We start from the raw sequence: 57,671 nt of genomic DNA on the forward strand, positions 1-57,671 counted from the left end.
TGCTGTCATGTCGCGCAGGCGATCAATGCAATTCGTTGAGTGCCGGATCGCGCTCGACCTTGAATACCTTGGCGGGCGGCGTGATCGACTTCATCAGTTTCAGCTGCTTTTGTCCCTGCTGGCAAACGTTGCCACCCTGGACAAACACACCATCCTGCGTGCACTTCCAGTCGTAAAAGTTCTGGATACCGCCGGCGAGCTGCAGACTGAAGTCGGTGCTGAGTGCTGCGGCATCGAACGGTTTGCCCGCCGGCTCGTTCTGGAACCAGCGCATCCATTCCTTGGAGCCGACCGGTGGCACTTTGTCGGGCGCCTGGAAGGTCGGATTCATCGGCGACAATTGCGGACTTTCGGCAGTCATGTGACAACTCAGGCAGGCACTGACTGGATTGTCGACCGGGCCGTCCAGACGTCCATTCCAACCAAGATGTGTCGGTGGCAATTCAGAGGTCTTGGCGTTGATCGCCGACTCCATGATCGTCGGATTGATCTTGGTCACCGTTGGTTGCTTGTTGGTGTAATCGTTGCCGGTGTTTTCCGGATCGTTGCCCCACATCACGCCGACCGGCACGAGGTTGTCCCAATTTGCTTCACCGGTGACCTGGCCGTTGTATTGGAACGTTCCGAAAATCCAGCCCGTACCGGGAACGCGCGTATCGCGGACGGCGAAATCCATCTGGATCAACGCCACGTTTTTGATTTCGCGATTGGCCGAATCGAAGCTGTCGGTCACGTACGCCTGCCACAACACAGGATTCACCAGGAACGGCACCTGCTTGAGATCGACATCCGCGAACAACGGTTTGCATACCACTGTACCGTTGTGAAAACTGTTCGGCTTCGACGTGACGCTCGGATCGGGATTCTGCGGATCTTTCCACACCTGACCGATCGTGTATCCGCCGATGTCGTTATAGATACCAACCGCGAACGTCTGACCCGTGGTCACCTGCGTCGGCGCCAATTGTTGCGACTGGATCTGCGCCTCTTTGGTGAGCCCGTGTATGCCTTCGCGTCCCAGCGGGCCGTAGTGCTGCCACGGTGCGTGGTACCAATGGCGGACTTTGTTGTTCTGCACATACCAATCGCTTTCGACATTGCCGTCCAGGCAGTATTTCTTTACCGCATCGACGTACGTCCGCCACTGTTCGAAGTCGTTGGTCAGTTTCGGCGGCAGCAGTTTGAAGAAAGCCGGAAGTGGCCCTGTAGGAAGTGTTTTCGGATAGTTCTGGCTGAGCTGGAAGATCGGCCCTGTGTAACTGGCGGGCGGTTGGTATCCATAATCCGGAAAGGTGCCCGCATGTGCGGCACCCGTCATCATCACGAGTGCCGCGGCGGCACTCATGATCCTGCTTTTCGCGAAAAGCATGATGTATCCCCTGTTGAGCGTGTGAGTCCCTCACACGAGTCTTACGCCCCTGTGCAATTGGCTCGTCCACATGGACAGGACTTACCATTCGCGGTTCAGCGGGAGATAACATCCCCGCGCGCACGTAGGAAACGCGTGAATTTCGCGCGACCGAGATGTGTAGACAATCGGCTTATGTTCGTGACACCCAGGTTACGTCCCCAGGGCGCTTGTCAGTCGCTGGGACCGGTGCACGCCGCGTAACGCTGTGCCTCGATCTGCAGCGCGTCTTGACCATTGAGCGTAACGTCGCCGGTGTAGTGCATCGGCGAATCGAGTTCGATATGGCCATTGCCGGATTTGCCCGCGCAACTCGCGTTCCACGTCAGGGCCGTGCTCGTGCGATGTTCGCCGGAACGTTGGCATTCCGGATCGGGTACCAACACGTCGACGAATACTTTCCACGGATCGGCACCGTCATCGAGACATCGCCACTTGACGATGGTCTTGTCGGTGTGACCGCCCTTGACCGTGTGCATGGTGATCTTCCACAGACCCGGCATCGCCTGAAAATCACCGGGATCGGCATGCGCGTTCGAGCCGATGGTCTGCGAAGCACTGACCAGCAGCAAAGCAGCAAGCGGATTGGACCAGCGGCGCAGGTAGCGTGATGTCATGGGTGTTCCATCTCTCGTAGTACGAACTCTCGTGTCGCGAATTCAAAAACGAACATGCCCTGCCCGCCGAAGCGGGCAGGGCATGGGTTGAAGCTTACTCAGTTCTGCGTGGAGGCAACGTTGCCACTCTGTTGCCAACCCTGATGAAAGTCGAACATATCCATCAGATCGCCGATGGCAGGTGCGTTGACCGGCACATACGGGTTTTCGTGGAACTGGATCGGGTTCGGCAGATTGTCGCGGCTGCGGCCGGAAATCGTCTCGTTGATACCCCAGTTGGCTTCGACGAATTTGTCGAACGACACGTGATCGAAGTAGGTGTGAACCACGCGACCGCCGGTGGAGTACTTGGAGACCACGAGCAGCGGGATGCGCGTACCGTCGCCGAAGAAGTCGATCGGCTGCACATAACCGGAGTCATAGTAACCACCGCCTTCGTCGAAGGTGATCATGATCGCAGTGTTGTTCCACAGCGTCGGGTTGGCCTGCACCATCTGCACGATCTTCTGCACGTAACCTTCGTACAGTTCCAGCTTCGAGGAAGCCGGGTGGCCGTCCAGCAGTCCATCCGGCTTGGCAATCGCCACGGCCGGCAGCGTGCCGTTCTGGATGTCGGTGTAGAGGTTGTTGATGTCCTGGTTGTTCGCGCGCAGGGTCGGGTTGGTCATGACCTGCGTGGAGTACAGGAACGGATCGCAGATGTTGCAGAACGTGCCTGCTTCACCCGATTCCGTGCCGTTGGACCAACCTTCGCCGTAGTACTTCCAGCTGACGTTGTGGCGATTCAACAGCAACGCGAGGTTCTGCTGCTTGGTCGGCGGAACGGTGAACTGATCGGCGCCCAGCGGAGCGGCTTCACCTGTCCCCAGGTAACCGGGGTTGTAGTTGTTCACCAGATAATAGGCGCCGGACTTGCAATCGGTGCCGCGGAAGGTGCGATACGGCAGGCTCTTCAGATAGCTGCGAACCGGGGCTACGCCAGGCTGCGTGTCATCGGCGCAGTTCACATACGAACCACCGCTGTAACCGTCCTGCACCCACCAGTTGTTGGTGCCAGACTGCGAGTTGGGATTTTCGATCTGGTTCGACGGCGGCACGGCAGGGTTGCCGTTTGCGTCGGCGTAATAGATCGCATCACCGAAGCCCAGCATGATGTGGTTGGCACCCGTGCCACCCATCACCGACTGGTGGAAGTTGTCGCTCAACGCATACTGCTGGGCGAGTTGTTTGAGGTACGGTGCATCGCCTTGAGCCATGTTGAGGAACTGCATGGACGTGGAGCCTTCACCGGTGCTTTCATCCGTGAAATTCGCCGGCTGCGTGACGCCATTGTTGCCAGCGCCCATCGTCACTTCCACCCACGGGAACAAGTCCGCACGGCAACCGCTTGGGTTGGCGCGTGTCGCGTTGTGCGTGTTGCAGTCCAGCTGTTGCCACATCTGGAAGAAGCGGTGCACCGGGCTGTTGGCGTAGTCGTTGTAGCTGATCGACGCGTGCATGCTCACCGGAGCATTCGTCAACGTCGCCGGGAAGCGCGTGTCGACGACATCGTTCGGCAGACCGGTACCGCCTTCGGCGAGTTCCGGATAGTCGGCCGTTGGCAACGCCGGCTCAATGGCTTCTGCCTGCGCAGCGGAAGCGAGGAATGGCTGTGTCGGCGCGCCACCAGTGTTCATCTGCGGCAGGTTGGCGTATGCGCCGGTGCGTGTCGGCGAGTTTGAGTAGTCGCCGGTCTGGCTGGCCTGCCACTGTTGCGCCTTAGCAACATTCGGGCCCGGCGTGCCATCGGCCTTCACGATACCTTCGGACAACAGGTTGTTGACCGTCTGACCAGCAGGTGGCGTATAGGTTGCAAACACGTGATCGAAGGTGCGGTTTTCACCAATGAGCAGAATGACGTGCTTGATCGGCGTGCGCGTGCGATCGCTGTTGTCCCGACCTGAATTCGGGTTGTATAGCGTCACAACACCGCCGGGCTGTCCATGCACCGGCGTGGTGGCTGCATTGGGCACATTGGCGCGGAAGGCAGCATCATTGGAAGTGTTTGAGGTTTGCGCGTTGGCTAAACCGACGATGCCGGTTACGAGCGCGCACAGGGCAAAAGGTTTCAAGCTGGTACGGCCAAACTTCGTACGCATGACTGGTGTCTCCTGCTGGCAATCCACGAAAGCCTGCAATCGAGTAATCCCCCTGATTACTGCTTGCGAACATTTCGCCCCTCGCAAGCGCCGAAGAGTGTGCGCTGCGTACATGACGTAACGTTGGCAGGAGCGCGACATAGCGTCGCGATCTGATGACAGTGGTGCGACAAGCGTGATGGTGCACATACTTTGTATTGACATCCCTTTTACGAATGCGCCGGCAAGACCTCGTACGGGCGCATCATTTCGTTGTCTTCGTGCTCGAGAAAATGACAGTGCCACACATAACGGCCTGGTTCGCCTTCGAACCGCATCGCGATGCGCGTGACCATGCCCGGATCGGCGCGTACCGTGTCTTTCCAACCTGATTCATGCGGTTCAGGCAAAATCGCCGGCCCGGTGAATGTCAACGCACGATGCGAGTTCCAGGCGAACAGATCGAATGGACGTCTGTCGATAACCTGGAAACGCACCAGATGTAGATGAATGGGATGCGCATCGCCGCTCAGATTGACGAAACTCCACGTTTCGGTGCTGTTTTGCAGCGGCTTTTCGGTGATCGGCTCGTGCCAGCGCTTGCCATCGAGCAACATCGTCATGGCGAAGCCGTTGGCGTCGTCGATTTCGTTGAGCGTCATCACACGATGTTGCGCCGCCGATGCCACATCGATACGCGGCACGGCTCTTAGCGCGGCTGGCAATACCGAGGTGTCGCGAACGCTCTGGCTGCGCACACGAAATTCGAGAATGCCTTGCGATTGATGACGCAGCTGAATGGCTTGTCCGGCCGCGTTTGAAAAGTCGATCACTACATCGGCGCGTTCAGCAGGATACAACTCGATCCGATCGCGTTGAAGCGGCGCGGAGAGCAAGCCTTGATCCGTCGCGATTTGAGCAAATGCGTGGTCGTGCGACAGCGAAAGATCGAAGAAGCTGAAGTTGGCCACGTTGATGATGCGGAAGCGGTAGCGCCGCGGTTCGACGTCGAAATAGGGAAAGATCTTGCCGTTGCACAACGGCAGATTGCCGTTGCATTGCATGACCCACGGCGCGGACGGATCGTCGGACACCGGGTAGTACAGCTGACCATCCTGTGCGACCAGGCGATCGCAAAGCATCAACGGTATGTCGTAGTCGCCCGCAGGAAGATTGAGCGCTTTTTCTTCGTCATCGCGCACGATGAAAGCACCAGCAAGTCCGGCATAAATGTTGAGCCGGGTAATGCCCATCGCATGGTCGTGATACCAGAGCGTGGCGGCATCTTGTCCGTTCGGATAGTGATAAAGCGCCGAGTGACCGGGTACGTACCAATCTTCGGGATAACCATCCGCGTCTGCCGGAACGCGCGCACCATGCACGTGCGTCACGACACGCACTTCGGGCGTGTTTTTCTCCGCGCCGTGAATGTTGTGATCGATGGGCAGGAAATGTTTGTCGGGTAACGCGTTGACCCAATCGACGAGCAACGGTTCGTCGCGTTTCGCTTCGAGCGTGGGCCCCGGAAACGAGCCGTTGTAGCCCCACATCGACGTTGCAGGAATGTCGCGATGAAGCTTGGTTTTGAACGCGCGCATTTCCACGCGGTAATAAGGCAACTCGCGTCCCGGATAGCGCGGATGCGCGCGCACGCCTGTGGCGCGTGCAACGGATGGCACCGGTAACGGATCGACAAAGCGCGCCAGCGATGTGGGATTGATCAGCGGAACCTTGGGCGAGGCCAGTGTCGGCGCATGGGTCCGCATCGCCATCGGCATGGTCATTGGCGGCGGCGTAAATGCCTGAGCGGTGCGCCACAGATCGGCCAACGCAAACGTGCCGAGCAATCCACCTGCCCCGCGCAGAAATCCGCGTCGCGTGATCGTCATGCGCGTGTCGCCCCAACAAAAAAGCCCTTGAAAGAACCATCGAGGTGCGGGGGTGCCCACCTGACGACATCGCGTGCTTGAGTCATCCAGCCACCCTAAGAGGCGTGAGTGACAAAAATGTTGCAGCGCAACTGCGATATCTCAACCAATAGGTCATCGATGCGTAGCGAACATCTTATTCGCTAGCGATGGCTGTTTCGCCCGGAAAAATCCGCCGGTTTCACCGGTTAAGACGGCCAACGCCGGTAGGTGAAACGTTCGTTCGCAAGAAATTTCTATCGGCTATGTGACGACGTTCATACTAGATCGCCTTGCGAAAGGCGTTCGTTTTCACTAGAGCGCCCACTATGATGGGGTCGTCTGTCACCCGGTACAGTCGGCTGGTAGATGGCATCGTTGTTGTGTGTGGGGTTGCTCTAAGCCGGTCGCGCGACGCATGAAGCAAGCGTGGAGAGCAGGGGTTTGCCAGAGGGGCGGAGTGATGCGTTTTAGTGACGTCGCGGCTCGGGGTTACCCGGCTGCATGATGCGCGATCGGACGTCCATATTGAGCCGGGCATTGCTTGCCTGGCTGTCATGTCTTTTTGTCCTGGCGCTACCATTTCACGTTGCGCTTGCCGGCGACGACCCGTGGGCGCCCTTGGACATACCGTGGTTCGACCGCCTGAGCGTCAATGACGGACTGCCGCACTCCATCGTCACCGCGTTGGCCCAGGATCAACGAGGGCTGATGTGGATCGGCACCATGGGCGGCCTGGTTCGCTACGACGGTTACCGCTTGCAGACGTTCAGCGACGTTTCCGGCCATTCGGCCGAACTTCCTGACGCCTATGTGCGCTGTCTGCTGGCTCTGCCGGATGGCAGCGTGTTGGTGGGCACGAATGCCGGTGGCTTGACCCGGTTCGATCCGCAGAGCGATCGTTTTGTCACCTACCCCATCGGTAAAGGCGGCACCAGCGATCGCAAGATCTACGCGATGGCGCGCGATGGCACCGACGGTGTGTGGCTTGCCACCGAGCACGGCCTGGATCGCCTGGATTTGCCTACCAATCGTATTGCTCCCATCGTCGGCGGAGGCGGCGCGATGTCGCCACGCAACTTCGGCGTACTGGAAGATCGCGAGGGCAATGTGTGGCTCGGCAACGACCATGGCCTTTTCGTGCGAAGTGCTGGCAGCAAGACGTTTGTTCGTCCCTCGCATCCGCCCGGTATCGTCGACACGGTCTTGAAGGATGGCATCTGGACCATCTACGAAGACAAAGAAGGACGGCTGTGGGCCGGCAGCACGCAGTCGGGTGCGGTGTATCGGGATCGCGATGGCACTTGGCACGCCGTTGCCGGTTACAGCGGTTATGCGGCGAATAACGAGCGCCGCTCGACCGTGCGCGACTTTCTGGAAGTCAGCCCCGATACGATCTGGCTGGCGACCGACGGCAACGGCGTCGTGGTGTATTCGCCCGATACCGGCAACCTTCGAAACCTGGCCCACGATGCGGCGCTGCCATCCTCGCTGCCCGGCGATTCGCTGCGGGCATTGATGCAGGATCGTGCCGGCAATGTATGGGTCGCCAGCGATCTGGGCGTGGCGCACACGCAGCCGACCGCACGTTCCGCCTTCACGATCTTGCCTGCCGTCACGCAGAGCGCGCAGGGACTGGCCAATACGAATGTGCGTGGTATTTACGTCGATTCCAGACAGCGCATCTGGCTGGGCATGAGCGCGGGCCGGGTCGATATGATCGATCTGAAGGCGGGACGCATCCAGCATCTGCAGCTGGGCGGAAATCAGACACATCGCGACGTGCAGGCCTTCGCCGAAATGCCGGACGGTTTCCTTTGGGTTGGCACTCAAGGACTCGCCCGCATTTCGCTCGATACGCTGGCCGTGCAGGATTCCCTCATCCCCGCGATCGACGATAAGCCGGTCCTGCATCTGCTTGCAGACGGTCAGAACCTGCAAATCGCCACCTACGACGGCGTGTATCGCTACGACATCCAGACGCATGCGTTGACGCATTTCAGCCACAAGATCAGCGATCCGGACAGTCTCGCCAGCGACACCGTGCGACGCATCGAGCGCATCGGACATGAGATCTGGTATCTCACGAGCCACGGCATCAGCATCGCGGCCGATACGACGCAAACCGATCACTTCAGAAATGTGATCAGTCAGGCCAACGATCCGAACAGTCTACCGAACTATCTGGTCAGCTCCGTGGCGATGGATCCACAAGGCCACTTGTGGGTAGGCACGTATGGTGGTTTAGCCGTGCTGACTTCGCATATCGGCGACGCGTCGTATCGTTTCAACACCATCGGCATGGCGCAGGGTCTGAGCAGCGACAACATCAATGCCGTGCTGTCGGATGACAACAGCAATTTGTGGGTCAGCCTGACGGGTGGCGTCTCGCGGATCGACGGTAAAACGCACGCCGTGCATAACCTGAGCAGTCGCGATGGTTTGCGCATCCCCAGCTACATCTATGCATCCGCTGCACGTGCGCCGACGGGCGAACTTTTGTTTGGCGGCCTTGGCGGTCTCACCGTCATCCGTCCGACTTGGCAACCGCCGGAACGGACAGAAGATGCGCCATTGGACGTGACATATGCCGTGATCAACGGCACACCGCTCCCTTTTGGTCAGCTGCCCAACGCAAACGATGCGTTGAAACTCAAACCGCAGAATCGCAGCCTGCGCGTCGACTTTGCGCTGCTTGATTTCCAGGCGCCGTCGGAGACCAGCTACAGCTATCGCATGGAAGGTTTCGACGACGACTGGATCGACGTGCCACGCGGCAGCTTGCCGAGCGCGATCTACACCAACCTGCCGCATGGCAAATACGCCTTGCACTTACGCGCGGTGACGCAAGGTTTGCGCTCGCGTGTGGTCGAAACGACGTTACCGATTGTTGCCGAACCGCGCTGGTATGAAACCGTGACCGCCCTGCTCGTCGCAGGCGTCTTGCTGCTAGCGGTGCTGTTGGGCGTGGTCCAACTGCGCACGCTCTATTTGCGGCGTCAGGCGGTGCATCTGCAAAAGCAGATCGACTTGCGCACGCGCGATCTCATCACCGCCAACCAACGCCTTGATGAGTTGGCGAGCACGGATGAGTTGACCGGCATACTCAACCGCCGTCGTTTGCTCGAAATGGCCGAAGGGTTTCGCCAACTGGCCGAGGACGGCAACCTGTGCATCGCATTGCTCGATCTGGATCGTTTCAAGCGGGTGAACGATACCTATGGGCATCTAGCAGGCGACGCGGTCATCCGCGCCGTATGCCAAACCATCCTGCGTCACTGCCGCGACGGCGATGTTCTGGGTCGTTATGGTGGCGAAGAACTTCTGGTGTGCTTGCCCAACAGTACGCTGGAGAAAGGCATGACGGTGGCCGAGCGTATTCGCGAAGCCGTCGCCGCCGAGCCCGTTGTGTACGAGGGTCGAACCATTCCTGTCACCACCAGCATCGGTGTGGCGGTCTGGCGCGAAGGCGAAACGCTTTCGCAGTGGTTGATCCGCGCCGATGGCGCACTTTATGTAGCCAAAGGCGCCGGGCGTAACCGTTGCGAGGCGGCCCAATAAAACAACGGGCGCCGAAGCGCCCGTTGTTTTGCACATCTGCGATGTAAACGCGATCAGATCGCGTAATACATCTGAAATTCCAGCGGATGCGTGCTGGCGCGGTAACGCGTGACTTCCTGCATCTTCAGTTCGATGTACGCATCGATGAAGTCGTCACTGAACACACCGCCTGCCTTCAAGAAGTCGCGGTCCTTGTCGAGCGCATCGAGCGCTGCGTCGAGGCTGGAGCACACCTGCGGAATGTTCTTCTCTTCTTCCGGCGGCAGATCGTAGAGATCCTTGTCGGCCGGTGCACCCGGATCGATCTTGTTCAAGATACCGTCGAGGCCCGCCATCATCAGCGCGGTGAAGGTGAGGTAGCCCGACTGCATCGGATCGGGGAAGCGCACTTCGATGCGGCGGCCCTTCGGATTGGACACGAACGGAATGCGGCAGCTCGCTGAACGGTTGCGTGCGGAATAAGCCAGCATCACTGGCGCCTCGAAACCCGGCACCAGACGCTTGTAGCTGTTGGTGGTGGAGTTGGCGAATGCGTTGATAGCCTTGGCGTGCTTGAAGATGCCGCCGATGTACCACAGTGCCGTCTGCGAAAGACCGCCGTACAGATCGCCGGAGAACAGGTTCTTGCCGTCCTTCGCCAACGACTGATGCACGTGCATGCCGCTGCCGTTGTCGCCGACGATCGGCTTGGGCATGAAGGTGACGGTCTTGCCGTTCTGGTGCGCGACGTTCTTGATGACGTACTTCATCGTCATCAGTTCATCGGCTTTCTGCACCAGCGTGTTGAACTTCACGCCGATCTCGCACTGGCCCGCGTTCGCCACTTCGTGGTGATGCACTTCCACGACTTGGCCCAGCGACTCCAGCACTTTGCACATGTCCGCGCGCAGGTCGGCCAGCGAATCGACCGGGCTAACGGGGAAGTAGCCACCCTTCACGCCCGGACGATGGCCGCTGTTGCCTTCGTCGTACTTGAAGCGCGAACTCCACGCGGCTTCCTGCGATTCGATTTCGTAGAACACGCGGCCCATGTCGTTCTGCCAGCGCACGGAATCGAAGATGAAGAATTCCGGCTCCGGACCGAAGAACGCTGTGTCGGCAACACCCGTGGACTTCAGGAACGCCTCGGCACGCTTGGCGATGGAGCGCGGATCGCGGCCATAGGCCTGCATGGTGCTGGGTTCCAGCACGTCGCAATGCAGAACGAGCTGCGTGTGGCCGCTGAACGGATCGAGGTAAGCGGTGTCCGGGTCGGGCAGCAGCACCATGTCCGATTCGTTGATGCCCTTCCAGCCCGAGATCGAGGAGCCGTCGAACATCTTGCCGTCTTCGAAGGTCGACTCGTCGATGGTGTGGGAGGGAAAGGTGACGTGATGGTGCTTGCCGAGCATGTCGGCAAAACGCAGGTCGACGAACTCGACGTCATGTTCCTGGATAAGGTCGAGGACTTTTTTGGCGGCGGACATGGGGGAAACCTCAAGATGGGTTGGACGGCACGCGTGCATATTGGCAAGCTCCGTACCAAATGCACAACGACATAGGAATCAATCGTTTAAATCGAAAGAAGCACCCGAAACGGCCTACTGTTGCACCAATATGGATCATCCATTGTAATACTTTGGTGCACCACAGCGCAGTGGCGGTGGTGCATGCCCCAAAAGTGCATGCAGTGTGCATGAACTTAGCTGAGCAAGCCTATGTAGACACGCTGGTGTACAGCAACTTCCAAGACCTCACCCTAAGTGACTGCTCGTCTGAGTTTCCGCCGGGCTTCGACCGTCCGGGCCAGTGAAGGTGATCATTTCTTAATCAAGTAGAGGCTGGGACACGGCTAGGTCTCGCGCCGCCTAAGTGATGCTCACTTTGACGAGGTGGTAACCGTACTCGTCGAACCCATTGTTGAATTTAGGGCGCCAGTAACGTCCGTTTTCAACCCAAAACAGACATGCCCACAGCCTTTTACTACTTCAAGATTTGACAGCGTAAAAGTTCACGTTGGCAGCGTTACGCCTGAAATTTCAGCGCAAATGGCCAGGAGACGATCTTGCAACGCTGTGTCATAGGCCTGTGGATTGGGCTTCATCCGCTTGAGGTGATAGAAATATTTCCCCGTGACTTGCGCCTCAGGATTGTCGTTCACCGCTAGCCAAGCCTGCGTGACATGCGCCTTGTCCATGTCGTCGGGCGCACCAGGCCCACCCATCTTGGTCGGCACCCAGCCCGGCTCTAGCGAGTTCGACAGAACATCCGTCCAGCGTCGTGAGACAGCGAAGGCGAGCATGGCATCGTGGAGCTTGCTTTCGGCGTAGGCGGAAGAACCATTCCAGCGGCGCTTCTTCCACAGGATGTCGTCCAGATTGGCATCGACATGATGATGCATGCCAGAGCTGAGATAGATGAGTCGTTGTGGGCGCTCAATCAGCGCTGTGAGCAGGTAAGGCGATAACGTGTTGATCGCGAAGACGTGCGGCAATCCATCGGAGGTGGTGAGCTGTCCTTCGCGGTATCCCACGGCGGCATTGTGGATGATCGCATCGAAGCGACCGAGTGCGTTGACTTGCGCTGCGACGCTCGTCGTACCAGCAATGGTTTCCAGATCGCCAATGACGACAGCCTCTGCTTTAGGCAGGGAACGTGCAGCATCCTCGGCGCGATTGTCGTTGCGCGCGTGGATGACGACCTTGTGGCCTTGGCTTGCGAGCAGTTCGGCCGTCATCAAGCCAAGGCCGGTGGACGAACCCGAAATAAAGATGCGTGACATGTTTCATTCTCCTGTGGCCGACGCCGGCAAGCGATGGCTTGCCGGCACGGCCTTTGATGTTTCAACGTTGCGGCGCACGAACCGTGAGCACGAGTGCCGCGCCAATAAGCGCGCAGATGGCGCCGAAGAGATAGACGGCGGCATAACCGAAATGTCCGGCGATGATGCCCGCCGCAGGACCGGATATTCCGTAAGCGATGTCGAGAAAGGCGACGAAAGCACCCATGGCGCTGCCACGATTAGCTGGCGTCACTCGCTTGAGTGCCTCCACGCCAAGTGCCGGGAATACAAGTGCGCAGCCAAGACCTGTAACGAGTGCACCTATGAGGGCGACGACTTCATACGGAGCGGTCCACACCATGGCCTGGCCAATCGCCTCGATGACCAACGACCAGAGCGCAACGCGATAGCCGCTCATTTTGTCCGGCAAATGCCCGAGCACGAGGCGCACGAGAATGAAGCCGACGCCGAAAGCCGTCATCACCAGGCCTGCATGACTCCATGTCTTTGCTGCGAAGTAAAGCGATGCGAAAGCAGTGAGACCTGACAAGCCGACGCCCTGCAGCATGAGTCCAAATCCCTCTCGCCAAATCTGACCGATGACCCGGTAGAACGGCAGGCGTTGGCCCGCTGAGCTTGAGTAGGATGTATTGCGGAGCGCAATCGCGGCGGCGGTGAGCGGTGCAACGATGCATGCAATCATCGCCGTTTGAAGCCCATAGGCCTGATAGAGCGCCATACCGACCGGTGCACCGATAGCGAGTGCCGCAAACATCGCGATGCCGGTCCACGACATGGACATGCCAGCGCGTTGCGGACCCACCGACGCAATCGACCAGGAGACGCAGCCCGTTACGAACTGGCTTTCGCCGAATCCGGCGACCAGACGGCCAGCGATGACGACGGCGAGACTAATCGCGGGCGACAGGGCGGGCGTCGCTGCAATGAGATAAAGAAGCCCACCGAGTGCGCACACCACCGCGCCTTGGAGAGCGGATCGCTTACCGCCGTGATGATCGGTGAGCCGGCCGGCATAACCACGCGTCAGCACTGTTGCGACGAATTGAATACCGATGACGAGACCGACGATAAAATTGCTGAAATGCAGCTTCTCGTGAATGAAGAGCGGAATGACCGGCAATGGCAGACCGACAGCTAGGTAACCGCAGAACAGTGCCGCAATGATGCCGGGTGCGGGGCGAGACAGTTGAACCGGTGCTTCCTGAGCTCGGTTCACATCGATTACAGCGGGCGCTGACATAACAGCCTCCACGATCTCAGTTGATGGGGATCGAGGCGTCGCCAGTTTCACTCGGCGACGCCTTCGAAATTAAGCCAAGACTTCCGTGTTGGCGGCGGACGTACTGAAGAGGTCCGGACGATATCCACTGGCTTTGAGCAAGTAGTTGCGGGAAGCAACGACATCCGCGGACAGTTGCGCCACATCGACACCCACCAACTTGCCTGCACGCTTACGGATCTCACCGGCAACCATTACGGTGTCGACATCCGAGCGCTCGACGGCCTGCACAACAGTGCCGATTGCATTCGTAACAGGGAACACTGCGGCACCATCCGTACGAATCATGATGATGTCGGCCTGTTTGCCGGGGCTCAGCGTGCCAATCGAATCTTCGAGTCCCGCGACGCGTGCACCATTGACCGTTGCTGCTTCCAGCACCGCATTCACCGAGATCGGCGCCGGTACGTTTGCTTCCTTATGGAAGCGGCGATAGCGCATGGCAGAACGTTGCTGTCCGAACAGCGCGTGCATCTCGCCGAACATGTCGCTACCGAAAGCGGTGTCCAGATCAATACCAAGTGCGGGCTTCAAGCCGTAGTCGATGGCTTTCTGATAAGCGAACGTTTCGTCGTCAAAACCAAACAGCGCATCCGAGCGCGGATTGACGGTGATGTTGACGCCTGCCTGTGCGAATAGCTTCCACGTTTCTTCCGGCACGCGCGTGCAATGGTTGAAGATGTTGTGCGGGCCCAGCACGCCGGGTTCTGCAAATTCCGGTGAAAGCTTGGCAAGGTCGCCGATGAACTCGGTCAAGATGCGCATGTCCAGTTCGCGCGCGATCTTCCACCAGTCGAGATTGAGTTGCCCGAACAAACCAACCCGGACGAGACCCGCGTCATGATTCCAGTTGAGTGCGAGACGTTCGAGATCCTTCGGCAAGTGCGCGGCCGAAGCCTGCTTGTCCATGGCGGCGCCGACCATGTGCAACGCGCGGATGCCTGCATGATCGAGCGCATCCAGGGCTGCGTCGGTGTGCTCCGGTGTGCGCGAACTGTGGCATGCGTCGATGATGGTGGTGATGCCTGCATCGAGGGACGCGGTGGCCGTCAGCTTCGTGCTCAGGTACATGTCCAGCGGGCGGTAGTGCGCGCCCAACTTTTCGGCAACCACGTCGATGTAAGCGAAGAGATCGTCGACGTCGGGCATCAGCCGACGCATCACGCCGAGCCATGCATGGTGATGTGCGTCGATCAGGCCCGGAAGGACGATGCTGCCCGACGCGTCAATGATCTGCGCATCCTCGGTTTGGATGTTCGGGCCAATGGCTGCGATGCGGTCGCCCTGGACGAGAACGTCGCCGATCGCCAGGTTGGGAACCTTGGCATCCATCGTCAAGATGGTGCCGCCCTTGAATAGGGTATTGCGTGGATAACCAGACATAGGAAGGTCTCCATGTTGTCGATGAGATGAGTGAATCGATCAATCGCCTTGGCGGTAGGCGGGGAGTCCGTGTCAGCCCTCTGGCGTACCGTTGGGCGCAAAGATAGGTTGTGGCCTATCTTTGATAAAGGTAGAGTCACGCAAATCATTTTTGCTTAAAATCACAAATGGAGACTCCCCATGAGCTTCGATGGGCGGCTGCTTTCCGGGATGAGCGTGTTGGCCGCGGTCGTTGAGGCCGGCAGCTTCAGTCGGGCAGGCGAAATGCTCGGGCTGTCGGCATCTGGGGTGAGCCGATCGGTCGCGAGGCTCGAAGAGCGGCTGGGCGTTCGGTTGTTGAATCGCACAACACGCACGCTGCATCTAACCGATGAAGGCATTCGCCTCTACGAGCGCGCTGCACCGCATCTCGAAGGCATCGAGGAAGCCGCTAATTTCGCTTCGGGCGCGGCCGTGACGGTGCGCGGTGCGCTACGGGTAAGTCTTAATCCCATCTTTGCGCGTCACGTACTCGCGCCGAAGCTGCCTCTTTTGCGAGAGCGCTACCCGGGACTCGAACTAACCATTTTGCAGCAGCCGGATGTCGGCGATATGGTCGGCGAGGGCATTGACGTTGCGGTGCGTTTCGGACCGCAACCGCCTTCCACGATGTCGTCGCGGCTCTTGTTCGAAACGCGAGTCCTGACGGTTGCGTCGCCCGCCTACATCGCCAGACATGGACAACCCAAAACGCCATCCAAACTTATCGAGCACGATTGCATTCAGTACATCGATCCTCGACATGGCAAGCCATTCCACTGGGAGTTTCAACGTGGCAGCGAGGTACTGCCTGTCGAAACAAAAGGACATCTAACGCTCACGGACGTGGACACGATGGTGCAAGCGTGTGTGGCTGGGGCTGGTATTGCGCAACTGCTATCCCTGGGTACCGAACATTTGATCGCGAGTGGTGCACTCGTCGAGTTGTTCCCCAATTGGCCGGGAGAGACGTACCCGCTTTACATCATGCGACCCTCGCGCCGTTTGGCTCCCGCGGCCGTTGAAGCGTTCTTGGAATTTTGTCGAGAGATCTGTGAGGGATAGCGTCAGGCAGCCAAAAACGCGGCAAAAATTTTGATTTCGTACATTGACTTTGTGCTTGCGGTCAAAAAAATTAACTGCGGTTCTCGCCGAGCGCCTCTCTTATCCACACAGTGAACGCATCCATCGTTGCTTGGATTCGGGCAGGTAGATGGCGATCACGCGGGTAGAGAATCGACACTTCGGGAGCCTGGGTTTCCCATGCTGTCAGAACACGCTCAAGCTTGCCCTCCAGCAATGCGGGTGCAGCGATGAAACATAGGCTCTGCACAATGCCCATACCCGCTATCGCGAGCTGAAGACGCGCGTCGGAATCGCTGACGGATGCCACGCTCGGTGGATACAACTCACTACGCTTGCCATCGGCCTCAAATTCCCATTCCAACTGTGTCCCAGGTTGTGGGAGGAGCAAGTCGATCAGTCGATGCCGTGATAGATCTTCCAGACTTTGTGGACGGCCCATCTGCCGCAGATAAGCGGGCGATGCCACGGTGACGCGTCGCGGGCGTCCCAAGGGTCGCAGCACCAGATCCTGATCTTCGAGACCGCCGATGCGCACCGCGAAATCGATGTTGTCGCGCACGAAGTCGCTGCGCTGGTCGCTCATCACCAGTTCGAGGTGAATGCCCGGATGCTGCGCATACCATTGCGGCAATCGTGGGATGAGGATCGATCGTGCCACCGAGCTATTGGCGCTCACTCTGACCTTACCCGTCAGCGCCTCACGTGAATCGGTTAGCGACGCTTCGATCTCGTCCAGATCGTTGAGTACGCGGCGGCAGACTTCGTAGTAGCGCGAGCCGGCTTCGGTAGGCGCGAGCGCTCGTGTCGTGCGAGCCAATAAGCGCACGCCCAAGGTTTCCTCCAGCCGCGCCATCCTTTCCGTCGCATTCGATGAAGACATCTTTAGGGCGCGTGCGGCGCGGCCGAAAGACCCGGTTTCGACGATGCGGACAAACAAGCGCATGGCTGCCAGTTGATCGACGCGCATTCGATTCTTCGCTTTTAACGAATAAGTATTTCGTATTTTACGCTCTAGGCGAGCACTGGTCGAATGCCTATCGTGTGCACCGTCGTCGATCCACACAGGAGCCAGGTGATGAACTACTGCACATTCGGCCGTTCTGGCCTAAGAGTTTCCCGTCTCGCACTTGGCGCCATGACCTTTGGAGCGGGTAGCGGTATCTGGGAGTCGATTGCCGGCCTCGATCGTGGACAGGCCACCCGCCTGGTCGGTCTTGCTGTAGACCAAGGGGTGAATCTGATCGACACGGCGGATGCCTACTCGCAAGGGCAATCCGAACAAGTGGTCGGGCAAGTGCTCGCCGACTTAAGTCTCGATGAAACACGCATGCTCGTTGCGACCAAAGTGCGCCTTCGAACCGGTCCCGGGCCAAACCAGGTTGGACTTGGCCGCTCGCATATCCTGCGCACGGTGGAGACGAGCCTCAAGCGCCTCGGCCGCGACCACATCGACCTGATGCAACTTCATGATCGCGATGCGCTGACGCCGCTGGACGAAACATTGCGCGCACTCGACGACCTGGTCAGCCAAGGCAAGGTCCGCCACATCGGCGTGTGCAATTTCAGCGCCGCCGAACTCGAGCGCGCCCACGCCGTCACTTCGCACGCGCACTGGGCGCACATCACCAGCAACCAAGTGCACTACTCGCTTGCGGCGCGTGACATCGAACACGACATTGCTGCGGTGGCGCAGCAGAACAATGTGGCGCTGATGATTTGGAGTCCGCTGTCGGGTGGCTATCTCAGCGGGAAGTACACCGCGCAGGATGGTCAAGTTGCAAAGGGGCGTCGCACGAATCTCAACTTTCCGCCGATCAATCCGCAGAAGGTAGATCCCATCGTGTACGAACTGCGCGCCGTCGCCCAGGCCATGGGTACAACACCCGCGCAAGTTGCTCTGGCCTGGTTGCTGGGACGCGATGAAGTCGCCACCGTGATAGTCGGTGCGAGTTCCGAATCGCAACTCTCGGCCAATTTGCAGGCGGCGGAACGGATGTTGTCGCCGGAGCATCGTCAACGGCTGAACGATGTATCCCAGCCTGATGTGCCCTATCCGTACTGGATGCAGCGCTTCCACGACAAGGATCGCGCGTGATGCGCCGTACGCCAATCCATGATGAATATGCCCAGTCCAGCCATAGGGAGAGCTCCATGAGCGCGCAACGAAGAGTTCGCAACACGATCCAGCTTTTCGGTTTCGCAGCGCTACTGTTTGCCGTTTCTTCTTGGAGCGGTATGACCCCTGCGCAAACTGTTGCGGCCCCGCAAGCCGGTTCGGCAGCGACCACGAAGATCGCTGGAAGCATGAAAGAAGATCTTAAAAACCGCTCGCGCGATATTCATTGGCCAACGGGGTTCGATCCTGAAAAGGCCGACCTGTTCTCGCATAACGAGCTTGTCATCCACGCATCGTGCGAGCGCGTGTGGAAACACATCGTTGACGCGGACAAATGGCCTCAGTGGTATCCCAATTCGAAAGATGTCCACATCGTCGGCAATAGCCCTGTTCTCGCGCAAGGCACGGTCTTTCGCTGGACGACGTTCGGGCTGCCACTGGAAAGTAAAATCAACGAGTACGTGCCGACTACGCGGATCGGCTGGTACGGCTATGCGCCGGGTGCCGCGCCCACGTTCTACCACACCTGGTATCTCACGCCCGCGGGCGACGCTTGCGACGTTGTTATGGATGAAGTTGGGAAAGGCGCTGATGCTGCCTACCTGCGTGAGACCGATGAGAGCATGATGCACCGTGGCCATGATCTTTGGCTGGCCACGTTGAAATGGGTCTCTGAAGGGCCCTGAGTCTCACCCGCGCCTGGCCGACCAGGCAGCTTGATGTAGCAGGAATGACCTTCGCCAAGTTTGGTGCAAACGCGATGGCCGGATAGGCCATCCCGCAAGGTCTCTCCCTCGTGCAGTGCCGTCGTGCGCATCTGCACCACACGCAACAATGAGTAGGAGTGAATCTATGTATGTCATTACAGGAATCACTGGTCGAGTCGGCGGTCAAGCCGCTCGTGTGCTGCGCGGCGCCGGTCTGCCGGTTCGCGGCGTCATGCGCGATCAGAGCAAAGCTGCTGCCTGGGCCGCGCACGGCTGCGAGATCGCATTGGCGGACACAACCGATGCAGCGGCACTGATCAAAGCATTCGAGGGTGCCAACGGCGTATTCGTGATGCTGCCACCGATATTCGATCCAAAGCCCGGCTTTGTCGAAGCACTCCCGATGGTGGCAGCGCTAGCTACGGCGCTCGATGCGACACGCCCAGCGAAAACCGTTTGCTTATCGACGATCGGTGCTCAGGCGAAACAGCCCAATCTCCTCAACGTGCTTGGTATTCTGGAACAAGCACTCAGCTCGTTGCCGATTCCGATCGCCTTCCTTCGTGCTGCATGGTTCATGGAAAACGCGGCAGCGGACATCGCGTCGGCACGGGATCGTGGTGTGATCGACAGCTATCTGCTGCCGCTCGACAAACCCGTTCCCATGGTGGCGACATCCGACATAGGTCGTGTCGCAGCGGAGCTGCTGCAGGAGCGATGGAGCGGTCGACGCATCGTCGATTTGGAAGGGCCGCGTCGCGTCACTCCGCATGATGTCGCTGCAACCTTCGCAAAATTGCTCGGTCGTCCGGTGCATGCGCAAGCCGTGCCTCGCGAGGAGTGGGAGAAACGCTTCATTGCACAAGGAATGAAAAATCCGACACCGCGCATGCAGATGCTCGACGGTTTCAACGAGGGCTGGATTGAGTTCGAGAACGGCGAGGCCGGCTCACGCAAGGGAGCCGTGTCCCTGGACGCAGCACTCAAATCACTAATCGAGAGGGAATGAAGCGACGCGCGTCAATCACGTCATCGTCGCGCACGTCGTGTAAGCGATCGACCGATTAGCCCACTGCCAAGCAGCGTGCTGGACGTCGCGTCTGCGCTCATTGAGAACAATCGCAATGACGTCCAAGGCAGATCGGAGAAATCACGGACCATGTTCTTTGCTTGTCGTCACGCGCGATGTGCCTGCTGTGCACCTCCCGTCGAACGCGCATCGACTGATCTCTTCAGGGCTTTTTTGCTTTAGCGTCGCTCGCCAACCATTCAAGCGTGAACCATGCCGACGTCGTTTCGCCCGGTGCGAGGACGGCTGGATTGAGGTTAAAAGTGTCGGGAGCCCCGCTTTGTGGTTCCACACAAGTAGTTTGTGCCGGTTCGTCGTAAACCACCCAGTGATCGCAGTCGGATGCGAGTCGCAGCGTTTGTCCCGCGCGATGCAACAGCACCGGGCGCGTGTTGATGAAACAGTCGTCCCATGGACCAGGCGATGGCGGTTGCAGCGGGTGCACGGCGATGCCGTCGGCATCGCGCGGATAGGCCGCGTCGGGCTGAAAGTCGATGGTGTCTGGCTTGAGGAACCATGGGTGCCAGCCAAGCACGGGTTTTGGCGCGGCTTGCGTGCCGGCGCTAACAGTGAGCTCCAATCGCAGCGTGCGGCCTTCCGTCGTGATGCACTGGCGTGCAGTGCCGCCGAAGGGCCAGTGCTCGTCGGTGGGCAGTGCAAGTACCAATTCAACCTGCCGCGGAGTGTGCGCCACCACCTGCCACGGCAAGACGAAGCCGATGCCGTGAATGGCGTGAGAGCCCAGGTTGATCGGCAGTTGGTAGTCCTGTCCGCCGAAACGGAAGCGGCCATGCCGGATGCGCCCAGCCCACGGCAGCATGGGATAACTGCCCCAAGCGATGGCGGCGGCGTTCGCTTCGCCGTAGCCGGCCAGCCATGCGACGCCTTCGCACATGATCTGCGCGATGCGGCCACCGGCATGCGGAGCGATGGTCACCGCCAACGCGTCGTTGCCGATGTGGATCAACTCGCCGGGCGGCAGCGGTTGTTGCGCAGCATCGAGTTCCACGTCACTTGCCATAAGGATGCAGCGTGAGGATGCGGCCGTCCTCGTCGTAGCGCAATTCGGTGGCCTTGATCGAGCGCAGATGGGTCACGCCGTCGGAAAGCAGCGAGTCGTGGTAGTACAACCACCACTTGCCATCGAATGCCACGATGGAATGGTGCGTGGTCCAACCCACCACCGGTGTGAGGATGACGCCTTGCCAGGTGTACGGGCCATACACGTTGTCGGCGATCGCGTAGCACAGCAAATGGGTGTTGCCGGTGGAATAGGAGAGGTAGTACCTGCCACGGTACTTGTGCAACCACGGCCCCTCGAAATAGCGGCGTGCGTGATCGCCCGCGCGCAACGGTTGACCGTGTTCGTCGAGAATCACGATTTCACGCGGCGGTTCGGCGAACTGCTTCATGTCGTCGCTGAGCCTGGCAATGCGCGGGCCGAGCGCGGGTTCGTTATCCGTTGGTTCCGTATTCGTTTGTGCGTAGGCGTTGTTGCGATAACTCTGCAACTGGCCGCCCCACAGACCGCCGAATGCCATGTAGTGCGCGCCATCTTCGTCGCGCAACACAGCGGGATCGATGGAATAACTGCCGGCTATTGCTTCTGGCTCGGCCTTGAACGGACCCTCGGGCCGGTTGCTCATCGCCACGCCGATCTGAAACAGGCCATCGACGCGCTTGGCCGGGAAGTACAGGTAATACTGGCCGTTTTTATACGCCGCATCCGGCGCCCACATTTGTTTTTCCGCCCATGGCACGTCTTTGACATGCAGGGCCACGCCGCAGTCGACCGCCGCGCTTGTCGGCGTGTCCTGCCGGAAGACGTGGTAGTCCTCCATGCAGAAATGGCTACCGAGATCGTCGAATGGCACGCCGCCCTCGATGTCGTGCGAGGGATAGATGTAGAGCTTGCCTTCGAACACGTGCGCAGAGGGATCGGCCGTGTAGAGGTGCGTCACCAGTGGTTGCGAGATGGCACGCTGGCGGAAGTGGTCGAGTTCGTTGGGACTGGAATCGTCGGACATGTCGGGCGTTCGTCGAGGGATAAATGATTAAGCTGCGGCAGCCTGCACGCGACGCGTGGCCAGTTCCCGCTCGATGCGCGTTTCTGTCGGCTTGTCGATCTTGTAGAGAAACAACAACGCCACGCCGAGCAAGAAGGGAATGGAGCAATACACGCTCACCGCCAGCTTGATGCCGTGCACCGCCGCGGGCGATTGCACGACGTGATCCGGCACGTAGCCGTAGATGGAAAGGATCTGCGCCACCAACGCGCCGCCGATCGAAAGGCCTGCTTTCAGCCCGCATAGAATGGCGGAGAACACGATGGCGGTGGCACGACGGTGGTTTTTCCATTCGGAGTAGTCGGCCACATCCGCCACCATGGCCCACAACAGCGGCGTCGTGATGCCGTAGAAAAAACCGTGCAGCATGTAAGAGACGATCACAAGGCCTACCGACTGCGGCGAATACAGCGCAAACGCCAGCAGGCACAGTGTGGAAAGCAGCAGCGCACCGCCGAACACATCGCGTTTGCCATAGCGCTCGGCCAACCGGCGCGAGAAACCGATGCCGATGATCATGCAAAGGATGCCGCCCGCGCTAAACAGACTGAACGCCGAAGTTGGCGCATCCTTGGGCCACTGAAAACCGGTGAGCCCCACGCTCACCAACAGCGCGTTCAGGCCGGCAATAAAGTGGTTGAAGCCGATGCTTTCGAGGAAGCGCGCCAGATCGTCGCCGTCCAGGTAGTACTTGAAGTAGTACACATACATGCCGCCCTTCAGCGCCAGCGTGACAAACACCAGCACGGTCAGCGCCAGCATGATCTGCCACGGACGATTGGCGGCGAGGTCAGCGAGATCCTGCCGGACACTGGAACCTTGTGCCGCCGTCGATACGACGCGTTCACGCGTCGTGAAAAAGGTAATCAGGAAAAACACCGTCCCCACCACCGCGAACAACGCCATGACGTGCTCGAAACCCTTGGCCTTGTCGCCATGACCAAGAATCAGCACCAGCGGCAGCAGCAGCACCTGGATGATGAACTGCGCAATCATCACGGCAACGAAGCGGTATGACGAAAGACTGTTGCGCTGGTCCATGTTGCCGGTGAGCACGCCGCTCAGCGCGGAATAGGGCAGATTGTTGGCAATGTAGATGCCCATCAGCAGCGTATAGCTGCCAAGCGCATACACCACCTTGCCGTGCTCGCCCAGGTTTGGCGTGCTGAAGGCAAGCAACGCGAACACGCCGAACGGAATCGCCGTCCACAGCAGCCACGGCCTGAATTTGCCCCAGCGCGTGTGCGTGCGATCGGCGACCAAACCCATCACCGGGGTGAACACGAAGGCGCCGAGGAAACCCACCGCGAAAATCACCGTCGCCGCCGTTTCGGCAGGAATGCGATATACATCCGTGTAAAAGAAAGCGAGAAAGCTCACCAGCGTCTGGAAAATCAGGTTGGCAGCGAGGTCGCCGAGGCTGTAGCCGATCTTCTCCATGACGGAGAGTGCTTGCGGTTTGTCGTTGCTCATGCGCGCCGATAATGCCTGTTGGATATCGGTCCGCGCGGATGCGCGGCGCCGGATCTATGCCCCCGTGCGGAGCCATCCGGTCCGCCGCCCTGATCCACGAACTTCCGCAGCCACGAATGGCCGCCAGCTCTGGCGGAACACCAGGAAGGTAGCGCTAACAATCTGGCGCGACACGCTGCATGGCAGCAATTTGCGTCGATCCTTCGGCAACGTGGAAACGCGTCGAGCGCAGCGTGCCGATTGCTGCGTTGCATGTGACATTGGCAGCCGTTGCTGCAATGATTGGTAGCGCTACCATAAATTCGCGGCACGCGTGCTGCCGTTGGACGACGAATCCATGTTCGGGGGAGGATCATGCGTAAGACCATCATGCGTTTGCCTGGCCTGTTGCTGCTGTTGCCGCTCGCGCTTCATGCGCAGCAAGCACCGCTGGCGGCGGGTCGACCGAAGTTTCTGGGCTGTACGTACAGCGCCAAACAAGCACAGGATTTCGCCAACTACTGGAACAAGCTCACGCCGGAAAACGCCGGCAAATGGGGCAGCACGGAGCCGGTGCGCGGCCAGTTCGACTGGACGGCGCTGGACGATGCGTACCACTTCGCCAAATCGCACGGCATCCTGTTTCATCTGCACGTGCTGGTTTGGGGACGGCAGCAGCCGACGTGGATGCTGCACCTGCCGCCGGACGAGCAGCGCAAGGAAATCGAGAAGTGGATGGATGCGGCAGCAGCGCGTTATCCGGATGCGGATTTCGTCGAGGTGGTGAACGAATCGCTGCACCACCCGCCGAGTACGCGTTACAAGGATGGCGGCAATTACCTGCAGGCACTGGGCGGCAAGGGCGCCACCGGCTGGGATTGGGTGCTTACTGCCTTTCGCATGGCACGCACGCGCTTTCCGCACGCCAAACTGCTGATCAACGACTACAGCATCATCAACACGCCCAAGGATACGGCGCGTTACCGTTCGGTCATCGAGCTGTTGCAACACGATCATCTGATCGACGGCATCGGCGTACAGGCGCATGCCTTCGAAACGCACGGCGTGCCTGCGACAACCTTGCGTACCGACCTCGACACGCTGGCCGCCACGGGTTTGCCGATCTACATCACCGAGATGGACATCGACGGTCGCAACGACGCCACGCAGTTGCGCGAATACCAGCGCGTGTTTCCGTTGTTCTGGAACGATCCTGCGGTAAAAGGCATCACGCTGTGGGGATTCCGCCCCGGTTTGTGGCGCGATGCGCAGGGAGCCAATCTTGTCCGCAAGGACGGCAGCGAGCGTCCTGCGCTGGAATGGCTGCGCGGCTATGTGCGTGCAGAGCATCCAGCGCAGTAACGCGCGCTATGTAACTTACAGGTGCACCTCGAACGGTGCGTGCTGGCGGATGTCGGCGCTGGATGCGCCGATTTCCACTTCATAACGTCCCGCATCGACCGCGTAGGCGCGTTTCTGTTCGTCGTAATAATGCAGGTCGCGTGTGGGCGCGATGTCGAAGCTCACGCGCTTGTGCTCGCCGGGCTTCAAGTGGATGCGCGCGAAGCCGCGCAGTTCGCGATTCGCACGTGCGTGTGGCGCATCCAGCGCACGTAAGTAGAGCTGCACCACCTCGTCGCCTTCGCGCGCACCGCTGTTGGTGACATCCACCGAAGCGGTGAATGTTTCGTCGGCACGCAGTCGGTTATTTGTCAGTTGCAACGCCGCATAGGTAAAGCGCGTGTAGGAAAGACCATAGCCAAAGGGATACAGCGGCGTGCCTTTGAAGTAACGGTACGTGCGCCCATCCATTCGGTAGTCGTCGAAAGCGGGTAATGTTTCGTCGGCCTTATAGAAGGTCACCGGCAGGCGGCCTGCCGGATTGATGTTGCCAAACAATGCATCGGCCACCGCCGTGCCACCGCGCTGACCTGGATACCAAGCCATCAGGATCGCCGGTACGTGTTGTTGCGCCCAGTCGACCGCCAGCGCCGAACCGCTGGTGAGCACCAGCACGACGGGCTTACCGGTGGCTTGCAATGCTTCCAGTAATTTCTCCTGCGTGGCGGGCAGGCGCAGGTCGGTGCGGTCGCCGCCGGCAAAGCCTGGGTAGCTCACGTCCATCTGTTCGCCTTCCAGCTCGGCGGTGAGGCCACCGACGAACACGACCACCTCGGCATGGCGCGCTGCGTCCAGTGCTTCGTCGAACGGCGGCTTGGCGTTCGGTAGGTGCCATGCAAGTTGCACGTTGTCGTTCTTATTGTTCTTGGCGTACTCGATGCGCAGGTCGTAAGGCTGGCCGGCTTTGAGATCGAGCTCGGTTTGCGTGGGCGTTTTTGCCGCGTCGCCAACATGCCAGCCATCCAGCACTAGCTTGCCATCGAGGTAGATGCGAAATCCGTCGAGTGCAGCGGCATCCAATGTGTACTGGCCGGAGACGGGCGGCAACAGTTGCCCGCTCCAGCGCACGCTGAAGTTGTTGGTCGACAGCGCTTTTTCAGCCGGCAGTTCGCCTTGCATCACCATGTCATCGGTGGGTGTGGCGTCGTCCCAGCGGAAGTCGATGCCGGCGTCGACGCGGGTGAGCATAGGTGTTGTGTCGAAGCCTTCGCCGCGGAAATATTCGGCCTTCAATCCATGCTCATCGCTGGTAGCCGAAGGACGCAAGTAGGCCGGTGCGATCAGCGTGGCATCGCCATGCCCACCCATGCCTTCCACCAGTTCTGCGCCACTTACGTAGGTGACTTGTGCTTGCGATACCGCTGCGCGGATGCCGGCGAGGATAGTTACCGGTGCTGCAGGCGTGCCGTTGTAGTTACCGAGCAGCGCACGAAGGCTGTCAGCGGTGGGCCCGATCACTGCAATGCGTTTGAGATTGCGCGAGAGAGGCAGCAGACCATCGTTCTTCAGCAGCACCAACGATTCGTCGGCGGTGCGTCGCGCCAGCGCGTCGTGTTCCGGCGACTGGTTCACCGAGTAGGGCAGCTTTGACCACGGCACCATGGCGGGCGGGTCGAACATGCCAAGGCGCATGCGTGCGGTCATCAAACGCGTGACCGATACGTCGATGTCGGCTTCGCTCACCAAGCCCTGATGCACGGCATCGACCAATGCGGCGTAGGTGTTGCCGCAATCGAGGTCATCGCCATGTTTCACCGCCATCGCGGCGGCCTGCCCGGCCGTGCCTACGACCTTGTGATACTTGTAGATGTCTTCCACGGCGTCGCAGTCGGATACGACATAGCCTTTGAAGCCCCAGTCGCGCCGCAGGATGTCTTGTAGCAGACGCTGGCTGGCCGTCGCCGGTTCGCCGTTCACGCGATTGTAGGCACCCATCACCGCATCCACCTGCCCTTGCTGCACGAGTGCCTGGAAGGCGGGCAGGTAGGTTTCGTAAAGATCGCGCTCGGAAGGATGTACGTCGAAGTGATGGCGCGTGGATTCCGGCCCGCTATGTACGGCGTAATGCTTGGCGGTGGCATCGAGCTTGCGATACCGCGCATCGTCGCCTTGCATACCGCGAACGAAAGCCACGCCCATGCGCGCGGTGAGGTAGGGATCTTCGCCATAGGTTTCTTGTCCGCGGCCCCAGCGCGGGTCGCGGAATATGTTGATATTGGGCGACCAGAAGGTGAGCCCTTGGTAGCGATCATGCATACCTTCGCGTTGGAACTGGTTGTATTTGGCGCGCGCCTCGTCGCTGATGGCGTTGGCTTCCACACCGAGCAGCGTTGGGTCGAAGGTGGCGGCCAGACCGATCGCTTGGGGGAACACCGTTGCCTGTCCCGCACGCGCCACGCCGTGCAGACCCTCGCTCCACCAGTTGTAGGCGGGGACACCGAGGCGTGGGATCGCCGGTGCACTGTTCTGCATCTGCGCGACTTTTTCCTCCAACGTCATCTGCGCCACGAGTTCGGCGGCGCGTTGCTCGAAGCTTTGGTGGGTGTCTAGCCACGGCGCGTGTTTTGGCAAAGTGCTTTGCGCAGCAGCCGACACAGCAAGCGTTGTCAGCAAGAAGGCAAATGTGCGGGAAAGTGTCTTAGTGCTCATGGGATTCATTCGGGAATCAATGCGTGACAGACAAGTCGAGCTGGAATGGGCCAGCTGGCAAGCCGGCTTCGTCGTAAAGATTGACGAGCGGGCTGTCGGCCCACGCGTAACGCACGCGCGTGGCAGCGGGCACCGGGGCACGCAGGATCACTTCATGATCGTTGCGAATCTCCGCGTGTGCATAACGGCAGCTGTCGTCTTGGGCGCCGCATAGTTCGAAGCCGAGCAAATCATCGCCGCCGTGGGCAACCAGCTTGCCACTGATATCGCCGAAGCCGACGATGACGGCATCGCCTTCATGCTTGGCCGAAAGCGGGACGGGACCGGATGGCGCGAGCGCTTCGCCATACACCACGTGACGCGCCGCGTACGCCAGACGGCGGCCGAGTTCCTGTTTGTTCGCAGGGTGGATGTCGCTGTGCTCGCCGATGTCGATGGTGATGGCGATGCCGCTGTGCGAGTCCTCCTGCGCAACCAGCCGCTGCGCTTCGCGCAATTGAGCCGTGCCACTTACGACCGGATGCGTGGGCACGGCGCCGTAGTTGGCCAGTTGCACGATCAGCAGCGGCAAATCGGCGCCGAAGCGCGTGCGAAACTCATCGCGCAGGGCTTCCAGCAGCTTGCGATAACTGCCCGCTTCGCCGGTGTTGGATTCACCCTGGTACCACAAGGCGCCGCGCAGGCCGTAATGGCCGAGCGGCGCGATCATGCCGTTGTAAAGCGTGGTTTTGCCCGAAGCCGACAGCCACGGCGCCAACGGCGGCGTGCCCGCCGCGAGCGGCACCTTGCGGTACTGCCAACCAGCATCGTCGAGCGGCACGGACGAACCGTCTTCAAAATGCAAGGCACGCGTCGAGGCCGGCCCGATGATGCCGCCACCGGCATAGGTGTTGAGTGCGTTGACCACGATCACGTTGTCGCCCGCGTGCAATAACCCGTTGGACAATGTGTAGTGGCGATCCGCGCCGCCGTAACTGCTGCCGACACCGCGGCCGTTCACCCAGGTTTCGTCGACTTCGTCGACGTTGCCAAGCCACAGCGTCGTGGCCTGGGCGGCCTGCGCAGCGGTGAGCTTGACGGTGGTGCGATACCACAACATGCCGTTGAAGCTGGCCAGTTCCGGCAAACCCCATTGCTGGTAGTCGCCCATGGCGTGCGGTGCTTCGCGCCAACCGGTGGTCGAGGCGCCTGGCAGCCACGGTTCGTCGCCGACTGCGGGCTCGCCCTTCGCTGTGTCGGGTAGCGCGCGCCACCACTTGGCCCACATCTCGCCCCATTTTGCGTTGGCACCCTGTGGATCGCGGGCGTATTGCGCGAGTACATCCAGCGCCTCGTTGTTGCCGCCGGCTTTGCGCAGCGAGGCGGCGTCCAGCCACGCCTCGATGCGCGAGCCGCCGAGCGATGCGTTGATCAGGCCTAGGGGCACCTTTTCCGTCTTCTGCAATTCGCGCGCGAAGTAGTAACAGGCCGCGGAGAAATTCGGCACGTTGGCCGAAGTGGCCGGCAGCCACGGCGCAGCTCCGTTAAAGCCTTCCTGCGGAGCGGGCGTGGCCGTTTGCGGCACACGCAACATGCGGATCGAATCGTTGTGCGCCTCGCCGATTTCACCGTCCGCGTTCAACGTGCGGCGTACCGGCAGTTCCATGTTCGACTGCCCGCTGCATAGCCATACGTCGCCGATCAGAATATCGCTGGCCATTTGCGTGGTCGTGCCCGAATGCACCTGCAGCGTGTACGGCCCCCCAGCTTTCTGCACAGGCAATCGCGCTTGCCAGTCGCCGTGCTTGTCGGCACGAGCGGTGACATGCGCGCCGGCGAAATCGAGTTGAACCTGCGCGCCGGGTTGCGCATGGCCCCACACCGGGATGGGACGGTCGCGTTGCAGCACCGCGTGATCCTGGAAGACGGGCGCCAGCAAGGCAACGTTGTCGTCGGCAGCCTGTGCACCGGTGGCGAGGCACAACAGAGCAAGCAGCAAAGCAGTGTGCGGCTGACTGTTCAAAACGTTCGGCAGGATGAACTTCACCATGCGTTGTATCCCGGTGTGAGAGGAAAGGAGATGGGTCTGGTGGTCGCCAAGCGAATACGCAGAGGGTGCAAAGTATGCTGGCGGAGGCACGTTGATGCTGGTATCGCTACCACCGCGCCGGCATTTATGTGCAGAATGATGCGGAGCATCAAGAGCGACGCATGTCCACACATCGCTTCAGGAAAAGCCTCTTGCAGAAGCCCGCAAAGAAATCGGTACGCCGCAAAGGTCACGCCGTCACGATTGGCGAGGTAGCCAAGCGCGCCGGCGTTTCGCCCATGACGGTGTCGCGTGTGGTCAACGGCACCGGCAACGTGCGCGACTCCACGCGCGAACGCGTGAAGCGCGTGGTGAACGACCTTGGCTATACGCCCAACCTCGCTGCCAGTGCGCTGGCGACGGCGCAGGGCACGCGCATAGCGCTGATCTATTCCAATCCCAGTACGGCCTACCTGAGCGAATTGCTGGTCGGCGCGATGCGTGGCGTCACGCGCTCGGCGGCGCAACTGGTGATCGAGGCATGGAGCGAACGCGAGCCCGATGCCGAGCGCGTCGCTGCGCGCGCGCTGGCGCGCAGTGTGTCCGGCGTAATCCTGCCGCCGCCGTTGTGCGAGTCGGACGTGGTGGTGGCCGAACTTGTGCGTGCTGGCGTGCCGGTGGTGGCGATCGCTTCGGGTCGCCCGCGTGCAGGCGTTTCCAGCGTGCGCATCGACGATTTCCATGCCAGTCGCGAGATGGCGGCTTACCTCATCGGCAAAGGCCATGCGCGCATCGGTTACATCAAAGGCGACCCCAACCAGACGGCCAGCCAGTTGCGTTACGAGGGTTTCCTCGCCGCGCTGCACGATGCCGGCATCAAACCGGATCGCACGCTGGTGCAACAAGGCCGGTTCACCTATCGCTCCGGCCTGCGTGCCGGTGAAAAGCTGCTTGCGCAGCGCAAGCCGCCCAGCGCGATCATTGCGAGCAACGACGACATGGCCGCTGCCGTCGTTTCGGTGGCGCACCGGCGCGGGTTGGATGTGCCGGGCGACCTTTCCGTTGTGGGCTTCGACGACACTTCCGCCGCCACCACCGTGTGGCCGGAGCTGACCACGATCCGTCAGCCGATCGCGGCGATGGCCGATTCGGCGATCGACATCCTGCTGCGCGCGATTCGCGGCAAGGAGGATGCGAAGGTCATGGTGGATCACATGGTTGCGCATGTGCTGGTCAAGCGAGGCTCGGTAGCTGCACCGGAGTAAGCCTCAGCCTTCCATTTGCTCCAGTTCCTTGCCGCGCGTTTCGTGCACCCAGCGCGACACGAAAAACACCGATAGCGCCGCCGCCACGGTGTAAATGCCATAGGCGCCGGCAAGGCCGATGCCGGCCAACAACACCGGAAACGTAACAGTGATCAGGAAGTTGGACGACCACTGCGCCGCGCCCGCGACCGCGAGCCCTGAGCCGCGGATCTGATTGGGGAACATCTCGCCCAGCATGACCCACATCACCGGACCCCAGGAAAGATTGAAAAAGCACACGTAGGCGTTGGCAGCGACGAGCGCCAATTTGCCCATGCCAGGAGAGAGCGCCAGCTTGCCGGCGGCATCCAACGAGGCGCTGGCGAAAGCCACTGTCACCAGGGCGAGCGTGATCGCCATGCCCAACGAACCGATCCACAGCAGCGGTTTTCGACCAATACGATCGATCAGGAAAATGGTGACGATGCAGGCGCCGATGGACAGCGCGCCGGAGATCACGTTGATCAGCAGCGCATCGCTCTCGGAAAACCCCACCGCCTGCCACAGCACCGCGCCGTAGTAGAACACCACGTTGATGCCCACCAGTTGCTGGAAAGTGGCAAGGCCGATGCCCACCCACACGATGGTGCGTAGCTTGCCTTTGGTCTTGTCGATGAGATCGGAGAGCTGCGGGCGATGATGGTCGGTGGATAACGAAGCATCGATCTCGTCGAGCTTGATCGAAGCCGCTGCATGGCCATACAGCTTGGCGAGCACCGCAAGTGCATCTTGCTGGCGCTTCTTCACTACCAGGAAGCGCGGGCTTTCGGGAATCGTCAGCAACAGCAGCAGGAATGCCGCCGAAGGAATCGCCTGCATCCAGAACATCCAGCGCCATGCGGCCTGGCCGAGCCACAGCGGTTCGGTGGATGCGCCGGCTGCGTGCGCCAGCAGATAGTTACTGAGGAAGGCGCAGAACAGCCCGCTGATGATGGCGATTTGCTGCATCGTGGCGAGTCGTCCGCGGTAGCGCGCCGAGGCGACTTCCGCGATATAGGCCGGTGACATCACGCTGGCAGCACCCACCGCGATGCCACCGATCACGCGTGCCATCACAAAGAAAATAGCGTTGCCGGCCGCGCCTGCTCCCGTCGCGGAAAGCAAAAACAGCGCGGCTGCAACGATCAGTACCGAGCGTCGCCCCCAACGGTCGCCCAATCGGCCGGCGAAGAAAGCACCGAATGCGCAACCCAAAAGCATGGAGGCGACTTCGAAACCCACGCCCGCCGAGCTGGATTGGAACGTCTGCTTCAGTCCATCGACCGTGCCATTGATCACGCCGCTATCGAAGCCGAACAGAAAGCCGCCGATGGTCGCCACGCAACTGATGAGGATGATGAAGCGTGTGTTCTCCGTACCGTCGTTGTCGACGTCAGCGGCAGGAGCGAGCGTGGTGCCGTGCATGTACTTCCCCTCAGTTGCGGCGCAGTGGATTCACTGCGCGCTGGTCTCGCCTGGTTGAATCGGTGCCCACCCCCGTGGGCGTTTGGACTTTCAGATGCGATACCGCAGCGCGGCGGTATCGCATCGTTCCCGGTCTTACAGTGCTTAACGCACCAGATACTGGTTCAGCAGATTTTCGTAGCGTTCCTGCTTGCCACTGATCTGTTTCGGCTCACCGCTCGATGCCGCCAGTGCGGTGAGATCGGTGAGCTTGAGCTTGCCCTCTTCGAAGTTCTTGCCGGCACCACCGTCGAAGCTGGCGTAGCGCTCCTTGCGCCATTGTTCCCATGGCGACTTCGTGAGCAGCGCGTGCGCCACTTCCAAGCCGCGCGCGAACGCATCCATGCCGCCGATGTGCGCGAGGAACAAATCATCCAGGTCGGTGGACTCGCGGCGTACCTTCGCATCGAAGTTCAGACCGCCCTGCAAGCCGCCCTGACGCAGCACCACCAGCATCGCGCCCACGGTGTCGTACAGATCGCTGGGGAACTGATCGGTGTCCCAGCCATTCTGCGCATTGCCGCGATTGGCGTCGATGCTGCCGAGCAGGCCGTGATCGGAGGCCACCTGCAGATCGTGTTCGAACGTGTGACCCGCCAGCGTCGCGTGGTTGGCTTCGATGTTGAGCTTGAAGTCTTTCTCAAGGCCATGCTTGAGCAGGAAGCCAGCGACTGTGCCGCTGTCGAAGTCGTACTGATGCTTCATCGGCTCCATCGGCTTGGGCTCGATCAGGAAGTTGCCCTTCAAGCCGATGCTGCGGCCGTAGTCGCGCGCCATCGTCAAGAAACGCGCGAAGTGTTCGATCTCGCGCTTCATGTTGGTGTTGTGCAGGCTGGCATAGCCTTCGCGACCGCCCCAGAACACGTAGTGCTCACCGCCCAATTCCACGGTGGCGTCGAGCGCGTTTTTCACTTGCACGGCGGCGCGCGTTACTACGTTGAAATCCGGATTGGTCGAAGCGCCATTCATGTAGCGCGGGTGCGAGAACAGATTGGCGGTGCCCCAAAGCAGCTTCACGCCGGTGGCTTGCTGGCGTTCTTTCGCCATCGCAACCATGTGCTTGAGGTTTTTCTCGTACTCGCCGATGTCGTCGGCGTCCGGCGAAAGATCGATGTCGTGGAAGCACCAGTACGGCACGCCCAGCTTGGAGAAAAACTCGAATGCAGCGTCCACTTTCGCCTCGGCGGTAGCCAGCGGCGTAGCGGCTGCCCACGGGAAATGGCGGGTGCCGGGACCGAATGGATCGTGGCCAGCGTTGCAGAACGTATGCCAGTAACACACGGCGAAGCGCAGGTGCTCGGCCATTGTCTTGTCGCCAATCTTCTTGTTGGCGTCGTAATGCTTGAAGGCCAGCGGGTTGTCCGAGTCGCGGCCTTCGAACGTGATCTTGCCGATGCCGGGGAAATATTCGCGCTTGCCGATGAAGGGGGTACTCATGCTGAAAATCCTGTCGATGGCCGATATGTGGTGGCTGGAGGAAAAAGAAGAGGCGGATCAGCCAGACGCAGGCTGACGCTCCGCATACAAAGCTTTGGCGCCATCGAGATGACGCAGGAACTGTCGATAGGCCGGCCGGTAAGCCGCGACGGCCTGCGCGTCGGGATAGGTGGCAAGCGCGGTGTTGAGTTGCACGTGTTCGCGAGCGATGGCAGCGAGATCGGCGCTGGCATTGCCGGTTTTCTCCAGCGCCCACAGCGCCTGCAACGCGGCACCCAGTGCAGCGCCTTCGGCCTGCGCGGGGACTTCTACCGGCAGCGCGAACACATCGGCGATCATTTGCCGCCATACGGCGCTTTGGCTGCCGCCGCCGGTAAGGCGGATCGCATCGAATCCCATGCCGGCTGCCTGCAACAGGTCGTAGCCGTTGCGCAGTGCATACGTGGCGCCTTCCATCGCGGCGCGGTAGACGTTGGCGCGGGTGAAGTTGTTCAGATCGAGGTTGAACAGACCGCCGCGCGCAAGCGGCAGATCGGGTGTGCGTTCGCCGTTGAAGAACGGCAGCATCACCAGGCCATTCGCGCCGGGCGTGGTCTCGGCCATGACCGTATCGCCGTCGCGCGTGCTGAAGCCGAACGCTTTGGCGACCGCCTCGGTGGCGACCGTGCAGTTCATCGTGCAGATGAGCGGCAGCCAGCCGCCGGTGGATGAGCAGAACGCAGCCCATCCGCCTGCTTCGTCCACGATCGGTTGCGCGGCATAGGCGAACAACGTGCCGGAGGTGCCAAGGCTCATGCTTAGCACACCAGGCGTCACGTTGCCGGTGCCGATGGCGGCCATCATGTTGTCGCCACCGCCGGCGGAGACACGCACGTTACGCGGCAGGCCCAATTCCTCCGCGATGATTGGCGAGAGGGTGAAACTGGCATCGGCCGCAACCAGCGGTGGCAGCAACGCGGACAAATCGCGCTGAGCGTCCGTGGCGGCAAGCAGCGGTTTGCACCATTGGCGCGTGCGCACATCCAGCCAGCCGGTGCCGGAGGCGTCGCCGTATTCCATCCAACGCTCGCCGGTGAGCCAGAAGTTTACGTAGTCGTGCGGCAGCAGGATGCTGGCCAGCCGCGCATAAGCTTCCGGACGGTGCTTGCGTGTCCATGGCAGCTTGGATGCGGTATAGCCGGCGAGAATGGGATTGCCGGCCAGCTGCACGCACTGCTGCGCGCCGCCGACCCCGTCCATGATTTCCGCGCACTCGGCTTGCGTGCTGGTGTCGCACCACAGCTTGGCGGGCGCCAGCACCTTGCCGTCCGCGTCCAGCGGTACGAAGCCGTGCTGCTGGCCCGACACGCCGATAGCCGCCACCCGCTTGCGCAGGGTGGGATCGAGTTTGGCGAAGCAGGCGCGGATCGCCTCGATCCACCATTCCGGATGCTGCTCGCGGCTACCGTCGTCGCGGGCAATCAGTTCCAATGCCTGCCCATGTGTGGCCAATACGCGGCGATCGGCCGGGTCGTAGACGACCAGCTTCACGCTTTGGGTGCCGGCATCGATACCGACGACAAGACTCATAGAGGGTTATCCGTAACTAAAAAAGTGTTAGCGCTACCAAAAAAACTAAATGAAACACGCCAAGCTGGCAAGGAGACGATGCATGCTCGCGGTTTACTAATTGGGGTGGAACACGTCATGCCGCGATGCGGAACGATCTGCGCACAAACGTTATGCCTCGCTGTGGCGCGAGTTTTTGCATCACAACAAATTCGTGTTTTACGCGATGCGCGAACGAAGCGAAGCGCATTTCATTGCGGCAAACGCAAATGAAGAAACATCAACGTGCGCCTGCAATTTCGTAATTGTCTGATCTCGTGCCATCCGATTCACTACGCAAACGCTGGAAGGGGCAGATATGTGGAATGCGTCTCATAAGGTTCCACGTCGAGTCCAGCGTAAACATCAAAAAACATCAAAAAACGAGCAAGCGGCATGCGCCGCTAGCGAATCATGCACGAGGGGAGCGCTAACATGATCGGCAAGAAGCAATCGTTGCCATGGCAACCGCGACGCACGAATCCGCTTTCGACGGCTTCGTTGTCCAGCGTGCGTTTGGCTGGCGCCATCGCACTGGGACTGGCCCTGACTTACGCGCCGGCTGCACTGCATGCCCAGGACGCGAACCAGAATACGGCGGCCGCGCCGGCACCGCAGACCAACGCGACTGGCCAGACCGCCAACAGCAAACCGGCTGACAAGACGAAGCCCAAAACCAAGGACCAGAAGGACATCCAGGATCTGGACGGCGTCACGGTGACCGGCATTCGCGCGAGCCTGCAGACATCGCAGTCGCTGAAGCAGAACGCCAGCCAGATTGTCGACTCGGTGACCGCGACCGACATCAACGCGCTGCCCGACCGCAGCGTGACCGAAACCCTGCAGCGCATCAGCGGCGTGACGGTGGATCACTATCTGGCCGACGATGACCCGGACCATCCGTCCGCCGAAGGCAGCGCTGTGCTGATCCGCGGCCTGCCTTACGTCGCCAGCCTGCTCAACGGCGGCGAAAGCTTCTCGGCCAACAACGGCCGCGCGCTGAGCTTCGAAGATGTGCCCGCCGAGTTGATGGAAGGCGTGGACGTCTACAAGAACCCGTCTGCCGAAATGATCGAAGGCGGCATCGGCGGCACGGTAGATCTGCGCACGCGCATGCCGTTCGACCAACCGGGTCAGGTGATCGGCTTCTCCACCGGCATCAACGAAGGCGACATGGAGAAGAAGAGCAAGCCGTCCTCGTCGTTCCTGTATAGCAACCGCTGGAAGAGCGATGACCTCGGCGAGTTCGGCGCGCTGGTCGACCTGTCCTACTCCGAGCTGGCGTCGCGTTCCGATGGCGTCCAGGTCAACCCGTATGTGCTTGAGCCGGCCAACAATCTGGGCAATTGCGGGAATGTTCCGTGCGAACCGACCTCGGCCAACGGCAACGTGGCTGTTCCGGGCGACATCAACTATTACCAGATGGACATGCAGCGCCGTCGCACCGGCCTATACGGCGCCTTGCAGTGGCGTCCGAATAACGATCTGGAAATCTCCACGCGCTTCTTCCGTTCCATGTACAACCTGCAGTGGACTGAGCACGAAGTTCAGGCCAACGAAGGCAACTACTACAACATGGTGCCGGTGCCTGGCACGTCGTTCAGCTACGACGGCAACGGCGTCTTCCAGGACGGCGACATGGTGGCCAATTCGTGGCAGGGCTACGACCCCACGGCCAAGGCAACGCTGAACACCGGGTACCCGCCGATCGGTGGCCCGAACTACTACGCGCTTACCCGCGAACAAACCCAGTTCACCCGCACTACCGACTGGTCCACCGACTTCAAGTACAACCTCAACGACCACATGATCTGGTCGGGTGCCGTACAGTTCGTGAAGTCCACCTCCAATGAAGTGGACTTCACGGTGTACAACCAGTTCTTCATGCCGCCGGCCAACGTGAACGTGTCCGGCACGCCCGGCATGACGCTGTTGCCCAACCCCGCGTACGCCACCATTCCGTCGAACACCACCAATCCGAACAGCCTGACCAACTACGCCAATTACTACCTCGGCGCGGCGCTGGATCACCTGGAATACGACTACGCGATGGAGCGCGCCTTCCGCACCGACCTCGAATACGACTTCCAGGACAACAACTGGCTGCAGTACGTCAAGGTCGGCGTGCGCGCCACCACCCACGACACCTACAGCAACAACAACAGCAGCAGCTACAACTGGGGCCCGATCAGCCAGGTGTGGCAGGGCGCATCCATCTACAACGGCGGCACGCAGCCGCTGGACTGGGCCAATAACGTCCCTGCGTGGATGGAACAGCAGTTCACGATGGGCGACTTCTTCCGTGGTCAGGCGAAAGTTCCCACCACGCTGATCTTCCCCAGCACGGCACTGGTCGGCAATTACTACGGCGCGATCTCCGCGTTGCGTGCGCTTGAATTGGGCGGCGGCGCCGGTGGCTGGTGCCCGCAGTTCTTCACCTCGGCCGACGGCTGCACGCCAGCCTCGGGCATGAGCGCGGACTACATGCATGAATCGACCCAAGCCGGCTATGCCACGCTGTACTTCGGCAACGACAGCGCGCTGGGCATTCCCTTCGATGGCAACATCGGCGTGCGCTTTGTCCGCACCAGCCTGAACGCTAACGGTTCAGTGACGTACCCGTCGTCGGATGCCATCCAGAACCCCGAAGGTATCTCGCCGGCCCAGATGGCCCTTTTCAACGGCATGACCACGCCGATCAACGGCGCCTACGACTACCACAACGTACTCCCCAGCTTGAACCTGCGTTTCAAGCTCACCGACGACCTGCAACTGCGTCTGGCCGCTTCCAAGGGTGTCACCCGCCCGGATATCAGCGAGCTCAACTCCTACATGGTTATCGGTAGCTCGTGGACGTCGGCTGGAACGAGCTCGGCGAGCGCGGCATCCAAACTCGCCGGCTTCACCGCCACCTCGGGCGGCAACCCGGACCTGAAACCGCTGGAAGCCAACCAGTTCGACGCCGCACTGGAATGGTACTTCGCGCCGACCAGCGAGATGTATGTCACGCTGTTCAAGAAGGATCTCTCCAACTACACCACGACCGAAGTCCATCAGCAGATCATCGATGGCGTGCCGGTGGCGGTGAGCGGCCCGACCAATGCGGGCAAAGGTACCGTCAAGGGTGCCGAGTTCGGCTATTCGCAGTTCTTTGACTTCCTGCCGGGCGCGCTCAAGGGTTTGGGCATACAGGCCAACTACACCTTCCTGCAGAGCAGCAAGGTCTACAACACCACCTCGTGCGATCCGAACCACGGCAATGGTTCGTGCGCGGCCGACGACGTGGTCACCAACCCGGGCCTGCCGATGCAGGGCTTGTCGCCGCACAACTACAACATCACCGGCATGTACGAATACGGTGACTGGTCGGCTCGCCTGGCCTGGTCGTGGCGCAGTCGTTACCTGATCACGCCGGTGGATTCGGGCGATACCTATCTGCCGATGTGGAACGCATCGTCGGGCCAGCTCGATGGCTCGGTGTTCTACCACATCAACAAGAACATGCAGGTCGGCCTGCAGGTGAACAACCTCACCAACACCGTGCAGCGAGTGCTGATGGGTCCGACCACCTACTTGAACGGTTACGTGGACACGAATCTCTACACGCGTGCGCTGTTCATGACCGACCGTCGTTACGAACTGGTATTCCGCGCGAGCTTCTGATGATTACCCCCGCCGACAAGGCAAGCCGCTGGATGCTTGCCTGTCTGCTTTTTTTTGCCGCTGGCATGCACGCGCATGCCAGCGATACGGCCATCGCATATCGTTTTGCCAATGTCCGCATCGGCGGTGGTGGTTTCGTTAGCGGATTGCTTTACCAGCCCAACGCAAACGACTTGCTGTATGCACGCACCGATGTCGGCGGCGCGTATCGATGGGATCCGTCGCGCACACAGTGGACGCCTTTGCTCGACTGGCTTCCCGCCAGCGACAACAATCTCTATGGCGTGGACAGCGTTGCGGTCGATCCCAATGACGTCAATCGTCTTTACCTGCTGACCGGCACCTACACCCTTCCGAGCGCCGGCAATGGCGCCGTGCTGATCTCCACCGATCGCGGAACACACTTCACGCGCAGCGATTTGCCGTTTCCCGTAGGCGGCAACGAGCAAGGCCGTAACAACGGCGAGCGCCTTGCAGTCGATCCCAACGACGGACGTGTTCTATTCCTAGGTTCGCGCACGGCCGGTTTGTGGCACAGCGTCGATCACGGTACGCACTGGACGCAGGTGCGAGATTTTCCAGCGATGGCTAGCAGCACCAACACCTTGGCGGCGCATGGTTCGCGCATGCAACCGGTGGGCATCGTATTCGTGGTTTTCGATCCGACGAGCGGTAGTCTCGGACATGCCAGCCGCACTTTATATGCCGGCGTTTCCACGCAAGACACCAGCATCTATCGTTCCGCCGATGGTGGCGAACATTGGACGGCCGTGGAAGGTCAACCCACTGGCTTGCGTCCCAACCACATGGTGCGAGCAAGTGATGGCGCGTATTACCTCACGTACGGCGATCAGGCCGGACCGGACCGGATGCACGATGGCGCCGTGTGGAAATACACGCCGGACAACGGGCAATGGAAGGACATCACGCCATTGCCGCGCACGGCGGGGCAGCCCAGCGGCTACGGGTGGAACGCCATCGCGTTGGACACGAGCAATCCGCAAGTAGTGATGACGGCGACCTTCGCGCATTACACGCCGAAAGACTTGTTGTTCCGCAGCACCGACGGTGGACAGCACTGGCATGAAGTGTTCGCGCATTCGCAGTTCGATACCGATCATCCGGTCTGGCTGAAGGAGCACATGCCGCACTGGATTGCTTCCGTCGTCATCGATCCGCACGACGCCGATCGCGCGTGGTTCGTCACCGGCTACGGTGTATGGGCTACGCATGATTTGCGCGACGCTGATCGTGAGGGCACTGTACATTGGCAATTCCTCGACGATGGCCTGGAAGAAATCGTCGCCAAGGCGATCATCAGCCCAGCTACGGGCGCGCACTTGATCAGCGCGATGTACGACATGGATGGCTATCGCCACGATGACCTCGACGTGGCGCCGCCCCAACTGAATGCGCCGCCACGCTACACCGATGCGGACGACATGGACTACGCCGGCCGCAAACCCTACGTGATCGTGCGCAGCGGCTGGATACGCAAGCCCGCCGCACCTGCCATTCGCGCTGCGTATTCCACCGATGGCGGGAAGCATTGGCAGACTTTTGCCAGCGAGCCGTCCAACATGGAAGGTGTCGGTGGCGGCAGCATCGCTATCGCCGCAGACGCCAGCCGCGCGTTGTGGTTTCCGCGCGAGGCAGAACACGGCTATCTCACGACGGATTTTGGCCGGCATTGGCAGGTAATCGACGGATTGGAAGGACATTTGCGCGTCGTTGCCGATCGCATCGATCCGCAACGCTTCTACGCTGTCGATGCACAGCAGAAAGCGATTTTCGCCAGCCAAGATGGTGGCGCGCACTTTAAGCCGATCTTTGGCGCGATGGGCCAATTCGCTGCCAAGGCTTCGCACTTGCGCCTGCAAGCTGCGCCGGATTTGGCAGGCCGGTTTTATCTATCCAGCCACGACGGACTTGTTCGCGGTAGCGACGATGGAACGTTGTCCTCCACCGCCGGCGAGCTAACCAGTGTAGACGCTTTCGGTTTCGGCACGCGCGCGCCGCACCAGTCACAAGTTGCGTTGTATGCGGCCGGCAAGCGCGGGGATGAGCAAGGCATCTTTCGCTCCGTCGATGGAGGCCAGCATTGGCAGCGCATCGACGATGATGCTCACCGCTACGGCGAAATCAGCATGATCACCGGCGATCCGCGCGTGTTTGGTCGTGTCTATTTCGGCACCAGCGGACGCGGCATCGTCTACGGCGACCCAGTTGCGCCCTGAGTCGCGACTCGCATGTATTTACCCACGCGCCGCCTGGTCGGACTGTTTTTCATCCTCTTGGGGATGTTCGTCGTGGGCGTGATGCTGACGACCGTTCTGCCGTGGAGGCGATAACGACGACGACCCGCCTCAGACTCGCAGCTTTTCCAGATACTGCTTCGGCGTGCAGTCGAACTCGCGGCGGAACACGGCGTACATGTATTGCAGTGAAGTGAAGCCGCTGCGCACGGCTACGTCCGACAACGACATCGATGGATCGGCCAGCATGTGCCGCGCCGTTTCCAGCTTGTGTTCCAGGATCACCTGATGCACCGACTTCTTCAGCTCACGCTTGAAATGTTCTTCCAGCGGCGTGCGTGAAATGCCGACGTAATCGGCCACCTGCTCGGTCTTGATTCCCATGCAGGCGTACTGGCGAATGTAGTGCCGCGCGCGCATTACGTACGGGCTCACGATGCATTGGTGCTGACTGCTGGCCTGCACATTGATGCCTGCTGGCGGCACCAGGATGCGCGTGGTCGAGCAATCGCCGCCATGCAGCATTTGATGCAGTAGTTGCGCGGCGGTGCGCCCCATTTCTTCGGCGCCCTGGATCACTGACGTCAGCCGGATGCAGCTGAGCATCTGCACGATCGGATCGTTGTCGATGCCGACGATGGCGACTTGGTCGGGTACCGGCACGTCGGCCACGATGCATGCTTGCAACAGCTGTCGCGCGCGTGCATCGGTGGCAGCGATGATGCCGATGGGTTTGGGCAACGAACGTACCCACTCGGCGACATCTTCCTGCGCGCGGCCCCAGCCGCCCGCATTGGTCGGCGAGCCGTGATAGATAATCCCATCCAGGCCATCGTCGTCGGTCATCTTGCGGAACCAGCTCTCGCGCTCGTAAGCCCAGCGATTACCCGGTTCCGGTGGCTTGCCGAAGAAGGCGAAACGTTGCAGGCCGTGTTCGATCAAATGATCGTAGGCGATGCGCACCAGCTTCTGGTTGTCAGTGGCGACGTAAGGAATGTTGGTCGGGTAATGCGATTCGTTGGCGTAGGAGCCGCCCACCGCCACCACCGGCAGCGGCAGCGCCGACACGGCCTCGGCCACGATGGGGTCGTCGAAATCGGCGATGATCCCGTCGCCGCGCCACAGGTGGATGCCTGCGGTACGGCTACGGAAATCTTCCTCCATGAACAGATCCCACTTCACCCGAGTGAAGGTGAGATGCTGCCCGATGCCCGTAATGACCTGCCGGTCGTAGACCTTGTTGGCGTTGAACAGCAACGCAATGCGATAAGGCGACATAGGGGCCGTTACGGAAGGAACAGATGGACTGCGATGGGCCAACGCTGACAGGGGCCGTCGCGTCGGTCAATCCATCTTTCCTCACAGCTTCGCGGCCAGCAATGCCTCTAATTTCCGCTGGTCCGCCGCAAACTTGCGGATGCCGTCGGCCAGCTTGTCAGTGGCCATGGCGTCCTCGTTGTGACCCCAGCGGAAGGTGGCTTCGTTCATCGGTGCAGTGCGTGCAGCGCGCGCGCCATCGTCGGTCAACGCGCGAGCCAGAGGAGTGTGGTCCTGCTCCAGCTTTTCCAGTAGGTCTGGGCTGATGGTGAGACGGTCGCAACCGGCCAGCGCCTGGATCTGGCCGACATTGCGGAAGCTGGCGCCCATGACGATGGTGTTAAAGCCATGCTGCTTGTACCAACTGTAGATGTTGCGCACCGATTTCACGCCGGGATCGTCGTCCGGGGCGTAGCTCTTGGTGGCGGTGTTGGCGACATACCAGTCCATAATGCGCCCCACGAACGGCGAGATCAGGAATACACCGGCTTCGGCGCAAGCTACCGCCTGCTCGAAGGAGAACAATAAGGTCAGGTTGCAGTGGATGCCGCGCTTTTCCAGCTGTTCGGCAGCGCGGATGCCCTCCCAAGTGGATGCGATCTTGATCAGGATGCGTTCGTGCGTCACCCCCGCTTGTTCGTACAGACCGACCAGGCGTTCGGCCTTGGCGATGGTGGCGTTGGTGTCGAAGGACAGGCGCGCATCGACTTCGGTAGACACACGACCGGGCACGAGTTTCAGAATCTTGCAGCCGACCGCCACGGCCAGATGGTCGCCCGCGTCTATCAGTTGCTGCTCGCGCGCGTTGCCTTGCGACTTGGCCCACGTCACCGCTTCATCGATCAGCGGCGCATAGGCGGGTAGTTCGGCGGCTTTGAGCAACAACGAGGGGTTGGTGGTGGCGTCCACCGGCTTGTAGCGGGCGATGGCTTCGATGTCGCCGGTGTCGGCAACCACGGTGGTGTACTGGCGCAATTGTTCGAGTTGGGTGCTCACAGGTATCAGTCTGGTTGTCGGGTGGATGGCCTATTGTCCGGGCTGCCGGACGTGGGGCACAAGACATTCCTCTGACCTGAAATTTCTGGTCCGTATCCCCTGTTACGCACACAAACTCTGAAGTGTTACCCACCACCCACGCATCATCACGTGCCTATATGAGAAAGCGCCTCCCGCAAGGGCGCCACGGAAATATTGATGAACCCGTCCAACGGCGTATCCATTTCCAGAATCACATAGATGGCCCCTGCGGCCGAGAACGCACACATCACGAAGAAAAAAATCAGTGTGTTGTTGTGCGGCGCGAACAGGCCGAATGCAGCGAAGATGATCGATAGCCATGACACCAGCACAAACAGCAGCGCAGCGGGAATCGAGCCGCGTCGCTGCAGCAGTGCGAGCCAACGCGCGGCGAACACATCGTCGGCGAGCTCCATGCAGCGTGATTGCAAGTGTTCTTGCAACGCTGTCTTTGGCGAGAGTTGCGCCAGCTCGTGTTGGAAACGATGGATCTCACCAACCATGTCAGGATTTTCCAGCCGCATCAGCTGGCTCTCTCTGCCAGACCCCAATACGTCGATCCATTTCGCATAGTTGATTTTCAATTCCTGGCGTAGCGGCATGGTTTCCGGACCGTACTCGGCGAGATTGCGGTCGAGCTGGATGATCTTCACAGCGTTGCGCACGAGATCGGCATTGACCGTGTCGAAGGAATTTTTTGCCGACGAAATCAGCAGGCCGAGCACCAACGCCGCGATCGTGGCAATAAGGCCGGTGGCAAGCTTGATGGTACTGACCGATTCTTCGTTCAGATGATGGTCGGGCAGATGCAGCCGCCACCACAGGCCCAGCATGGCCATGCCGAAAACCCAGACAAAGACGACGAGTGCAATGAGCAGATGAACCATGGGCCCTCCGCAAGCGTAGCGTGCGTATGACGTCGTTCCGAACTGCCTGCAACGGCGATGCTTCCATCGGCCGCCGCTTCCCCGCTAACCAGCGCGATGGTACTCCGGTCGCCGGTAGACGGCGCAAGCTATGCTTCACTCGTCCAAGGGAGGCATCGCATGCACGACCTGATCTGCGTCATCCTGCTGGGGATCATCGAAGGAGTGACTGAATTCCTCCCGATCTCCAGCACAGGGCATCTGCTCATTGCCGAGGATTTCGGTCTTGGCGCACGCTCGGATCTTTTCAACGTCGGTATCCAGGCGGGCGCGATATTGGCCATAACGCTGATTTACCGGACTCGCATCTGGCAGCTGCTGACGCAGTGGCGCGAGCGAAGCAATCGCGACTATCTGTGCAAACTGCTCGTGGCGTTTTTCATCACGTGCGTGCTCGGCGTTGTCGTTACGCATTATGGTTTCAAATTGCCGGAAACCATCACGCCGATTGCATGGGCTTTGTTGCTCGGCGGGTTCTGGATACTTGCAGCCGAAGCGGTTGCGGCGCGGCAAGTCGATCGCAAGGAAATCACGTGGCGCGTTGCGATACTTGTCGGCATCGCGCAAATCGTCGCCGGCATTTTTCCCGGTACTTCGCGCTCCGGCGCGACGATTTTCACAGCGATGCTCGCCGGCACCAGCAATCGACCCGCAGCGACGGAGTTTTCGTTTCTTGTCGGCATACCCACAATGTATGCGGCCACGGGTTATGAGTTGCTCAAAGTACTAAAACATGGCGGCGCAGCGCACGAAGATTGGACGGCCCTGATCGTTGGCTTCGTCGTATCGCTTGTCGTGGCGTTTATCGTAGTGAAATGGCTGCTCGGCTACATCCGCACGCACCGCTTCACGTGGTTTGCGATTTATCGCATCGTGCTGGGCGCAGCGTTGTTGCTGCTGATTCCCACAGGCGCCTGATCCGACCTGCAACGCATCACTGCGTACGCGTCGCCGGCTTTTCCTGCTTCGGCATAAACGATTCGACGATCGGTCCCGGCGCCACCTGGCAAACGGCCTCGAACGGACGCTCGAACAACTCACGCGCCCATTCGATAAACGCCTGCACGCGTGCCGACAGATGCTTCTTCTGCGGGTAGACGATCCACACGGATTTACCGGTTGAAACGGTGTTCGTCAGGATCGGCTCGAGTTTTCCGAAGTCGAGCATACATGCGGCGAGTACGTGCGGCGCCTGGATGATGCCCAGTCCCGCCACCGCAGCCTGGATCACGGATTCGCCATCGTTGATAAGCATGTGCGCATCGACGTCAACGTCGACGCGGCCATTCGGTGTTTCGAACTGCCACTGACGCGGACGGCCGTTGGGATACACGTAGTTGATGCAGCGATGATTCTTCAGATCGTCGATGGTGGCCGGCGAGCCGTGCTTCTGCAGATATTCCGGTGAGGCAAGCAAGACATTCCGGAAGTAGCCGATCTTGCGCGCGATGAGGCTGGAATCTTCCAGCTCGCCCATGCGGATGGCGCAGTCCACCCCTTCCTCGTTGAGGTCGTAGGGGTAGTCGCACATCATCAATTCGAGCCGGATGTCCGGGTAGCGGCGTTCGAAATCGCTGAGCTGCGGAATGATCGCCGCGCGCCCCACCGAGACCGACATACCCACGCGCAACTTGCCCTTGGGTTTGCGGTGCGCATAACCCAGGGCCTCGGTCGCCTCGTTGAGATCGGCAAGGATCTCCTTGCAACGTGTATAGAACGAGGCCCCATCGTCGGTTAAACGCAAGGCCCGGGTGGACCGGAACAGCAATCGGGCACCCAAATGCTCCTCAAGACGGGACACCGCGCGGCTGACGCCCGACGGCGTCATGCCCAGTTGGGCAGCTGCCGAGGCAAAACTCTTGGCTTCGACCACGCGAACAAAGGCGGATATAGCTGAAAAGTCTTCCATAGGACCGATTATGCACCCATTCGTGACTGAGAGTCACGAGTCATATGATTACTAAACGGGTTTTCTATACTGGTCAGTATACCTAATATTCCGTTCCCTGATCGTGCTGCATTGCGGCACGAAGGTATTGAGAGGGAGCGAGATAATGTTGAAGAAAACCATTCTAGCCAGCCTGGTCGTTGTCGCCATTGGCGGCAGCTGGGCCCTTTTAGGCAGCCACGGCGCCCATGCGCAAGCCGCTGCCGGCGGCGCCCTGCCGCAGGTCACCGTGGCCGAGGCGATGGTGCGGCCGGTTAGCGACAGCGCCGATTTCACTGGCCAGCTGCAGTCCGTCGATGCTGCCGATGTGCGCCCGCGCGTGGGCGGCTACGTGAACTCCGTTGAATTCAAGGAAGGTGCCGACGTGCACCAGGGCGATGTGCTATTCCGCATCGACCCCCGCCCATTCCAGGCCGAAGTAGACCGGCTGACCGCCAACCGCGCGCAAGCCCAGGCCCAATTGGGTCTGGCGCAAGCCAACGCGGCACGCGCAAAGCGCCTGCTTGAACAACACGCCATTTCGCAAGAAGACGCCGACAGCATGAGTACCGGCGAGCAAAGCGCGAGCGCCTCGCTTGCCGCGGCGACCGCGGCGCTCGCCACGGCAAAACTCAATCTGGATTGGACGCAGGTGCGTGCACCGATCGATGGCCGCGTAAGCAACGCGCGCATCATGCCGGGCAACCTGGTGACTAGTTCGGATGTGCTGACCAGCGTGGTGTCGGTCAATCCCGTCTACGTGTATTTCGATGTCGACGAACAGACGTGGTTGAAGCTGGATCGTCTGCGCCGCGATGCCACGAAGAGCGGCCGTGCCGCACGCATCGAAGCGACGATGGGTCTGGCCGACGAGCAGGGTTATCCGCACACCGGACGCATCGACTTTGTCGATAACCAGGTGCATGCCAACTCCGGAACCATGCGACTGCGGGCGGTATTCGACGACGAAGGTGGATTGCTGACACCCGGCTTGTACGCACATGTGCGCCTGCAAAGCGGCCAGCCGCGTCCGCGTCTATTAATTGATGATCGCGCCGTGGGTACCGATCTGGGCAACCAGTTCGTCTATGTGGTCGATGCGCAGCACAAGGTGGAATACCGCAAGGTCGATACCGGTCCGCTGTTCCATGGATTGCGCGTGATCGATAACGGCCTGAATGCCGGCGATGTTGTTGTCATCAACGGTTTGCAGCGTGTGCGCCCCGGTGCAGAAGTGACACCGCAACAGGTCGCGATGAATTCGCGCCTCGATCCGCAAGACAAGGCATTGGTCGATGCTGCCGCGACCGATCCGGATGGAAACGACACACGCACTGCGCAGGCCAACACCGCTACGCAAAAGCACCCGCAAGGCTAATCGCTCCCTCCCCTGCATGCAGCAGGGGAGGGTTGGAGTGGGGTGAAGCCCTCCATGAAGCACACAAGCGTGCCCCCTCCCAACCTCCCCCTACAAGCAGGGGGAGGAGCACAACGATTTACTGCGGTTTTATAGCTTTCGAGACATAACCCATGAAAAACATTGCCCAGTTTTTCGTCGATCGGCCGATCATGGCCGCGGTGCTCTCGCTGATCTTCGTGATCGCGGGAAGCATCGCTGTCTTCAAACTGCCGATTGCCGAATATCCCGAAGTCGTGCCGCCTACCGTGGTGGTGCACGCCAGCTATCCCGGCGCCAACCCCGAGGTGATTGCCGAAACGGTGGCCACGCCACTGGAAGAGCAGATCAACGGCGTGGAAGGCATGCTGTACACCTCATCGCAAGCGACCAGCGACGGCACGATGACGCTGACGGTGACGTTTGCGCTGGGCACCGATCTCAACAACGCACAGGTGGAAGTACAGAACCGCGTAGCACAGGCATTGCCGAAGCTGCCGGAAGAAGTGCAACGCCTCGGCGTGACGACACAGAAAAGTTCGCCCGACCTCACGATGGTCGTGCATCTGACTTCGCCCGATAAGCGCTACGACATGCTTTACCTGTCGAACTACGCGCGCCTGCACGTCAAGGATCTGCTCGCACGCCTCGATGGCGTGGGCGACGTGCAGATTTTCGGTGCCGGCGAATACAGCATGCGCGTGTGGCTGGACCCACAGAAGCTCGCTCAGCGCAACATGACCACCGGCGACGTCGTGCATGCGATTCAGGAGCAGAACGTTGCCGTGGCAGCCGGTGCGCTGAATGCGCCGCCGGTGCCGGGCAACACAGACTTCCAGCTCAACATCAACACGCAAGGCCGCCTGAGCACGGTGGACGATTTCCGCAACATCATCGTGCGCACCGATCCGGATGGCAGCGTGGTGCATTTAAGCGATGTCGCGCGTGTCGAGCTTGGCTCGGATCAATATGCGTTGCGCAGTCTGCTCAACAATCAGCCTGCCGTGGCGATTCCGATCTTTGCACGTCCGGGTTCCAACGCGATTCAAATCTCCAATGAAGTTCGCGCCACCATGGCGCAATTGAAGAAGGAGTTTCCGGAAGGCGTCGACTACAGCATCGTTTACGATCCCACAGTGTTTGTGCGCGGTTCGATTGAAGCCGTTGCGCATACGCTGCTGGAAGCGATTTTCCTCGTCGTGCTCGTGGTGATCCTGTTCCTCCAGACATGGCGTGCGTCGATCATTCCGCTGGTTTCCGTGCCGGTGTCATTAATCGGCACCTTCGCGGTGATGTATCTGGTCGGTTTCTCGCTCAACGCACTATCGCTGTTCGGCCTGGTGCTGGCGATCGGTATCGTGGTGGACGATGCCATCGTCGTGGTCGAGAACGTCGAGCGCAATATCGAACTGGGCTACACGCCGCGCGATGCGACACGACGCGCGATGAACGAGGTGACAAGCCCGATTGTCGCCACGGCGCTTGTACTGTGTGCGGTGTTCATTCCCACCGCATTTATCAGCGGCCTGACCGGCATGTTCTATCGCCAGTTCGCGCTGACGATTGCCATTTCCACGGTGATCTCCGCGTTCAACTCGCTGAGCCTGAGTCCGGCGCTCGCCGCTGTGCTGCTCAAGGGTCACGACGCACCGAAAGATCGCATGACGGTGTGGATCGACAAGGCGTTCGGCTGGCTCTTCCGTCCCTTCAATCGGATGTTCCACCGTGGTTCGGATCGCTACGTCGGCGGTGTGCGTCGCATCGTGGGCAAAGGTCCGGTGGCGCTGGCGCTGTATGCCGGACTCATTGGCCTGACGTGGCTGGGTTTCAGTCATGTGCCGATGGGCTTTGTCCCTGCGCAGGACAAGCAGTACCTCGTGTCGTTTGCGCAGTTGCCCGACGCTGCGTCGCTGGATCGCACCGAAGATGTCATTCAACGCATGTCGGCGATCGCATTGAAGCAGCCTGGCGTCGAAAGCGCGGTGGCATTCCCCGGCCTTTCCATCAACGGTTTTACCAACAGCACCAACGCGGGCATCGTGTTCGTGACGTTGAAGCCGTTTGACGAACGCCGCGATCCATCGTTGTCGGCCGGTGCAATTGCTGCGGCGCTGAATCAGAAGTTCCTGTCGATCCAGGATGCGTACATCGCGATCTTCCCGCCACCGCCGGTACAAGGCCTTGGCACGATCGGCGGTTTCCGCCTGCAGGTCGAGGATCGCGGGCAGCTCGGTTTCGATGAGTTGTACAAGCAAACGCAGAACCTGATTGCTAAGAGCCAGAAGGTGCCAGCACTCGCCGGATTGTTCTCCAGCTATCAAGTGAGCGTGCCGCAGATCGATGCGGACGTGAATCGCGAAAAAGCGAAAGCCGAAGGCGTGGATCTGACTGATGTCGATCAAACCATGCAGGCCTATCTTGGTTCGCTGTACGTCAACGACTTCAATCGCTTTGGACGTATCTACCAAGTGAATGTGTCGGCCGAACCAAGCTATCGCCACGAGCCGGAGGACATCACGCAGTTGAAGACGCGTAACGCGAAGGGCGACATGGTGCCGCTGGGTTCGTTCGTGACAGTGCGTCGCACAGCCGGTCTTGAACGCGTGATGCATTACAACGGTTACGTGACGGCAGAAATCAACGGCGGTCCGGCCCCCGGCTTCAGCTCCGGCCAGGCACAGGCTGCGATGGAAAAGCTGGCGAACGACAACCTGCCCAATGGCATGAGCTACGAGTGGACCGAGCTCACGTATCAGCAAATACTCGCTGGTAACACAGCCATCCTCGTGTTTCCGTTGTGCGTGCTGCTGGTGTTCCTGGTGCTGTCGTCGCTGTATGAAAGCTGGTCGCTGCCGTTGGCCGTGATCCTGATCGTGCCGATGGTGTTGCTCTCCGCCATCGCCGGTGTGTGGTTGTCCGGTGGCGACAACAACATCTTCACGCAGATCGGCTTGATCGTGCTGGTGGGTCTGGCCTGCAAGAATGCGATTCTGATCGTGGAGTTTGCACGCGAACGTCAACATGAAGGCATGAGCCGTCATGAAGCAGTGCTGGAAGCAGCTCGCTTGCGACTGCGCCCGATTCTGATGACGTCGATCGCCTTCATCATGGGCGTGGTGCCGCTGGTGACTTCGCACGGCGCCGGTGCGGAGATGCGCCACGCGATGGGTGTGGCGGTGTTCTCCGGCATGCTCGGCGTCACCATCTTTGGCTTGATCTACACACCTCTGTTCTACGTGCTGATTCGCGCACTGGTTGAACGCCGCGAAGCGCGCAAGAAGCAGCACGCATCCACGTTGCCCGCTTTGGAGGGCCATTGAGATGACACGCTTTATTCGTAATACGGCACTGTTTGCCGCCCTTGCGCTGGCCGGTTGCGCCAGCGTGGGGCCGGATTACAAAACGCCCGCAACGCCTGCTGCCAACGTGCAGGGGGTCGATACGGCACGCGAAAGCGCCGATCAGTTCCAGGCGCAATGGTGGACGCAGTTCAACGACCCGGTGCTGAATGCACTGATCCAGCGCGCTGCGAAAGGCAACCTGGATTTGCACATTGCAGTCGCGCGCCTCAATGAATCACGCGCGTTGCTTGGCAGCGCCAAGGCGGACCAGCTGCCGACCATCGATACGGATCTCGCCTATAGCCGGGCGATCGAACAGCAGCCCGGTTTTACGACGCAGCGCATACCGATCAAGACGTACGAGGCCGGTTTTGATGCGTCGTGGGAAATCGATCTGTTCGGTGGTGTGCGGCGTAATGTGGAAGCCGCACGCGCCGACATGGGTGCGAGCGAAGCGTCATTGCGCGATGCGCAGGTGACACTGTTTGCCGAAGTGGCGCGCAATTACTTTGAGTTGCGCGGTACGCAGCAACGGCTTGCCATCGCGCAACGCAACATCGCCAACCAGGCCGATACGTTGAAGCTGATTCAGGCGCGCGCAGAGATCGGCACCGCGTCGGAGCAGGACGTCGCCAGCGCGAGCGCGCAGTTGAGTGCGGCGCGTGCGCAATTGCCGGTACTCGATACGCAGTCGAAAGCGTATGAATATCGACTTGCCGTGTTGGTGGGCGAACGTCCGGGTGAATTGGACGTGGATGTATCCCCCGCCACGTTCAAGCCGATTGCCACCGTGTTGCCCATCGGCAAGGCCGACGATGTGCTCTCGCGCCGTCCTGACGTGCGCGTCGCCGAGCGGCAATATGCTGCGGCCACGGCACGTATCGGTGTCGCGAAGGCCGATTTCTATCCGCACATTTCGATAGGCGGCTTTCTCGGTTTTCTTGCCGGGCAAAGCAATGACTTTGGCGGACCGGCATCGCGCGCGTTCTCCATTGGGCCGAGCATTACCTGGTCGGGGCTGAACGTGGAACGCGTGCGGTCCAATTTGCACGCGAGCGAAGCGCGTGCAGATGAGGCGGAGGCGAATTATCAGCGCACCGTTCTGTCTGCGATCGAAGATGTCGACAATGCGGTTGTCGGTTACAACGCCGAGCATGAACGCGTCGAACAGTTGATGGCGCAAAGCGAACAGAGCCGCCGCGCGGCAGATCTCGCACGCATTCGCTACAAGGAAGGCGCTACAGGTTATCTGGAATTGCTGGATGCCGAGCGCGTGCAGCTTGCAGCTGAAGACGATCTGGCGCAGTCAGAAGCGGCTATCGATACGAGAGCCGTGTCGCTTTACAAAGCGCTGGGCGGCGGATGGCAAGCTTGCAATGACGCGACTTGCACGCAAGTAGCCAACGCCGTCGCCACTGTCCAATAATCCCCTCACCGTCATTCCGGCGCTGGCCGGAATGACGGTGAGAGGGTGTTGCAGCGTGGGTCCAACCCTTAGCGCTGCACCATTCGCGCAAACCATTCCCACCCACGCACGCGTTCGGCAATCAGCTTCGCACTGGTCAGCATCGGCACCGCTAGCAACGCACCTGGCACGCCCCACAACCAGCCCCACACCAACAGCCAGACAAGAATGGCGATGGGGCTGATGCGCATACGTCGCCCAAGAATCATCGGTGTAATGAGGTTGCCTTCGACGGCGGTCACACCTGCGAAGCACAGCGCAGGAAGAACGCCGTGCAGCAAATCGTCGAAATGCATCAAACCCACTAGCAACAACATCGTCGTGGTGACGATGGCGCCGAGGTAGGGGATGAAGTTAGCCAGCATGGCCACCGTTCCCCACAATAACGGATCGGGTACGTTCAACAAAAACAAAATGCCTGAGGTGATCATGCCGAGCGACACATTGATCACCACCGTCGTAAGAATGTAGCGCGACACTTCGGTCTGAATGCCGCGCACGATGGAAACCGCGTGACGCTTGTAGCCAAAGTTCGGCGCAATCTCGACGAGCCGCCGCAATAGCAAATCGCCATAGATCAGAAAGAAGAACACCAGCAGCAATACCGTGAGAATCGCGGCGAGCACTTTGGGCGTATTGGAAACCACATCCCACACGCTGAACGCGACATCGGACGGATTCTGCTGCCCTGACTGCGCACGTGGCGGCGCGTGTCCGTTCACCAGTGTTTGCGTCGCACGATTGGCCGCTTCCAACGGTTGCGCCACGTGCTCGAGTTTCAGCCCGAAAGCGTGGATCGTCGTCGGTGCGTTATGAAACCAGCCCACGGCCGGCTGTGCGAGCATGCTGATGCCCGCTGCAATGGCGGCAATCAACGTGATCATCAGCACGATGGCACCGAGCCAACGCGGAATGCGATGCCGCGCACCGGCTGCAACGATTGGATTGAGCGCCAAACCAATGAACGCGGCCAGCACCAGGGGAATCACCAGTGCCTTGACGATGGCGGCGGTATAAAGCAACGCCAGTATCAGCATGGCATTGAGCGTCATGCGAATCGCGCGCAGATGCTTGCGCACACGATGCACGCCTTGCGTTGCATGCTTGACCTCTTGGGTGACCTGCTTTTGCGCACCACCGGCATCCAGTGATGCGCCGCCCGGCAACACCGTCGGCTGCGGATCGTTCATGCGTCGTCGTTATCGGTGTCGTTGCTGCCGCCATCCATGCCCAATTCGGCGATCAGTCGGGTGCCATACGCGACAGCTTCCGCCAGACCGCCGCTCAGCATCGATGCCATGCCCGGCACACGCAACGGCCCGACTCCCAGCGTGCCGAGCACAAACCCGGCGCCCGCAGCGGTACCCACCGTTGTCAGAGGATGTCGATAACCGCGTTCCAGAAGTGCCGCGGCGGGTATGGCCACTTCATTGCGATGCGTCGCGACGCGGTCACGCGCCTTTCGCACTCGTTTTAGCTGCTTGAACAGACCCATGCTTCACCCCTTCCCCTTGTCGGCTTCGACGTCCTGCTCCGCCCGTTGCAACGTGTCGTGCATGATCGCCCGCCATTCCTGCCGCGTGGCGGGCAGGCTCATCCAGTGCATGCAACGGCGGAACAGAATAATGGCGCCGAACAGGAATAGCGCTTCCAGGAACGCCAGCACGATAAAGGCCTCAATCCACGAACCCAGCCATTTGGCCAGCACCAGGCCCAACAGACCCAACAGCGTGAGACCCAAACCGACGCCCGTGACGGTCGCCGCAAGTCCGGCGACGAGTATCCATGACACAGCTGTACGCGCCAGACCCAACTCGGCAGCCAGCAGGTGCAATTGCGCGCCGAACAGCTTGCGCACGCCCTGCGCAAGCTCAGCTAGTTCGTTGATCAGACCGCTTGGCGGCGGTCCCTGCGGTGGCTCGGGTTGTCCGGCCACCTCCTCATCGCGCACGGAATCGTGCATGGCCCGCCCCCGTGCTGGTGAATCGCTTAACGGCGAAGAATACGGCCAAGCAGCCAGCCCGCGCCAAGGGCGATGGCAACGGACTGCACCGGTTTTTCGCGAACGTAATCGCGGATTTCATCCAGCCATTCGTCGGCGCGATCTTTAGCCTGACCGTAAACCTCGCGTCCGCGTTCGGCCGCTTCGCTCACTTTGTCGGTGGTGCGATTGGCGGCATGCGCTGCCTTGTCGGTGGCTTTGTGCACGCCTTCCTCGACATGGTCAGCCGCTTTGCCGAATTTTTCCTTGCTGGTGGCTACCGCATCGGTCGTGGCTTGCTTGATGCGTTCGGCGCCTTGGTCGATGCGCCCATGAATGCCATTTTCTTGTGCCTGGACTTCCTGGACTTCTTTGGTCATGACGTTCTCCGATTGCAGGGTTTTCACTCTACCTGTTTACCGCATGGCTGGATGAACCGCCGCTGCGCCGTTCAGGTTGACCGCCGAAAGAAGGCGATCACGGCAAGGATCAGGAACAGGACGAACAGCACCTTGGCAATCCATGCGGCGGTACCGGCAATGCCCGTAAATCCTAGAAGGGCGGCGATGACAGCGATAACCAGAAATACCAGGGCGTAATGCAGCATGACGGCGTTCCTCATGAAGCCAGGGGCGTTCCTTACCTATTGCCCCTGACTCCATGTGCCACAAATCGTGCCGTCTGAGTGTGAAGGCTGTTTAGGACGCCTTATACCTTACGGTTACGTTCATCGTCGGAATCGCGCTTCTGTCACGCAGGAACGCGTGGATTGAGGCTGTATGTGCCAGTGAGCGTCGCGTGGGCCAACACGTGACCTTCCATCGCTTTGCGCAATTGGGCCAATGTGAAACCTGGTTTCAACGGCAACGTTTCGGTATCCAGCGCGTAGATGCTGAAATGATAGTGATGCACGATGGTGTCGTTCCACGGCGGGCACGGGCCGTCATATCCCAGATACGTGCCATCCATGTTTGCATCGCCGGCAAACCACTCGGTGTAGTTGTTGACGCCTTGCACGCTGCCCGGCGGTCCGAAGGGTTCGCGTTTGCCACGCGGCGTGATCTCGTCACTGCACGATCCATCTGCGAGTTCGCCGCATTCGACCGGAATATTCGCCATCAGCCAATGCACGAATTCCACGCGCGGCAGATCGGCAGGTACTTCGCGCCCTTCCTTATTCACGTCATCGGCTTTGCTTGGCACATCGGTGTCGATGCAGGTAAGCACGAACGAGCGCGTATGGGCCGGTGCACCTTTCCACGCCAGATGCGGATTGTTGTTGTCAGACAGCTCGATCGGCTTGGCCAGACGGGCAAACGCAAACTGCGGGGGGATCGGCTTGCCGTGCTCAAAATGGTCGCTGCGTAGCTGCATGGAACTCTCCGTGGCGTAATGGAAAACGTTCACTTGGGGGCACCCGCGCGACTGCGCAAGTCGGGGAGCGCCGCAAGAAAGCAGCAAGCTTACGCCCTCGGCCATGATTCGGTCGTGACAGCTCTGCTAACGTATTACCTTGCAGGGAGGAAGCATGAGCGAACTTGATGACCTGACCACCATGGTGCGTGCCGCCACGCCTCTGCTGGTCATTGAAACGGTAGACGAACAGCGGGTGATCGACTGCTTTCAGCACGTGATCGCCCAGGCGCTTTATCCGCTTTGGAGCTGGACACTCACGGAGGGACTGCAGCGCCTGGACTTCAACGGTCCGCGCGACCAGCAGGTAGCACCCGACGCCACCGCCACGCTCACTGCCATTCGCGGTACTGAAGAACGTGGCATCTACCTGCTCTTCGATTTTATGTCGTGCCTGCAATATCCGATGACGGTGCGGCAGGTGCGCGAAATCGTGCAGCGTGAAAACTCGGCCGCGCACACGCTTGTGCTGGTGGGTGCAAAGATCGAGTTGCCGCCGGAACTAGAAGCACTCTCCACGCGTGTGCCGCTTGCGTTGCCGGACATCAAGGAACTGGCGGGCATCCTGCGTGGCGAAGCCGCGGCGTGGCAGCGCGAGAACAACCGTGCGCTCACCGTGGATAACGACGCGGCACGTTCCATCGTGCGCAATCTTGTCGGCCTGACTGCGACGGATGCGCGAAAGATCGTGCGCAAGCTGATCTATAACGACGGCGCTTTGAACGCCGACGATTTGCCGGAGTTGATGAAGGCCAAGTTCGAGCTGCTCAACCGTTCCGGTTTGCTGCATTACGAATACGCCACCGCAAACTTCGCCGATGTCGCCGGCGTCGACCATGTGCGCGACTGGGTGCAGCGGCGGCGTGCGGTGTTTTTGAATCCCGACCCCAATCCGACGCTCGATCCGCCCAAGGGCGTGCTTTTGCTGGGTGTGCAAGGCTGCGGCAAGAGCCTCGCATCGAAAGCCGTCGCTGGCGGTTTCGGCGTGCCCTTGATTCGCCTGGACTTTGGTTCGCTCTATGACAAGTACCAAGGCGAAACGGAGAAGAATCTGCGCGAAGCGCTTGCCAGTTGCGAACTGCTAGCACCATGCGTGCTGTGGATCGACGAAATCGAAAAAGGTCTCGCCAGCGGCGGCGGTGACGACGGCGGTGTCTCGCGTCGGGTGCTGGGTTATCTGCTGACGTGGATGGAAGAGCGCAAGTCGAAGGTGTTCATCGTCGCCACGGCCAACGCCGTGAACGAATTGCCGGCAGAACTGCTGCGAAAAGGCCGCTTCGACGAGATTTTCTTCGTCGATCTTCCACGGCCTGAAGTACGCGCCGCGATTTTTGCGATGCATCTGAAGAAACGTAAAATTGCGCCGGACCCTTTCGATTTGAATGCCCTTGCCGCTGCTAGCGATGGTTTCTCCGGCGCGGAAATCGAGCAAGCCGTGGTCAGCGCGCTTTACGACGTAGCCGGCAACGCCAGTGCGCTGGATCAAAACACATTGATCAACGCCCTGCATGAAACCAAACCGCTGTCCGTGCTTATGCACGAACAGGTTCAAGCATTGCGAGAGTGGGCAACC

General features: G+C 60.2%; 41 protein-coding genes (1 of these 41 running past the window's edge). 14 read left to right on the top strand and 27 right to left on the bottom strand.

The window, feature by feature from the left end:
- Positions 1 to 22 precede the first annotated feature (22 nt).
- The 4 genes from VK725_RS16930 to VK725_RS16945 all read right to left on the bottom strand — a co-directional run bounded on the left by VK725_RS16930 (position 23) and on the right by VK725_RS16945 (position 6,031).
- Positions 23 to 1,345, bottom strand: a complete 1,323-nt coding sequence (locus VK725_RS16930; protein WP_325319234.1) for a hypothetical protein — start codon at positions 1,343 to 1,345, stop codon at positions 23 to 25.
- Between the two features lie 236 nt (positions 1,346 to 1,581).
- Positions 1,582 to 2,025, bottom strand: coding sequence for a hypothetical protein (locus VK725_RS16935; RefSeq protein WP_325319235.1), 444 nt, complete (start codon positions 2,023 to 2,025; stop codon positions 1,582 to 1,584).
- A gap of 98 nt (positions 2,026 to 2,123) precedes the next feature.
- Positions 2,124 to 4,163, bottom strand: coding sequence for an alkaline phosphatase family protein (locus VK725_RS16940; protein WP_325319236.1), 2,040 nt, complete (start codon positions 4,161 to 4,163; stop codon positions 2,124 to 2,126).
- 209 nt (positions 4,164 to 4,372) lie between these two features.
- Positions 4,373 to 6,031 (bottom strand): multicopper oxidase family protein, encoded by a 1,659-nt coding sequence (locus VK725_RS16945; protein WP_325319237.1) that lies wholly within the window; start codon positions 6,029 to 6,031, stop codon positions 4,373 to 4,375.
- A gap of 558 nt (positions 6,032 to 6,589) precedes the next feature.
- Between VK725_RS16945 and VK725_RS16950 the strand changes: the two genes are divergently transcribed.
- Entirely contained in the window at positions 6,590 to 9,610 is a 3,021-nt protein-coding gene (locus VK725_RS16950; RefSeq protein ID WP_325319238.1) for a diguanylate cyclase, read from the top strand.
- Between the two features lie 53 nt (positions 9,611 to 9,663).
- On the opposite strand, the gene glnA is transcribed toward VK725_RS16950, so the two are convergent.
- From glnA to VK725_RS16970, 4 genes are all read right to left on the bottom strand, one after another.
- Positions 9,664 to 11,076, bottom strand: coding sequence for a type I glutamate--ammonia ligase (gene glnA / locus VK725_RS16955; protein ID WP_325319239.1), 1,413 nt, complete (start codon positions 11,074 to 11,076; stop codon positions 9,664 to 9,666).
- A gap of 524 nt (positions 11,077 to 11,600) precedes the next feature.
- Entirely contained in the window at positions 11,601 to 12,371 is a 771-nt protein-coding gene (locus tag VK725_RS16960) for an SDR family NAD(P)-dependent oxidoreductase (RefSeq protein WP_325319240.1), read from the bottom strand.
- Between the two features lie 61 nt (positions 12,372 to 12,432).
- Complete coding sequence (locus VK725_RS16965) at positions 12,433 to 13,632, bottom strand: arabinose transporter (RefSeq protein ID WP_325319241.1); 1,200 nt, start codon at positions 13,630 to 13,632, stop codon at positions 12,433 to 12,435.
- Positions 13,633 to 13,701: 69 nt separating this feature from the next.
- A complete protein-coding gene (locus VK725_RS16970) occupies positions 13,702 to 15,054 on the bottom strand; it encodes an amidohydrolase family protein (protein ID WP_325319242.1) in 1,353 nt (450 codons plus the stop codon).
- Between the two features lie 180 nt (positions 15,055 to 15,234).
- Here VK725_RS16970 and VK725_RS16975 point away from each other — a divergent pair, with 180 nt between their 5' ends.
- On the top strand, positions 15,235 to 16,137 hold the full coding sequence (locus VK725_RS16975) for a LysR family transcriptional regulator (protein ID WP_325319243.1): 903 nt from the start codon (positions 15,235 to 15,237) through the stop codon (positions 16,135 to 16,137).
- 70 nt (positions 16,138 to 16,207) lie between these two features.
- On the opposite strand, the gene VK725_RS16980 is transcribed toward VK725_RS16975, so the two are convergent.
- Positions 16,208 to 17,125, bottom strand: a complete 918-nt coding sequence (locus tag VK725_RS16980) for a LysR family transcriptional regulator (RefSeq protein ID WP_325319244.1) — start codon at positions 17,123 to 17,125, stop codon at positions 16,208 to 16,210.
- Between the two features lie 108 nt (positions 17,126 to 17,233).
- Between VK725_RS16980 and VK725_RS16985 the strand changes: the two genes are divergently transcribed.
- From VK725_RS16985 to VK725_RS16995, 3 genes are all read left to right on the top strand, one after another.
- Positions 17,234 to 18,253: an aldo/keto reductase gene (locus VK725_RS16985; RefSeq protein ID WP_325319245.1), complete on the top strand. Its 1,020-nt coding sequence runs from the start codon at positions 17,234 to 17,236 to the stop codon at positions 18,251 to 18,253.
- A complete protein-coding gene (locus tag VK725_RS16990; RefSeq protein ID WP_325319290.1) occupies positions 18,253 to 18,960 on the top strand; it encodes an SRPBCC family protein in 708 nt (235 codons plus the stop codon). The genes VK725_RS16985 and VK725_RS16990 overlap by 1 nt, the downstream gene beginning before the upstream one ends.
- A gap of 166 nt (positions 18,961 to 19,126) precedes the next feature.
- A complete protein-coding gene (locus VK725_RS16995; RefSeq protein ID WP_325319246.1) occupies positions 19,127 to 19,990 on the top strand; it encodes an NmrA family NAD(P)-binding protein in 864 nt (287 codons plus the stop codon).
- A gap of 223 nt (positions 19,991 to 20,213) precedes the next feature.
- Here the strand turns inward: VK725_RS16995 and VK725_RS17000 are convergent, their stop codons facing one another.
- From VK725_RS17000 to VK725_RS17010, 3 genes are read right to left on the bottom strand one after another with little or no spacing between them, the layout of a single operon-like run.
- Entirely contained in the window at positions 20,214 to 21,071 is an 858-nt protein-coding gene (locus tag VK725_RS17000; RefSeq protein WP_325319247.1) for an aldose epimerase, read from the bottom strand.
- Complete coding sequence (locus VK725_RS17005) at positions 21,061 to 22,077, bottom strand: glycoside hydrolase family 43 protein (protein WP_325319248.1); 1,017 nt, start codon at positions 22,075 to 22,077, stop codon at positions 21,061 to 21,063. The genes VK725_RS17000 and VK725_RS17005 overlap by 11 nt, the downstream gene beginning before the upstream one ends.
- Before the next feature lie 27 nt (positions 22,078 to 22,104).
- Positions 22,105 to 23,589 (bottom strand): MFS transporter, encoded by a 1,485-nt coding sequence (locus VK725_RS17010; protein WP_325319249.1) that lies wholly within the window; start codon positions 23,587 to 23,589, stop codon positions 22,105 to 22,107.
- A gap of 354 nt (positions 23,590 to 23,943) precedes the next feature.
- On the opposite strand from VK725_RS17010, the gene VK725_RS17015 reads away from it, so the two are divergent.
- The gene (locus VK725_RS17015; protein WP_414648525.1) at positions 23,944 to 24,930 is read left to right on the top strand and encodes an endo-1,4-beta-xylanase; all 987 of its coding nucleotides are present in this window, start codon (positions 23,944 to 23,946) and stop codon (positions 24,928 to 24,930) included.
- Positions 24,931 to 24,945: 15 nt separating this feature from the next.
- On the opposite strand, the gene VK725_RS17020 is transcribed toward VK725_RS17015, so the two are convergent.
- Both VK725_RS17020 and VK725_RS17025 read right to left on the bottom strand, forming a co-directional pair.
- Positions 24,946 to 27,618, bottom strand: a complete 2,673-nt coding sequence (locus VK725_RS17020) for a glycoside hydrolase family 3 protein (RefSeq protein WP_325319250.1) — start codon at positions 27,616 to 27,618, stop codon at positions 24,946 to 24,948.
- 16 nt (positions 27,619 to 27,634) lie between these two features.
- Complete coding sequence (locus VK725_RS17025; RefSeq protein ID WP_325319251.1) at positions 27,635 to 29,647, bottom strand: sialate O-acetylesterase; 2,013 nt, start codon at positions 29,645 to 29,647, stop codon at positions 27,635 to 27,637.
- Positions 29,648 to 29,808: 161 nt separating this feature from the next.
- Between VK725_RS17025 and VK725_RS17030 the strand changes: the two genes are divergently transcribed.
- The gene (locus tag VK725_RS17030) at positions 29,809 to 30,891 is read left to right on the top strand and encodes a LacI family DNA-binding transcriptional regulator (RefSeq protein WP_325319252.1); all 1,083 of its coding nucleotides are present in this window, start codon (positions 29,809 to 29,811) and stop codon (positions 30,889 to 30,891) included.
- Positions 30,892 to 30,894: 3 nt separating this feature from the next.
- On the opposite strand, the gene VK725_RS17035 is transcribed toward VK725_RS17030, so the two are convergent.
- The 3 genes from VK725_RS17035 to xylB all read right to left on the bottom strand — a co-directional run bounded on the left by VK725_RS17035 (position 30,895) and on the right by xylB (position 35,379).
- Positions 30,895 to 32,334: a sugar porter family MFS transporter gene (locus VK725_RS17035; protein WP_325319253.1), complete on the bottom strand. Its 1,440-nt coding sequence runs from the start codon at positions 32,332 to 32,334 to the stop codon at positions 30,895 to 30,897.
- 144 nt (positions 32,335 to 32,478) lie between these two features.
- Positions 32,479 to 33,810, bottom strand: coding sequence for a xylose isomerase (xylA, locus tag VK725_RS17040; protein ID WP_325319254.1), 1,332 nt, complete (start codon positions 33,808 to 33,810; stop codon positions 32,479 to 32,481).
- A 57-nt stretch (positions 33,811 to 33,867) separates the two neighbouring features.
- Positions 33,868 to 35,379: a xylulokinase gene (gene xylB, locus VK725_RS17045; RefSeq protein ID WP_325319255.1), complete on the bottom strand. Its 1,512-nt coding sequence runs from the start codon at positions 35,377 to 35,379 to the stop codon at positions 33,868 to 33,870.
- 453 nt (positions 35,380 to 35,832) lie between these two features.
- Here xylB and VK725_RS17050 point away from each other — a divergent pair, with 453 nt between their 5' ends.
- A complete protein-coding gene (locus VK725_RS17050) occupies positions 35,833 to 39,060 on the top strand; it encodes a TonB-dependent receptor (protein ID WP_325319256.1) in 3,228 nt (1,075 codons plus the stop codon).
- Complete coding sequence (locus VK725_RS17055; RefSeq protein ID WP_325319257.1) at positions 39,060 to 41,297, top strand: cellulase; 2,238 nt, start codon at positions 39,060 to 39,062, stop codon at positions 41,295 to 41,297. The genes VK725_RS17050 and VK725_RS17055 overlap by 1 nt, the downstream gene beginning before the upstream one ends.
- 129 nt (positions 41,298 to 41,426) lie before the next feature.
- On the opposite strand, the gene VK725_RS17060 is transcribed toward VK725_RS17055, so the two are convergent.
- The 3 genes from VK725_RS17060 to VK725_RS17070 all read right to left on the bottom strand — a co-directional run bounded on the left by VK725_RS17060 (position 41,427) and on the right by VK725_RS17070 (position 44,536).
- Positions 41,427 to 42,593 (bottom strand): DNA-binding transcriptional regulator, encoded by a 1,167-nt coding sequence (locus VK725_RS17060; protein ID WP_325319258.1) that lies wholly within the window; start codon positions 42,591 to 42,593, stop codon positions 41,427 to 41,429.
- Positions 42,594 to 42,674: 81 nt separating this feature from the next.
- On the bottom strand, positions 42,675 to 43,628 hold the full coding sequence (tal, locus tag VK725_RS17065; protein WP_325319259.1) for a transaldolase: 954 nt from the start codon (positions 43,626 to 43,628) through the stop codon (positions 42,675 to 42,677).
- 146 nt (positions 43,629 to 43,774) lie between these two features.
- The gene (locus tag VK725_RS17070) at positions 43,775 to 44,536 is read right to left on the bottom strand and encodes a hypothetical protein (RefSeq protein WP_325319260.1); all 762 of its coding nucleotides are present in this window, start codon (positions 44,534 to 44,536) and stop codon (positions 43,775 to 43,777) included.
- Between the two features lie 159 nt (positions 44,537 to 44,695).
- On the opposite strand from VK725_RS17070, the gene VK725_RS17075 reads away from it, so the two are divergent.
- Positions 44,696 to 45,493: an undecaprenyl-diphosphate phosphatase gene (locus VK725_RS17075; RefSeq protein WP_325319261.1), complete on the top strand. Its 798-nt coding sequence runs from the start codon at positions 44,696 to 44,698 to the stop codon at positions 45,491 to 45,493.
- Positions 45,494 to 45,509: 16 nt separating this feature from the next.
- Here VK725_RS17075 and VK725_RS17080 read toward each other — a convergent pair whose 3' ends face one another.
- Positions 45,510 to 46,484 carry a LysR family transcriptional regulator gene (locus VK725_RS17080; RefSeq protein WP_325319262.1) on the bottom strand — a complete coding sequence of 325 codons (975 nt, stop codon included), beginning with the start codon at positions 46,482 to 46,484 and terminating at the stop codon, positions 45,510 to 45,512.
- Between the two features lie 145 nt (positions 46,485 to 46,629).
- Between VK725_RS17080 and VK725_RS17085 the strand changes: the two genes are divergently transcribed.
- The 3 genes from VK725_RS17085 to VK725_RS17095 all read left to right on the top strand — a co-directional run bounded on the left by VK725_RS17085 (position 46,630) and on the right by VK725_RS17095 (position 52,665).
- Entirely contained in the window at positions 46,630 to 47,880 is a 1,251-nt protein-coding gene (locus VK725_RS17085; protein ID WP_325319263.1) for an efflux RND transporter periplasmic adaptor subunit, read from the top strand.
- Between the two features lie 152 nt (positions 47,881 to 48,032).
- Positions 48,033 to 51,218 carry an efflux RND transporter permease subunit gene (locus VK725_RS17090; protein WP_325319264.1) on the top strand — a complete coding sequence of 1,062 codons (3,186 nt, stop codon included), beginning with the start codon at positions 48,033 to 48,035 and terminating at the stop codon, positions 51,216 to 51,218.
- A gap of 1 nt (position 51,219) precedes the next feature.
- Positions 51,220 to 52,665: an efflux transporter outer membrane subunit gene (locus tag VK725_RS17095; protein ID WP_325319265.1), complete on the top strand. Its 1,446-nt coding sequence runs from the start codon at positions 51,220 to 51,222 to the stop codon at positions 52,663 to 52,665.
- A 68-nt stretch (positions 52,666 to 52,733) separates the two neighbouring features.
- Here VK725_RS17095 and VK725_RS17100 read toward each other — a convergent pair whose 3' ends face one another.
- From VK725_RS17100 to VK725_RS17125, 6 genes are all read right to left on the bottom strand, one after another.
- Complete coding sequence (locus VK725_RS17100; protein ID WP_325319266.1) at positions 52,734 to 53,894, bottom strand: AI-2E family transporter; 1,161 nt, start codon at positions 53,892 to 53,894, stop codon at positions 52,734 to 52,736.
- Positions 53,891 to 54,199 (bottom strand): hypothetical protein, encoded by a 309-nt coding sequence (locus VK725_RS17105; RefSeq protein WP_325319267.1) that lies wholly within the window; start codon positions 54,197 to 54,199, stop codon positions 53,891 to 53,893. The genes VK725_RS17100 and VK725_RS17105 overlap by 4 nt, the downstream gene beginning before the upstream one ends.
- Before the next feature lie 3 nt (positions 54,200 to 54,202).
- On the bottom strand, positions 54,203 to 54,667 hold the full coding sequence (locus tag VK725_RS17110) for an ABC transporter ATP-binding protein (protein WP_325319268.1): 465 nt from the start codon (positions 54,665 to 54,667) through the stop codon (positions 54,203 to 54,205).
- Positions 54,668 to 54,693: 26 nt separating this feature from the next.
- Entirely contained in the window at positions 54,694 to 55,065 is a 372-nt protein-coding gene (locus VK725_RS17115) for a hypothetical protein (protein WP_325319269.1), read from the bottom strand.
- A 71-nt stretch (positions 55,066 to 55,136) separates the two neighbouring features.
- Positions 55,137 to 55,292 (bottom strand): DUF1328 domain-containing protein, encoded by a 156-nt coding sequence (locus VK725_RS17120; RefSeq protein ID WP_325319270.1) that lies wholly within the window; start codon positions 55,290 to 55,292, stop codon positions 55,137 to 55,139.
- A 143-nt stretch (positions 55,293 to 55,435) separates the two neighbouring features.
- Positions 55,436 to 56,059 (bottom strand): YbhB/YbcL family Raf kinase inhibitor-like protein, encoded by a 624-nt coding sequence (locus tag VK725_RS17125; RefSeq protein WP_325319271.1) that lies wholly within the window; start codon positions 56,057 to 56,059, stop codon positions 55,436 to 55,438.
- A 154-nt stretch (positions 56,060 to 56,213) separates the two neighbouring features.
- On the opposite strand from VK725_RS17125, the gene VK725_RS17130 reads away from it, so the two are divergent.
- On the top strand, positions 56,214 to 57,671 hold the 5' portion of the coding sequence (locus VK725_RS17130) for an AAA family ATPase (protein WP_325319272.1). The gene runs 24 nt beyond the window's last position; the window shows 1,458 of its 1,482 coding nt (coding positions 1-1,458); it begins with the start codon at positions 56,214 to 56,216; its stop codon lies off the right edge, out of view.

This window comes from Dyella sp. (genome assembly GCF_035486915.1).
GTDB lineage: Bacteria > Pseudomonadota > Gammaproteobacteria > Xanthomonadales > Rhodanobacteraceae > Dyella_B.

Coding starts and splice junctions, on each gene's coding strand:
- VK725_RS17085 (WP_325319263.1), top strand. CDS start 46,630: ATGTTGAAGAAAACCATTCTAGCCAGCCTGGTCGTTGTCGCCATTGGC.
- VK725_RS17115 (WP_325319269.1), bottom strand. CDS start 55,065: ATGACCAAAGAAGTCCAGGAAGTCCAGGCACAAGAAAATGGCATTCAT.
- VK725_RS17015 (WP_414648525.1), top strand. CDS start 23,944: ATGCGTAAGACCATCATGCGTTTGCCTGGCCTGTTGCTGCTGTTGCCG.
- VK725_RS17050 (WP_325319256.1), top strand. CDS start 35,833: ATGATCGGCAAGAAGCAATCGTTGCCATGGCAACCGCGACGCACGAAT.
- VK725_RS16940 (WP_325319236.1), bottom strand. CDS start 4,163: ATGCGTACGAAGTTTGGCCGTACCAGCTTGAAACCTTTTGCCCTGTGC.
- VK725_RS16995 (WP_325319246.1), top strand. CDS start 19,127: ATGTATGTCATTACAGGAATCACTGGTCGAGTCGGCGGTCAAGCCGCT.
- VK725_RS16960 (WP_325319240.1), bottom strand. CDS start 12,371: ATGTCACGCATCTTTATTTCGGGTTCGTCCACCGGCCTTGGCTTGATG.
- VK725_RS17055 (WP_325319257.1), top strand. CDS start 39,060: ATGATTACCCCCGCCGACAAGGCAAGCCGCTGGATGCTTGCCTGTCTG.
- VK725_RS16975 (WP_325319243.1), top strand. CDS start 15,235: ATGAGCTTCGATGGGCGGCTGCTTTCCGGGATGAGCGTGTTGGCCGCG.
- VK725_RS16965 (WP_325319241.1), bottom strand. CDS start 13,632: ATGTCAGCGCCCGCTGTAATCGATGTGAACCGAGCTCAGGAAGCACCG.
- xylA (WP_325319254.1), bottom strand. CDS start 33,810: ATGAGTACCCCCTTCATCGGCAAGCGCGAATATTTCCCCGGCATCGGC.
- VK725_RS17100 (WP_325319266.1), bottom strand. CDS start 53,894: ATGAACGATCCGCAGCCGACGGTGTTGCCGGGCGGCGCATCACTGGAT.
- VK725_RS17120 (WP_325319270.1), bottom strand. CDS start 55,292: ATGCTGCATTACGCCCTGGTATTTCTGGTTATCGCTGTCATCGCCGCC.
- VK725_RS17110 (WP_325319268.1), bottom strand. CDS start 54,667: ATGCACGATTCCGTGCGCGATGAGGAGGTGGCCGGACAACCCGAGCCA.
- VK725_RS16980 (WP_325319244.1), bottom strand. CDS start 17,125: ATGCGCGTCGATCAACTGGCAGCCATGCGCTTGTTTGTCCGCATCGTC.
- VK725_RS16945 (WP_325319237.1), bottom strand. CDS start 6,031: ATGACGATCACGCGACGCGGATTTCTGCGCGGGGCAGGTGGATTGCTC.
- VK725_RS16985 (WP_325319245.1), top strand. CDS start 17,234: ATGAACTACTGCACATTCGGCCGTTCTGGCCTAAGAGTTTCCCGTCTC.
- VK725_RS17025 (WP_325319251.1), bottom strand. CDS start 29,647: ATGGTGAAGTTCATCCTGCCGAACGTTTTGAACAGTCAGCCGCACACT.
- VK725_RS17030 (WP_325319252.1), top strand. CDS start 29,809: ATGTCCACACATCGCTTCAGGAAAAGCCTCTTGCAGAAGCCCGCAAAG.
- VK725_RS17075 (WP_325319261.1), top strand. CDS start 44,696: ATGCACGACCTGATCTGCGTCATCCTGCTGGGGATCATCGAAGGAGTG.
- glnA (WP_325319239.1), bottom strand. CDS start 11,076: ATGTCCGCCGCCAAAAAAGTCCTCGACCTTATCCAGGAACATGACGTC.
- VK725_RS17080 (WP_325319262.1), bottom strand. CDS start 46,484: ATGGAAGACTTTTCAGCTATATCCGCCTTTGTTCGCGTGGTCGAAGCC.
- VK725_RS16970 (WP_325319242.1), bottom strand. CDS start 15,054: ATGTCTGGTTATCCACGCAATACCCTATTCAAGGGCGGCACCATCTTG.
- xylB (WP_325319255.1), bottom strand. CDS start 35,379: ATGAGTCTTGTCGTCGGTATCGATGCCGGCACCCAAAGCGTGAAGCTG.
- VK725_RS17020 (WP_325319250.1), bottom strand. CDS start 27,618: ATGAGCACTAAGACACTTTCCCGCACATTTGCCTTCTTGCTGACAACG.
- VK725_RS17005 (WP_325319248.1), bottom strand. CDS start 22,077: ATGTCCGACGATTCCAGTCCCAACGAACTCGACCACTTCCGCCAGCGT.
- VK725_RS17090 (WP_325319264.1), top strand. CDS start 48,033: ATGAAAAACATTGCCCAGTTTTTCGTCGATCGGCCGATCATGGCCGCG.
- VK725_RS17105 (WP_325319267.1), bottom strand. CDS start 54,199: ATGGGTCTGTTCAAGCAGCTAAAACGAGTGCGAAAGGCGCGTGACCGC.
- VK725_RS16930 (WP_325319234.1), bottom strand. CDS start 1,345: ATGAGTGCCGCCGCGGCACTCGTGATGATGACGGGTGCCGCACATGCG.
- VK725_RS17070 (WP_325319260.1), bottom strand. CDS start 44,536: ATGGTTCATCTGCTCATTGCACTCGTCGTCTTTGTCTGGGTTTTCGGC.
- VK725_RS17060 (WP_325319258.1), bottom strand. CDS start 42,593: ATGTCGCCTTATCGCATTGCGTTGCTGTTCAACGCCAACAAGGTCTAC.
- VK725_RS17095 (WP_325319265.1), top strand. CDS start 51,220: ATGACACGCTTTATTCGTAATACGGCACTGTTTGCCGCCCTTGCGCTG.
- VK725_RS16990 (WP_325319290.1), top strand. CDS start 18,253: ATGCGCCGTACGCCAATCCATGATGAATATGCCCAGTCCAGCCATAGG.
- VK725_RS17035 (WP_325319253.1), bottom strand. CDS start 32,334: ATGCACGGCACCACGCTCGCTCCTGCCGCTGACGTCGACAACGACGGT.
- VK725_RS17010 (WP_325319249.1), bottom strand. CDS start 23,589: ATGAGCAACGACAAACCGCAAGCACTCTCCGTCATGGAGAAGATCGGC.
- VK725_RS17125 (WP_325319271.1), bottom strand. CDS start 56,059: ATGCAGCTACGCAGCGACCATTTTGAGCACGGCAAGCCGATCCCCCCG.
- VK725_RS16935 (WP_325319235.1), bottom strand. CDS start 2,025: ATGACATCACGCTACCTGCGCCGCTGGTCCAATCCGCTTGCTGCTTTG.
- VK725_RS17000 (WP_325319247.1), bottom strand. CDS start 21,071: ATGGCAAGTGACGTGGAACTCGATGCTGCGCAACAACCGCTGCCGCCC.